The sequence below is a fragment of the Rhodococcus sp. SJ-2 genome, from assembly GCF_053750035.1.
The window spans coordinates 5436846-5494516 of the sequence record NZ_CM132340.1; the positions used below are offsets into that span (position 1 = coordinate 5436846).

At 65.7% G+C, this 57671-nt stretch carries 50 protein-coding genes and 1 riboswitch (2 of these 51 cut by a window edge); of the genes, 21 read left to right on the forward strand and 29 right to left on the reverse strand.

What is annotated here, in order from left to right; translation table 11 throughout:
• From ACSYG9_RS25370 to ACSYG9_RS25415, 10 genes are all read right to left on the reverse strand, one after another.
• Positions 1–443 carry the 5' portion of a lysophospholipid acyltransferase family protein gene (locus ACSYG9_RS25370; RefSeq protein ID WP_454840395.1) on the reverse strand. It extends 307 nt beyond the left edge of the window, so the window shows 443 of its 750 coding nt (coding positions 1–443); it begins with the start codon at positions 441–443; the stop codon falls past the left edge of the window.
• Between the two features lie 130 nt (positions 444–573).
• Positions 574–1554 (reverse strand): ROK family protein, encoded by a 981-nt coding sequence (locus tag ACSYG9_RS25375; protein ID WP_440125054.1) that lies wholly within the window; start codon positions 1552–1554, stop codon positions 574–576.
• A 17-nt stretch (positions 1555–1571) separates the two neighbouring features.
• Positions 1572–1982: a hypothetical protein gene (locus ACSYG9_RS25380; RefSeq protein ID WP_440125055.1), complete on the reverse strand. Its 411-nt coding sequence runs from the start codon at positions 1980–1982 to the stop codon at positions 1572–1574.
• A complete protein-coding gene (locus ACSYG9_RS25385) occupies positions 1979–3202 on the reverse strand; it encodes an ArsA-related P-loop ATPase (RefSeq protein WP_440127809.1) in 1224 nt (407 codons plus the stop codon). Before ACSYG9_RS25385 ends, ACSYG9_RS25380 begins: the two co-directional genes overlap by 4 nt.
• Positions 3199–3636 carry an SRPBCC family protein gene (locus tag ACSYG9_RS25390; protein ID WP_169686382.1) on the reverse strand — a complete coding sequence of 146 codons (438 nt, stop codon included), beginning with the start codon at positions 3634–3636 and terminating at the stop codon, positions 3199–3201. The genes ACSYG9_RS25385 and ACSYG9_RS25390 overlap by 4 nt, the downstream gene beginning before the upstream one ends.
• Positions 3637–3759: 123 nt before the next feature.
• A complete protein-coding gene (locus ACSYG9_RS25395; RefSeq protein ID WP_440125056.1) occupies positions 3760–4155 on the reverse strand; it encodes a polyketide cyclase / dehydrase and lipid transport in 396 nt (131 codons plus the stop codon).
• Positions 4156–4192: 37 nt separating this feature from the next.
• The gene (locus ACSYG9_RS25400; protein WP_454840398.1) at positions 4193–5362 is read right to left on the reverse strand and encodes a glycosyltransferase family 4 protein; all 1170 of its coding nucleotides are present in this window, start codon (positions 5360–5362) and stop codon (positions 4193–4195) included.
• A 64-nt stretch (positions 5363–5426) separates the two neighbouring features.
• On the reverse strand, positions 5427–6755 hold the full coding sequence (locus tag ACSYG9_RS25405) for a hypothetical protein (protein ID WP_454840399.1): 1329 nt from the start codon (positions 6753–6755) through the stop codon (positions 5427–5429).
• Positions 6756–6847: 92 nt separating this feature from the next.
• A complete protein-coding gene (locus ACSYG9_RS25410) occupies positions 6848–7894 on the reverse strand; it encodes a C40 family peptidase (protein ID WP_454840400.1) in 1047 nt (348 codons plus the stop codon).
• A 183-nt stretch (positions 7895–8077) separates the two neighbouring features.
• Complete coding sequence (locus tag ACSYG9_RS25415; protein WP_169686372.1) at positions 8078–8650, reverse strand: NlpC/P60 family protein; 573 nt, start codon at positions 8648–8650, stop codon at positions 8078–8080.
• A 15-nt stretch (positions 8651–8665) separates the two neighbouring features.
• Positions 8666–8829, reverse strand: a riboswitch (cyclic di-AMP (ydaO/yuaA leader).
• 450 nt (positions 8830–9279) lie between these two features.
• Here ACSYG9_RS25415 and ACSYG9_RS25420 point away from each other — a divergent pair.
• Together ACSYG9_RS25420 and ACSYG9_RS25425 are read left to right on the forward strand one after the other, a co-directional pair.
• Positions 9280–11028, forward strand: coding sequence for a DEDD exonuclease domain-containing protein (locus ACSYG9_RS25420; protein ID WP_454840403.1), 1749 nt, complete (start codon positions 9280–9282; stop codon positions 11026–11028).
• A 50-nt stretch (positions 11029–11078) separates the two neighbouring features.
• Positions 11079–11354: an Lrp/AsnC ligand binding domain-containing protein gene (locus ACSYG9_RS25425; RefSeq protein WP_440125061.1), complete on the forward strand. Its 276-nt coding sequence runs from the start codon at positions 11079–11081 to the stop codon at positions 11352–11354.
• Positions 11355–11432: 78 nt separating this feature from the next.
• On the opposite strand, the gene trpD is transcribed toward ACSYG9_RS25425, so the two are convergent.
• Together trpD and ACSYG9_RS25435 are read right to left on the reverse strand one after the other, a co-directional pair.
• Entirely contained in the window at positions 11433–12509 is a 1077-nt protein-coding gene (gene trpD / locus ACSYG9_RS25430) for an anthranilate phosphoribosyltransferase (protein WP_440125062.1), read from the reverse strand.
• A 167-nt stretch (positions 12510–12676) separates the two neighbouring features.
• Positions 12677–13123, reverse strand: coding sequence for a hypothetical protein (locus ACSYG9_RS25435; RefSeq protein WP_454840405.1), 447 nt, complete (start codon positions 13121–13123; stop codon positions 12677–12679).
• Positions 13124–13261: 138 nt separating this feature from the next.
• Between ACSYG9_RS25435 and ctaE the strand changes: the two genes are divergently transcribed.
• The 4 genes from ctaE (at position 13262) to qcrB (ending at position 17617) form a co-directional block, all read left to right on the forward strand.
• Positions 13262–13876 (forward strand): aa3-type cytochrome oxidase subunit III, encoded by a 615-nt coding sequence (gene ctaE / locus ACSYG9_RS25440; protein WP_169686362.1) that lies wholly within the window; start codon positions 13262–13264, stop codon positions 13874–13876.
• Between the two features lie 104 nt (positions 13877–13980).
• Complete coding sequence (gene qcrC, locus ACSYG9_RS25445; protein WP_440127810.1) at positions 13981–14817, forward strand: cytochrome bc1 complex diheme cytochrome c subunit; 837 nt, start codon at positions 13981–13983, stop codon at positions 14815–14817.
• Positions 14814–15941, forward strand: coding sequence for a cytochrome bc1 complex Rieske iron-sulfur subunit (gene qcrA / locus ACSYG9_RS25450; protein ID WP_440125064.1), 1128 nt, complete (start codon positions 14814–14816; stop codon positions 15939–15941). The genes qcrC and qcrA overlap by 4 nt, the downstream gene beginning before the upstream one ends.
• On the forward strand, positions 15938–17617 hold the full coding sequence (gene qcrB / locus ACSYG9_RS25455) for a cytochrome bc1 complex cytochrome b subunit (RefSeq protein WP_440125065.1): 1680 nt from the start codon (positions 15938–15940) through the stop codon (positions 17615–17617). The genes qcrA and qcrB overlap by 4 nt, the downstream gene beginning before the upstream one ends.
• Before the next feature lie 751 nt (positions 17618–18368).
• Here qcrB and ACSYG9_RS25460 read toward each other — a convergent pair.
• Positions 18369–18785 carry a cytochrome c oxidase subunit 4 gene (locus ACSYG9_RS25460; protein ID WP_169686355.1) on the reverse strand — a complete coding sequence of 139 codons (417 nt, stop codon included), beginning with the start codon at positions 18783–18785 and terminating at the stop codon, positions 18369–18371.
• A gap of 30 nt (positions 18786–18815) precedes the next feature.
• Positions 18816–19871 (reverse strand): aa3-type cytochrome oxidase subunit II, encoded by a 1056-nt coding sequence (gene ctaC, locus ACSYG9_RS25465; protein WP_440125067.1) that lies wholly within the window; start codon positions 19869–19871, stop codon positions 18816–18818.
• 310 nt (positions 19872–20181) lie between these two features.
• Between ctaC and asnB the strand changes: the two genes are divergently transcribed.
• The gene (asnB, locus tag ACSYG9_RS25470; RefSeq protein WP_440125068.1) at positions 20182–22137 is read left to right on the forward strand and encodes an asparagine synthase (glutamine-hydrolyzing); all 1956 of its coding nucleotides are present in this window, start codon (positions 20182–20184) and stop codon (positions 22135–22137) included.
• 86 nt (positions 22138–22223) lie between these two features.
• On the opposite strand, the gene ACSYG9_RS25475 is transcribed toward asnB, so the two are convergent.
• Together ACSYG9_RS25475 and ACSYG9_RS25480 are read right to left on the reverse strand one after the other, a co-directional pair.
• Positions 22224–23192, reverse strand: a complete 969-nt coding sequence (locus ACSYG9_RS25475; RefSeq protein WP_440125069.1) for a PfkB family carbohydrate kinase — start codon at positions 23190–23192, stop codon at positions 22224–22226.
• Positions 23193–23337: 145 nt separating this feature from the next.
• A complete protein-coding gene (locus ACSYG9_RS25480) occupies positions 23338–23688 on the reverse strand; it encodes a HesB/IscA family protein (RefSeq protein ID WP_169686347.1) in 351 nt (116 codons plus the stop codon).
• A 155-nt stretch (positions 23689–23843) separates the two neighbouring features.
• On the opposite strand from ACSYG9_RS25480, the gene ACSYG9_RS25485 reads away from it, so the two are divergent.
• A complete protein-coding gene (locus tag ACSYG9_RS25485) occupies positions 23844–24539 on the forward strand; it encodes a DUF3043 domain-containing protein (RefSeq protein ID WP_440125070.1) in 696 nt (231 codons plus the stop codon).
• A 17-nt stretch (positions 24540–24556) separates the two neighbouring features.
• Here ACSYG9_RS25485 and ACSYG9_RS25490 read toward each other — a convergent pair whose 3' ends face one another.
• Positions 24557–24832: a hypothetical protein gene (locus tag ACSYG9_RS25490; RefSeq protein ID WP_454840408.1), complete on the reverse strand. Its 276-nt coding sequence runs from the start codon at positions 24830–24832 to the stop codon at positions 24557–24559.
• Between the two features lie 210 nt (positions 24833–25042).
• Here ACSYG9_RS25490 and cobT point away from each other — a divergent pair, with 210 nt between their 5' ends.
• Together cobT and ACSYG9_RS25500 are read left to right on the forward strand one after the other, a co-directional pair.
• Positions 25043–26113, forward strand: a complete 1071-nt coding sequence (gene cobT / locus ACSYG9_RS25495) for a nicotinate-nucleotide--dimethylbenzimidazole phosphoribosyltransferase (RefSeq protein WP_440127811.1) — start codon at positions 25043–25045, stop codon at positions 26111–26113.
• Positions 26113–26874: an adenosylcobinamide-GDP ribazoletransferase gene (locus ACSYG9_RS25500; RefSeq protein WP_454840410.1), complete on the forward strand. Its 762-nt coding sequence runs from the start codon at positions 26113–26115 to the stop codon at positions 26872–26874. The genes cobT and ACSYG9_RS25500 overlap by 1 nt, the downstream gene beginning before the upstream one ends.
• Positions 26875–26946: 72 nt before the next feature.
• On the opposite strand, the gene ACSYG9_RS25505 is transcribed toward ACSYG9_RS25500, so the two are convergent.
• Both ACSYG9_RS25505 and gcvT read right to left on the reverse strand, forming a co-directional pair.
• Entirely contained in the window at positions 26947–28053 is a 1107-nt protein-coding gene (locus ACSYG9_RS25505; RefSeq protein WP_440125073.1) for a branched-chain amino acid aminotransferase, read from the reverse strand.
• A 32-nt stretch (positions 28054–28085) separates the two neighbouring features.
• Positions 28086–29186, reverse strand: a complete 1101-nt coding sequence (gene gcvT, locus ACSYG9_RS25510; protein ID WP_440125074.1) for a glycine cleavage system aminomethyltransferase GcvT — start codon at positions 29184–29186, stop codon at positions 28086–28088.
• Positions 29187–29315: 129 nt separating this feature from the next.
• Between gcvT and ACSYG9_RS25515 the strand changes: the two genes are divergently transcribed.
• The 5 genes from ACSYG9_RS25515 (at position 29316) to ACSYG9_RS25535 (ending at position 35986) form a co-directional block, all read left to right on the forward strand.
• Positions 29316–30827: a leucyl aminopeptidase gene (locus ACSYG9_RS25515; RefSeq protein ID WP_440125075.1), complete on the forward strand. Its 1512-nt coding sequence runs from the start codon at positions 29316–29318 to the stop codon at positions 30825–30827.
• A 309-nt stretch (positions 30828–31136) separates the two neighbouring features.
• Positions 31137–33215 (forward strand): 2-oxoglutarate dehydrogenase, E2 component, dihydrolipoamide succinyltransferase, encoded by a 2079-nt coding sequence (sucB, locus tag ACSYG9_RS25520; RefSeq protein WP_454840411.1) that lies wholly within the window; start codon positions 31137–31139, stop codon positions 33213–33215.
• Positions 33216–33340: 125 nt separating this feature from the next.
• Positions 33341–34120, forward strand: a complete 780-nt coding sequence (gene lipB, locus ACSYG9_RS25525) for a lipoyl(octanoyl) transferase LipB (RefSeq protein WP_454840412.1) — start codon at positions 33341–33343, stop codon at positions 34118–34120.
• A gap of 54 nt (positions 34121–34174) precedes the next feature.
• Entirely contained in the window at positions 34175–35185 is a 1011-nt protein-coding gene (gene lipA / locus ACSYG9_RS25530) for a lipoyl synthase (RefSeq protein WP_440125078.1), read from the forward strand.
• Between the two features lie 60 nt (positions 35186–35245).
• Entirely contained in the window at positions 35246–35986 is a 741-nt protein-coding gene (locus ACSYG9_RS25535; protein ID WP_169686327.1) for a DUF4191 domain-containing protein, read from the forward strand.
• A gap of 71 nt (positions 35987–36057) precedes the next feature.
• Here ACSYG9_RS25535 and ACSYG9_RS25540 read toward each other — a convergent pair whose 3' ends face one another.
• On the reverse strand, positions 36058–36534 hold the full coding sequence (locus ACSYG9_RS25540; RefSeq protein WP_440125079.1) for an RDD family protein: 477 nt from the start codon (positions 36532–36534) through the stop codon (positions 36058–36060).
• 213 nt (positions 36535–36747) lie between these two features.
• On the opposite strand from ACSYG9_RS25540, the gene glnA reads away from it, so the two are divergent.
• Together glnA and ACSYG9_RS25550 are read left to right on the forward strand one after the other, a co-directional pair.
• Positions 36748–38184, forward strand: a complete 1437-nt coding sequence (gene glnA / locus ACSYG9_RS25545) for a type I glutamate--ammonia ligase (protein ID WP_440125080.1) — start codon at positions 36748–36750, stop codon at positions 38182–38184.
• 120 nt (positions 38185–38304) lie between these two features.
• Positions 38305–39618 (forward strand): ClC family H(+)/Cl(-) exchange transporter, encoded by a 1314-nt coding sequence (locus ACSYG9_RS25550; RefSeq protein WP_440125081.1) that lies wholly within the window; start codon positions 38305–38307, stop codon positions 39616–39618.
• A 29-nt stretch (positions 39619–39647) separates the two neighbouring features.
• Here ACSYG9_RS25550 and ACSYG9_RS25555 read toward each other — a convergent pair whose 3' ends face one another.
• On the reverse strand, positions 39648–41183 hold the full coding sequence (locus ACSYG9_RS25555; RefSeq protein WP_454843040.1) for an amino acid permease: 1536 nt from the start codon (positions 41181–41183) through the stop codon (positions 39648–39650).
• 221 nt (positions 41184–41404) lie between these two features.
• On the opposite strand from ACSYG9_RS25555, the gene ACSYG9_RS25560 reads away from it, so the two are divergent.
• Positions 41405–41911: an Lrp/AsnC ligand binding domain-containing protein gene (locus tag ACSYG9_RS25560; protein ID WP_440125082.1), complete on the forward strand. Its 507-nt coding sequence runs from the start codon at positions 41405–41407 to the stop codon at positions 41909–41911.
• Between the two features lie 74 nt (positions 41912–41985).
• Here ACSYG9_RS25560 and ACSYG9_RS25565 read toward each other — a convergent pair whose 3' ends face one another.
• Entirely contained in the window at positions 41986–43077 is a 1092-nt protein-coding gene (locus tag ACSYG9_RS25565) for a Glu/Leu/Phe/Val dehydrogenase dimerization domain-containing protein (protein WP_440125083.1), read from the reverse strand.
• Between the two features lie 47 nt (positions 43078–43124).
• Positions 43125–46583 carry an indolepyruvate ferredoxin oxidoreductase family protein gene (locus ACSYG9_RS25570; RefSeq protein ID WP_454840414.1) on the reverse strand — a complete coding sequence of 1153 codons (3459 nt, stop codon included), beginning with the start codon at positions 46581–46583 and terminating at the stop codon, positions 43125–43127.
• 464 nt (positions 46584–47047) lie between these two features.
• Here ACSYG9_RS25570 and ACSYG9_RS25575 point away from each other — a divergent pair, with 464 nt between their 5' ends.
• Entirely contained in the window at positions 47048–47377 is a 330-nt protein-coding gene (locus tag ACSYG9_RS25575; protein WP_440125085.1) for a hypothetical protein, read from the forward strand.
• 90 nt (positions 47378–47467) lie between these two features.
• Here the strand turns inward: ACSYG9_RS25575 and ACSYG9_RS25580 are convergent, their stop codons facing one another.
• The 3 genes from ACSYG9_RS25580 to ACSYG9_RS25590 all read right to left on the reverse strand — a co-directional run bounded on the left by ACSYG9_RS25580 (position 47468) and on the right by ACSYG9_RS25590 (position 50446).
• Positions 47468–48577: an LLM class flavin-dependent oxidoreductase gene (locus ACSYG9_RS25580; protein ID WP_454840415.1), complete on the reverse strand. Its 1110-nt coding sequence runs from the start codon at positions 48575–48577 to the stop codon at positions 47468–47470.
• Positions 48577–49431 carry a hydroxyethylthiazole kinase gene (gene thiM / locus ACSYG9_RS25585; RefSeq protein WP_440125087.1) on the reverse strand — a complete coding sequence of 285 codons (855 nt, stop codon included), beginning with the start codon at positions 49429–49431 and terminating at the stop codon, positions 48577–48579. The genes ACSYG9_RS25580 and thiM overlap by 1 nt, the downstream gene beginning before the upstream one ends.
• 88 nt (positions 49432–49519) lie before the next feature.
• Positions 49520–50446, reverse strand: a complete 927-nt coding sequence (locus tag ACSYG9_RS25590; protein ID WP_454840416.1) for a sulfurtransferase — start codon at positions 50444–50446, stop codon at positions 49520–49522.
• Positions 50447–50543: 97 nt separating this feature from the next.
• Between ACSYG9_RS25590 and ACSYG9_RS25595 the strand changes: the two genes are divergently transcribed.
• Positions 50544–51233 carry a GntR family transcriptional regulator gene (locus tag ACSYG9_RS25595; protein ID WP_454840417.1) on the forward strand — a complete coding sequence of 230 codons (690 nt, stop codon included), beginning with the start codon at positions 50544–50546 and terminating at the stop codon, positions 51231–51233.
• 18 nt (positions 51234–51251) lie between these two features.
• Here ACSYG9_RS25595 and ACSYG9_RS25600 read toward each other — a convergent pair whose 3' ends face one another.
• The 3 genes from ACSYG9_RS25600 to ACSYG9_RS25610 all read right to left on the reverse strand — a co-directional run bounded on the left by ACSYG9_RS25600 (position 51252) and on the right by ACSYG9_RS25610 (position 57259).
• A complete protein-coding gene (locus ACSYG9_RS25600) occupies positions 51252–54281 on the reverse strand; it encodes a bifunctional [glutamine synthetase] adenylyltransferase/[glutamine synthetase]-adenylyl-L-tyrosine phosphorylase (RefSeq protein ID WP_440125090.1) in 3030 nt (1009 codons plus the stop codon).
• A 5-nt stretch (positions 54282–54286) separates the two neighbouring features.
• The gene (locus tag ACSYG9_RS25605) at positions 54287–55624 is read right to left on the reverse strand and encodes a glutamine synthetase family protein (RefSeq protein WP_169686308.1); all 1338 of its coding nucleotides are present in this window, start codon (positions 55622–55624) and stop codon (positions 54287–54289) included.
• Positions 55625–55708: 84 nt separating this feature from the next.
• Positions 55709–57259: an alpha/beta hydrolase gene (locus tag ACSYG9_RS25610; protein ID WP_454840419.1), complete on the reverse strand. Its 1551-nt coding sequence runs from the start codon at positions 57257–57259 to the stop codon at positions 55709–55711.
• Positions 57260–57433: 174 nt separating this feature from the next.
• Here ACSYG9_RS25610 and panB point away from each other — a divergent pair, with 174 nt between their 5' ends.
• Positions 57434–57671, forward strand: the start of a protein-coding gene (gene panB / locus ACSYG9_RS25615) for a 3-methyl-2-oxobutanoate hydroxymethyltransferase (protein ID WP_440125092.1). 614 nt of this gene lie beyond the right edge of the window; the window shows 238 of its 852 coding nt (coding positions 1–238); it begins with the start codon at positions 57434–57436; the stop codon falls past the right edge of the window.

The following is a 57671-nucleotide window of genomic DNA, read 5'->3' on the forward strand; positions in this document are numbered from 1 at the left end:
GGAATAACAGGTACTCCTGTCTCGAGTGCGAGACGCGCCAGTCCGGTCTTGCCCTTGTAGAGACGTCCGTCCGGCGAACGAGTGCCTTCCGGATAGATACCGAGTAGCTTGCCCTGCGCGAGAACCCGGGCGCCGGCGTTGAGTGCGTCCTGCGCGGCATCCGCACCCGTCCTGTCGATCGGAACCTGGCCGACGGAGGAGAAGAACCAGCGCTGGAATCGTCCCTTGAGCCCCGTTCCGGTGAAGTACTCGCTCTTGGCAAGGAAGGTGATACGTCGTTTCGCCAGTAAAGGCAGATAGAACGAGTCGAGCACGGCGCGATGGTTGCTGGCGAGAATGGCGGGACCACCCGTCGGGATGTTCTCGCCGCCTTCGAACTTGGGCCTGCCCATAAGCCAAAGCAGTGGGCCCAGCAGGACGTACTTGAACAGCCAGTACCACATGGCAAACCTTCCCGGGATCGTCGACGCGGGCTCACCAAGCCCGCCGGTCGACTCTACGTCGATTCGAGGGTCACACGCACACCGCGGACGTGCCCGGCTCCACGCGAATGCGCAGTAAGTGACGAGAATCTCAGAGCAGCGAGGTTTCGTGACCGTCCGCCATGGCTCGGCGCGCGAGGTCAGCAGCACCGATCAATCCTGCGGCGTCCCCGAGTTGCGCGGCGCGAACCCGGGCGAGAGGTCGGTGTCCGGCCCCGGTAGACGCCGCCGCGTAGTGCTCTCGCGCGTCGTCGAGGAACAGCGACGCCGACCCCGACACTCCCCCGCCGACAACGATGAGTTCCGGGTCGTACACATCGGCGACGATCGACAACCCCACCCCCAGCCAGCGGGCGAACTCGGCCATGGCGGCCAGTGCGAGGGGGTCACCGTCCTGCGCAGCACCGGCGATCCGGCGACCGGTCAGCGACCCCGGATCCGCGGTCGTTCCGGCCACCAGTTGCGAACGCCCCGGATCTGCGGCGAGCATCTCGACTGCGATGTCGACCAGAGCGGTGCCGCTGCAGTAGCGCTCCCAACACCCTCGTTTACCGCAGGGGCAGGGCCTGCCACCCGGCACCACCTGCAGGTGGCCGAGTTCGGGAGCCACCCCGTGAGCGCCTCGGAAGATCCGACCGTCCAGCATCAACGCGGCGCCGATACCGGTGCCCAGCGCTACCAGCACCGCGATGCGACTGCCCGCGGCGGCACCGAACCTGTACTCGGCCCAGCCCGCCGCATTCCCGTCGTGTTCGAGGATCACCGGGAGACCGAAGCGTGCTGTGAGCCGCTCTGCGATCGGGGCATCGACCCACGGGAGGTGTGGGGCGAATCGTACGGTGCGGCAGTCCGCGCTGAGGAACCCGGCGACTGCCAGCCCTACGGCCGAGACGTCGTTGCGGTCGGCGAGTAGCCGCACGACCCTGTGCAGAGCGTCCTCGAGCACCGGCACCGAACCCGGTGTCGGTGCCCGAGCAGAGTCGATCACCGCACCGGACGCATCGACCACGGCGGCACGGATGCTTGTGCCGCCCACGTCGATACCGACCGTGTGCCGTTCGGGTTGCGCCATATCGCCAGTGTCCGCTGTCAGGGACGGATAGTGACGGAGATGGGTACGAAACCACCTCGATCGGGTGGCTCCGGAGTCGGTGTACCGTCCGGACCGCTGCCGGGCTCCGTCGGTGGAGGGGGCAGGAAACGCGCTACCAGTTCGCGGATGATCGCGATCAGCGCAGCGAGTTGCGATGCCAGCTTGGCGATCAACTCGTGGTTCTCACCCCGGACGAGAGCTGCGACCGCGCAAAGCGGGCACCAAGTACAACCTCCTGAAGAAGGTGCGGGTGCACTCACCTCGGCCGCATCGGTGTTCGTCGCCGCGTCCGTCTGCGACGCACCGTCTTGCGCAGTCACTTGCTCGACCAGCGCCTCGACACGGTCGAGGACGGTATCGGCGAGGATCCTCAGGTCGCTCAGGACGTCGTCGTGATCCGAACTCACTTCGGCCACACCGCCGGATCAGGGACGAATCGCAGCAGCAGATCGGTCCCGTCGAATTCTGCCTCGGAGACGGTGCACCGACGCAGACCGGATGCCAGACGCAGCCGGCGACGAATTCCGTCGGCACCCACGACGAGGTCGTCGGCCACCCGGCCGAGGGTGAGTGACGAAGGGTCGGCGACCGGGAGGTGCATTCGCATCGTGTACACCGCGTCCACCCCTGTTCCCGTGTCGTGACCGATCCGGACCGGTTCGACGTCGCTCCCCAGCCGCGACGGATCCCGGTCGTGGCGGTGGTGCTGTGTCATCTCGCCGAGCGCCCGCAAGCCTATCGGTTCGTCGCTCCGTCGCTCGTACACGACGACCGGAGTCTCGGTGACCAGCGCACGAATCTCGTCCACGACGGCGGACTGCGCCGCACGCACAGCTGCGACCCACTCGGCGGCGGGCCCGTCGTCGCCGAGGTCAGGCACGAGCCCGTTGACGATCACGGCGTCGAGCCGCAAGGTGGCCATCGCAGTCCAGGAACGAAGCCGACGCAATTCGGCGAACCCTGCGCGGTCGGGAGTCGTCACAAGTGTCGCGCCTGTTCGGGTGCGATCGTCGAGCAGGTCGCGTAGTGCGCCGAGTCCTCCCAGAATCCTGTCGTAGAGGGCCACGACCAGCATCAATCGGGGGTCGGATCCGGTCGCGGCGGCAATCCTACTGTGTTGCGGCCAGATTCGATCCATGTAGTCGGCGAACGTGCGGGGCGATGCGATCAAGCGGAATGCGTCGGCAGATGCGGGTGCATCGACGATCACAGTGCGCCATCGTCCGTCAGCGGCCAGGCGGGCCACTTCGGTGAGCGCGAGAAGCTCCTGCGCTGCGGGCAATCCGATGAGTTCTTCGGGGGCCGGTAGATCGAACTGTCCGGCGTGTTCGTGTCCCCCCGTGAAGGATGCGAGTCGATGCAGGGTCGCGTAGCGCTGCTCCAGCAACCCGAGTGAATCGATTTCGAGGATGTCGAGACCGTCGGTCACGGACGTGAGACCGGACCCCGCATCGACCGCGAGAACATCGGCCAGCGAGTGCGCCTGATCTATGGAGACGAGGAGCACGGAGCCGTCGGTGCGCGCATCGGTCAGAGCCGTTGCTGCTGCGAGAGTGGTCTTACCCGCTCCTCCTTTACCGAGGAACAGCCGTACGCGGGCGGGTGCCGTCCCGCTCTCGGCGCTCAGCCTTCCACCTGCTTCTTCAGTTCTTTCAGTGCGGTATCCGTGATCACCTTCTCGGCCTTTCTCTTGAACAGGCCGATCATCGGGATGGTCAGGTCGACGGTGAGTTCGTAGTCGACCACTGTGCCCCCGCCGGGGGCATCCCCGAGGACGTAGCTCCCCGATTGAGCCTTCTGGATCTCGCCGCTCTCGAGCTTCCAGCTGACTGCGCGGCCGTCCGGCGCCCAGCGGTATCGCAGGACATAGGTGTCCTTGACGATCCCGGCGTCGAGGACGAACCGGACGGTTTCCGCGCGACCGTCAGGCCTCCGCTCGAGGACCTCGACGGTCTTGGCCGACTCCACCCAGGTGGGGTAGGCGTCGAAGTCCGCGATCACAGCCATCACCTGATCTGCCGGTGCATCGATGGTGATCGACCTCTTGGTCTTCTCGGCCATTCGACGAAGACTCCTTCTCAGTCCGTCCCGTGTACTGAAGGTGCGCGGCCGCCTCCATGTTCGGAGGAGCCGATACCGACGCCGTTGTCTACCACATACCGTATCGACACGGTATCGGTCCGCTCAGGACCGGTCGCCGGGAGCCTCCCCGGCGGGGCGTCCCGCTTCGAGTCGAGCCTTGACCTCGAAGGTCATCTTCTTCCCCGCGACCCTGCGTTCCCGGTTCATGGCCGGCAGGTCGAGTTCGGTCACCCGTTCGGGGGCGATGCCGGTCGGTTCGCAGTGCAGGAAGTAGTGGATGATCGCACCGTCGAGTGAGGGCTCGAGCCACACTTCCATCGTCCCGGTCAGCGAACCCGACACGGCCCATCGGATTCCCTGCTCGGCGCGGTCCTCGCGGACGGTCAACGCGAGGTCCGGCCACCACACCCGCCAGCGGTCCGGCGCTGCGATCTCCGCAGCGATGTGGACGGGGTCCGCCGCGATGAAGCTCTGATCCGACACCTGAATGCTGCTCACGCGGACAGCTTCACATACACGGCACCCGGTCGGTTCGTCACCCCGCGGTTCGGTGCGTGATTCCCGGTCGTTGCGACGCTCCGCTCAGCAGCTCCCGCAGCTTGGCACCGAGAACATCCCAGCGCCACTGGGTCGACACCCACCGCCGACCGGCAGCTCCCATCGCCGCTGCCCGGTCGGGGTCGGCAAGGACACCGGTTATCGCGGTCGCGACAGCGGACACCGAGGTGCCGTCGACGACGAATCCGGTCTCCCCGTCCCGGACCGTCTCGGGAGCACCGCCGGACCTCCCCGCAACCACCGGGACACCTGTGGCGGAAGCTTCGAGGTAGACGATCCCGAGACCTTCCACATCGAGTCCGGCACCGCGGGTGCGACACGGCATCGCGAACACGTCCGCGATCGTGTGATGTGCTGCAAGCTCTGCGGCGGGCACACCGCCGGTGATGACGACGTGGTCCTCGACGCCGTTCTTACGCGCCAGCTCACGCAGCGTGTTCTCGTACGGGCCTCCGCCGACGATCACAAGCACGGCGCCGTCGATGCGACGTCGGATTTCGGGCAGTGCCCGAATCAGAACGTCCTGACCTTTCCGCGGCACCAGCCTCGACAGGCACAGCACCGTCGGTCTGTCCCCGAGTCCGTACCGGTCGCGGAGTTCGGCACGCGCTGCGGGGTCCGGCCGGAACACCTCGGTGTCGACGCCCGACGGCAGGTGTTCGAGGCCGGCCTTGGGACCGAACGCCGCCGCAAACCGGCCTCGGGTGTACCGGCTGACGAAAGTAACGGTGTCGGTCTCGTTGCCGATCCGACGCAGCGCCTGCCGGCCGCCGGGCACCATCGACCAACCCACTTCGTGACCGTGTGTGCTCGCCACGATCCGTTCGGCGCCGGAGCGCCGTAGCACGGGAGCCAGCAATGCCAGCGGCGCGGCGGCGCCGAACCACACCGTGTCGCACCCTGTGTCGGCGAGCAGACGAGAAGCGCGACGCGCGACCGCGGGAGTCGGCAGCATCAGGGTGGTCGGATGCCGCACGACCTCGAACGGCTGGTCCGCGTCGTAGCGGAGGTGACTGTCTCCGCGCCAACGCGGTGCATACACGACGATCTCGTCGGCGGGCAGTTGCGCCGCGAACAACCGCAGATACGACTGGATGCCTCCAGGCCGGGGCGGAAAGTCGTTGGTCACCAGCAGCGTTCGCGACATGTCTATACCGTAGGGCGTGGAGCCTGCGCCTGCTGGACGGGGGCCGGGTCGACGGGAGAGCGTGTCAGAGTCGGTCCGAGAGCCACTCGCCCCACCGGCCGACGACCTCGTCCACACTCGCTCCCACAGTGGCGGCGAAGTCGTGGCTCAGGTCGTCGCCTGCGGGGCCGTCGGCGAGTGCACGGTACAGGGCGGTCAGCTGATCTCGGCCGTACTCTTCGGCGACGAATGTCGCGAGACTCCACGCAGTCTCGTAGGCGGTGCGGGATCGGTCCGGATCAGCGAAGTCGTCGTCCGTGGGGATCTGTGACGGTGCGCCATGGAGATCGACATCCTCGGCGAGGTTCGGGGCGATACGGCGGAGATCTGCGCCGGTCACGGACGCCCCGTCGTCGGACCGGTAGCCGATGTAGTCGGCGTATCCCTCGAGGATCCACAGCGGTGATCCGTCCACAGTTCGCGGCCGCGCCGCGATGTGCGTCAACTCATGCCGGAGCACCGCGCGCAGGCCCTGTCGGGAGAGCCGACTACCTGCAGCCGGGCTGAAGACGATGCGTTGCCCGGTTGCCCTGTCGTGCTGGGTGTCGACAGCATCGGAGATCGCGACCGCTGCGATCTCGTCACCGTTGTGTGCAGTGCCCACCAGGTCGGTGAACTCATCACGACTCGAGGTAACCCATATCAGCGATCGTTTCGGCCAGTCGGCCCCCCATACCTTCGAGACCGCGTCCACAGCGGAGGGCAGTTCGTCCGCGATGTCAGCGGCGAGGTCGGCCGTGTCGGGGTGAGCGAGGATCATCGACCTGCCACCGGCCGTCGCGGTCGTCGTCACGTCGAGAGGTCCGTGATCCCACGGGCCTCTCCACGTCGTGGACACCGAATCGGGAAGCGGCCGGTCGGATGCGATCTTCCATCCGTCGTCGCGAGAGACCACCAGCAGTGTGACGGGCTTACGAGTCGGCGCCTCGTCGACGCCGTCGATCTCGTAGCGCAGCAATGCCGTGAGCGTCCGTACGGGGTCGTCTCCGAACCGGTTGCTCACCTCGCCGGGAACTTCAACTGTCGGCTCGGCACCCAGTTCGTATCCGAACTCGGCCAAGGGCACACCGCGAAGCGCCCGGGCGCGGCTGATCTCTGCCTCGAGCAATTCGGGACCAGCACCAGTGTCGACGATCCCGGCGAGTGCTGCGCGGTCGCCGGTACGTACTGCTTCCGCCCAGGAATCGAGAAGCGCTTGCAACTCCACCCGGACGCCGTACTCGGATTGCTCATGTGACTCGAGGTCGACGAACAGCACTCCGACGGTCACGGCAGCGACCGCGAGGGCGGCGAGCCCGATTCGCTCCCACGGCAGTCGACGACGGATTCGGGGCAGGGTCTCCGGCGCGGGCACGGCGGCAAGTGTATGCGGCGTCTCCCGCCACGCTCTGTGCCGACCGTCGGTGGATCCTCTGTGCCGACCGTCGGTGGATCCTCCGGAGTCGGTCAGTAGCGCCGCGCGCTGTGGAACGGGAAGCTGTCCATCGACTGCACCTTCACCGGCACCCCGAACGTGGAGGCATGCACGATGTTTCCGTCTCCCGCATAAATGCCTACGTGGGAGGCGTCGTTGTAGAAGATGATGACGTCGCCGGGCTGGAGGTTCTCGCGCGAGACCGGGGTTCCGCCCTGAGCTTGAGCTTGACTGGATCGCGGCACGGTCTTTCCGACCTGCTGGTACGCCCAGACCACGAGTCCGGAGCAGTCGAACTGGTCGGGTCCGGTGGCTCCCCACACGTACGGGTCGCCGATGCGGGTGAGTGCGGATCGAAGCGCTCCAGCGCCGTTGCCGGGAATGAGGTGCTGCATGATGCGGTCGGCGTCGAGACCGGGCGGGAACGGGGTTCCTGCGAGGATCGACTTCTCCTCGTCGCTCAGGTTGTCGAAGGCCTCGAGAACTGCGGCGATCTGTACCTCGAGTTCGGTTTCCTGGCGCTGGAGGTCGTCACGCAGCGTCTGTGCCTGTTCGGCCGCAACACGCGCAGCTTCGGCCGATTTCTGGGAGACCGACGCGGCGGCCACTGCGGCGTCGGTGGCCCGGCGGAATCCTTCGATCTCGCGATCGGTCTGCGCGCCGAGCACGTCGAGCATCACCATCTGGTCGAGCAACTGCTGAGGCGAGTCGCTGACCATCACGGCGAAGAGACGATTGGTACGCGAACCTCGATAGTTGGCCTGGGCGAGCTTGTCGACAGTGGGCTTGAAGCGGGCGACTTCGGCCTGAGCTGCTGCGAGTGCGTCGTGATCGGCGGCGGCACGAGCATCGAGGTCGCGCTGCTCCGCGAGCCGGGCATCCAATTCGACCCCTGCGTGGTGCAGCGCTTCGGTGGCCTGCTCGGACCGACGTGACAGGTCGGCGAGATGCTCGAGTTTGGCGGTGGGACTGTCACCGATGGGGTCGGCCACTGCAGGCGCGGAGGTCAGAGCAAGGAGGAGAAGTACCCATGCGGCGAGGGCAGTGCGAACGGCCCGTCTGACGGGAACGGAGAACACGACGCTTGTCTTCCTTTCGCAAAGATCTCGATCAGGTTACGGAACCGTATAGCTTCGTGTCTACCCGCGGGTAGCGCATTGCAATTCGTTATTCGCGGTGCCCGTCACAGAGGCCGCACCCGTCGATGAAGTGAGGGTGGACCGGTAGCCACCGATCCACCCTCACAAGGCACTGCTCGTCGATCAGAAACGGCGAGCACCGTCCACAGGCATCGAGTCCAGCGGAGCGACCTTCACCGGCTGGCTCGAGGTCGAGGCGTGCACGATGTTGCCGTTGCCGATGTAGATACCGGTGTGACTGCCGCCGTAGAAGGAGACGACGTCGCCGGGCTGCAACGCGCCGACCGACACAGCTTGACCGGCAGTGGCCTGCTGGTAGCTCGTACGCGGGACGCTGAGCCCCACCTGCTGGTACGCCCATTGCACAAGTCCCGAGCAGTCGAACGCGTTCGGGCCGGTGGCGCCGTAGACGTACGGAGAGCCGACCTTGCTGAGCGCGGCGTCGGCTGCCCGCTGACCGACCGAACTGAACGGCGCGGTGAAGGGTGCGGCGGGGGCGGCTTCGGGAGCAGGCGGAATGAGGTTGGTGACCTCCGGCGGCAGGGTCACTCCTGCGGGAAGTTCGAAAGTGCCGACACCGGGAATGGTGACGGGCTCTGCCATCGCCGGACCGGCGGTGACGGTGATTGCACCGAGCGCGAGGGCGCCGGCGACGAGGGCGCGACGCACTGCACGCTTGTTGTTCTGCGAGACCACGAGGGGTTGTTCTCCAATTCTTCCGTTCACCCGCCGACCGAGTTAGCTGACGGATTCGGGCCGGAAGATCAGCCCTACCCCTCGCCGCGAGTGCGACGGAGGGGATTCACCCCAGTAACACGTGTGGGTCCCCGGCTCGGACGCTCGTGCTCGAGCGGCCGATTAGGCGGTTACCTAGCGGCTCCGGCCCTCGGGAGTGGGCCGGACGAACTATTCCGCTTGGTCTCAGGAAGGTTACGAAACTGCATCACCGAGGCCAACCCGAACTCGCCGAGAATGCGAATTAAGTCCGGTTCGAGCGGTTTGGGACATAGATTGGGCCGCTTTGATAACAACGCGATAACGGCACTGAGGGTCACTATCCTCAGGCGCCGGTCCGATCCGGACGGCCCACGCGAGCAGTCTGCACACCGCCGTAACTCATCCCAGCTCAGAGCGCCGGCCCAACCTCCCCGCAGTCCCCGAAGCGACCACGCGAACGCAGTGCGGCAGCGACCTCCCGACGCGAAGGCAGCACCCCGCCGACGCCGGTCCGATCCACCCTCCCGAGAGACATGTGATCCTCGTCTCATCGGTGCCGGAATGTCGGGTTTCCGCGGGTGTCGGAGGCGGTTTCTACCCTCATGCGCATGACGTCGTCCCCTACCGCCTCCGACACCGCCCACGGTGTCCAACTCAGTTTCGACGAACTCGACACTCCCCTACGCGACACCACCTTCGTAGTGGTCGATCTCGAGACCACCGGTGGACGCTCCGGCGACGACGCCATCACCGAGATCGGCGCAGTGAAGGTGCGCAGTGGTGAGGTCCTCGGCGAGTTCGCGACCCTGGTCGACCCAGGCCGGTCGATCCCTCCCGAGATCGTCCGCCTCACCGGTATCACCACCGCGATGGTCTATCAGGCGCCGCGCATCGAGGAAGTGCTTCCCGCGTTCCTCGAATTCGCCGCCGGTTCGGTCCTCGTAGCGCACAACGCCGGATTCGACACCGGTTTCCTCCGTGCCGCGGCCGCCCAGTGCGATGTGCCCTGGCCACGGTTCCCCGTCGTCTGCACCGTCAAACTGGCCCGGCGGGTCCTCGGGCGCGACGAGGCACCCTCGGTGAAACTCTCCGCACTCGCCGAACTGTTCCGCGTCTCGACCCGGCCCACACACCGCGCACTGGACGACGCACGCGCAACCGTCGACGTCCTTCACGCCCTCATCGAGCGCGTCGGCAACCAGGGGGTCCACAGCCTCACCGAACTACGCGACTACATCCCCGCCATCACGGCGGAACAGCGTGCCAAACGCACCCTCGCCGCGCATCTGCCACACCGCCCTGGCGTGTACCTGTTCCGTGGCCCCTCGGACGAGGCACTCTATATCGGCACGGCCGTGGATCTACGTCGTCGTGTCCGCAGCTATTTCACGGGTTCGGAAACCCGACCGCGTCTACGCGAGATGGTCGCACTGACGACTCGCATCGACCACGTCGAATGTGCGCACGGCCTAGAGGCCGGGGTCCGCGAACTCCGGCTCATCGCCGCCCACACGCCCCCCTACAATCGACGTTCCAAATACCCCACCCGTGGGTGGTGGATCACACTCACCGACGAACCGTTTCCACGCCTGGCGATCTCGCGGACGCCCTCGCCCGACGCGCTCGGCCCGTTCTCCGTCCGGAACGGTGCCGCCGATGTGGCGGCGACCCTTGCCGAATTCAGTGGACTGCGCACATGCACCCGCCGGATCGGCCGATCCGCGCGGCACGGCGACCGCTGCCGGCCCGACGCCGTAGGCGCCTGCTCGGCAGCCTCCTTCGGGCCGCAGAGTCCCGAGGAGTACTCCGCTCAGGTTCTGCGGGCACGTGCTCTCCTGCGTGGCGATGACGCCTCTTCGATCGCGCAAGCTCACGAACGCATCGACGAGTTGGCAGGCAAGGAACTGTTCGAGAACGCGGCACGGCTACGCGACCGCACCGCCGACGCGATCCGTGCGCTACGACGCACGCAGCGCCTCGCGGCACTCGCAGCCATCGACGAACTGATCGCTGCCCGCCCGCGCGCCGAAGGCGGCTGGGATTTCGCAGTGGTGCGCTCCGGCCGGCTCGCGTCGGCGGGCGTCGCGGAACGCGGCGTACGACCCATGCCGGTCGTCGAAGCGATCGCAGCCGGTGCGGAAACGGTACTGCCCGGTCCGGGTCCGCTGCGCGGTGCGGCCGCGGAAGAGTTGGGCCTGGTCGCGCGGTGGCTGGATTCCGACGGGGTGCGCATCGTGCGGACCTCCCACGGATGGTCCGAACCCGTCGAGGGTGCGGGTCGGTGGAGCGAATGGGCCGAGCTGGCACGAGAGGCGTCCGGGGCAGTCCCGGAACCGACGGGGCACCGCATAGGCTGATCGTCACCGGAAGAAGACCTGCGTCACCGGAGTACAGACAAGGAGTCCCCATGATCAACGCCATCGTTCTGATCGACGCCGACGCCCACCGCATACCGGAGACCGCTCGGGCGGTAGCCGACCTCGCCGGAGTCGACACGGTGTACTCGTGCGCCGGGGACGTCGATCTCGTAGCGATCGTGCGTGTCCGCGACCACGAGCAGATCGCCGAGGTGGTCACGCGGGGCATCAACAAGGTCGATGGCGTGAGCAGGACGGTCACACACATCGCGTTCCAGTCCTATTCGAGCGCCGACATCGAGGCCGGCTTCTCCATCGGGAACTGACCGTCCGCGAGCAGCGACGGATCGAGCGGTGCCCGCGGTCAGCACGCGGGCACCACCGTCATACCGAGGTCGCCGCGGTCAGCGCTCCCCCTCGACCCCGAGCCGAGTGGTCACGGCAGCCCATTTCTCGAGCACCTGCGCAGCCGCACCGCTGTCGATCGAGGTCGCAGCCACCTCGAATCCTGCTGCGAGCGCATCCTCGAGTCCACCGTCCAGGCCCCTGAACGCAGCGATCGCGCCCGCGGCGTTGAGAAGCACCGCATCGCGCACGGGTCCGGTCTCACCGGCAAGGCAGGCCCGAGCGATCACCGCATTCTCGGCGGCGTCGCCGCCCCGGAGCGCTTCGAGCGGGACCCGCGAGATCCCGAGCCGCGTCGGATCGAGCGTCTGGGTCTCGACGGCACCGTCGCGCACAATGTGCACGGTCGACGTCGTCGACGTCGTCAACTCGTCGAGACCGTCGTCGCCGCGAACGACCAGCGCCGAATTGCCCCGCTGTGCAAGCACGCCCGCGATGGTCGGAGCCAGCGACTCGAAGGCGCAGCCGATCAGACCAGCGCGGGGACGCGCAGGGTTGGTGAGCGGGCCCAGTACGTTGAACACGGTCGGGATGCCGATCTGCTTGCGTGGTGCAGCCGCGAACCGCAGCGCCGGGTGGTACACCGGCGCGAAGCAGAATCCGATGCCCGCTTCGTCGAGCGAGCGCGCAACCTGTTCCGGACCCAGATCGATATGGACCCCGAGTGCCTCGAGTACGTCGGCGCCACCGCTCTTGGACGAGGCGGCGCGGTTGCCGTGCTTGACCACCCGGACGCCCGCTCCTGCCACCACGAGCGCTGACATCGTCGAGATGTTCACTGTGTTGGCGCGGTCGCCGCCCGTTCCCACGATGTCAACCGTGTCGTCGTCCACCGGCACCAGGTTGGCGTAACCGAGCATCGTGTCGGCGAGCGCCCGTAATTCGTCGGACGTCTCGCCCTTCATCTTGAGTGCGACACCGAACGCCGCGATCTGTGCGGGGGTCGCGTTGTCGGAGAAGATCTCGTCCATGGCCCAGACGGCCTCGGGTCGCGTCAGATCACGACCTGCGGTCAGAGATCCGAGTACTGCGGGCCAGCTGGCAACCACCTCGTCCGCCGCCTGCCTCGCGTTCATCGCACCCACCCTTCACCACATCCGACTCGCTACCGGAGCACTGTTGTGCCCTCCGCTCGGAGAGCTTATTGACGTCCTCCCGGCCGTGAACAACCGGGATTCCTACCGCGGCGCTTCCCGCGCGATCGAAGGCTGCGTCATTCGGGCTGACGCGATCGAAGGCTGCGTCATTCGGGCTGAAGAGCGTCCCATCCGCGGGCATCGCCACCGAGCCGTTGCGCCAGCGAGGCCATCCGCGACTTCTCTTGAGCGCAATGCATCGCGTCGAGGAGCTGAACCCGCTGCAGGATCAGGGAGACTCGGGTCACTCCGTCCTCGAAAGGTACCGCGGAGGGCGGCGCAGCGGCGACGTAGCCGTCCTGGCCGGCCAGTGCGAGTGCCTCCTCGACGGCCGTCGCGGGCAGTTCCAGATGATGCCGCAGCACTGCGTCGTCGGATTCGGCCCAACGCGGCGCGTCCTGCGCGCCACGATCCAGTGCGGTGGAGCAGGCCTCCGAGTCGTCGAACGACTCGACGACGACCGCGAGATCCGGTCGGGTGATATCGAGACGCTCGGGGACACGGCGCGCAAGGAGTCGTCGAATTCTTCCCAGCACACCCGGTTGTTCACTCATGCCGCCACCTTCACATCCGTCACCCCTGCAACCCATCCGGGCCCGGATCTCGGCATTTCTCCCCCCGAGAGCAGCAAAGACGCGCCGATTTCGGCCCCGATTGCCCAACACGTACTACGACGGGTCATACTAGCCAGCGTGACGAGCGCAGTAGGGACTTCAGGATCTGCAATCACACAGCGCGTGCACTCGTTGAACCGGCCCAACCTGGTCAGCGTCGGCACCATCGTGTGGTTGTCCAGTGAGCTCATGTTTTTCGCAGGGCTCTTCGCCATGTATTTCGTGGCGCGGGCACAGGCTCCGGAGGGCATGTGGCCTCCGCCGCCCACCCATTTGAACCTGTGGCTGGCAGTGCCGATCACGGCGGTGCTGATCGCATCGTCCTTCACCTGCCAGCTCGGTGTGTTCGCAGCAGAGCGCGGCGACGTATTCGGCCTCCGCCGGTGGTACATCATCACTCTCGGCATGGGCACGTTCTTCGTACTCGGCCAGGGCTACGAATACATCACCCTGGTCCAGCACGGCACCACCATTGCTGGCAGCGTGTACGGCTCGGTGTTCTACATGACCACCGGCTTCCACGGCCTGCACGTGATCGGTGGACTCATCGCATTCGTGTTCCTGCTGTTCCGCACCAAGGTCAGCAAGTTCACCCCCGCGCAGGCCACCGCAGCCATCGTCGTGTCCTACTACTGGCACTTCGTCGACATCGTGTGGATCGCGCTGTTTGCCACGATCTATTTCATCCGTTAGCCAGCTGAACGCTTAGGCAGCCCCCTGACGTCCAGTCAGTCCCGACTTACATATAAGGGATACAGATGAGTTCATCCCCACCTCTCGCACCCGAGGGTGACGACATGCCCGGTCGATCCTCGGCAGCTTCGGCTGCCACGTCCCGCCGTCAGCGCAAGCTCAGGCGCCGCGTCACCGGCGCCCTGGTACTCGCACTCGGCCTCCTCAGCGCAGGCTTCCTTGCTTCTGCGCTGACACCCGACCCACAGGTGGCCACTGCTCAGGACGACCAGAGCGCATTGATCCGCGAGGGCCAGCAGCTCTACGAGACCTCCTGCGTGACCTGCCACGGTGTCAACCTGCAGGGCATCGAGGATCGCGGCCCCACGCTGATCGGCGTTGGCGAGGCAGCGGTCTACTTCCAGGTGTCGTCCGGCCGTATGCCTGCCGCTCGCAACGAGGCCCAGGCAAAGCGCAAGGACCCGAAGTTCGATGCCGGCCAGATCGATGCTCTCGGTGCCTACATCCAGGCCAACGGTGGTGGCCCGACGGTGATCCGCGACGAGAACGGGGAAATCGCCCAGTCCTCCCTGCGCGGCAACGACATCGGACGCGGTAGCGAACTGTTCCGCCAGAACTGCGCTTCGTGCCACAACTTCACCGGTCGCGGTGGAGCCCTCTCGTCCGGCAAGTTCGCCCCCAACCTCGATCCTGCCAACGAGCAGCAGATCTATACTGCGATGCTCACCGGGCCGCAGAACATGCCGAAGTTCTCCGATCGCCAGCTGACGGTCGAGGAGAAGCAAGACATCATCGCGTACATCAAGTCCGCCAGCGAGACTCAGAATCCGGGCGGATACGGCCTCGGAGGCTTCGGGCCAGGCGCTGAAGGTCCCACGATGTTCGCCGTTGGCATCGTCGCGGTCGTCGGTGCCGCACTGTGGATCGGAGCAAGGTCATGAGTAGCGGCGACACGCCGAACAAGCATTCGATCGAGAATCTCGATCAGATGAGCCGCGACGATCTCGTCGAACTCGGCACGAACCTCGACGGTGTCGATGTCGTGTTTCGCAAGGACCGGTGGCCCGTCGAGGGCACCCGCGCCGAGAAGCGCGCAGAGCGCAACGTGGCCGCATGGTTCATCCTCGCAGGCATCGCCGGTCTTGCCTTCATCGGCGTCTACCTGTTCTGGCCGTGGGAATACCAGAGCATCGACGACCCGCAGTACGGCTGGTACAACCTCTACACCCCGCTGCTCGGCCTGACCCTCGGTCTGTCGATCCTCGGAGTCGGTGTCGGCGCGGTCCAGTTCACCAAGAAGTTCATCCCCGAAGAGGTGTCGATCCAGGATCGTCACGACGGCCCGTCCGCCGAGGTCGATCGCAAGACGATCGTCGCCGAGCTGACCGATTCGCTCGAGACGTCGACGTTCACCCGCCGGAAGCTCGTCAAGCGGACCGCGATCTTCGGTGGCGGCGCGCTGGGAGTCGGGCTGATCATGCCGCTCGGCGGACTGATCAAGAATCCGTGGGCCGAGGGCGACGACTCGTCGCTCTGGGTGTCCGGCTGGACTCCCCGCTACCAGGGCGAAACAATCTACCTGCGCCGCGACACCGGCCGGCCGCAGGACATCGTCCTGGTGCGGCCCGAGGACCTCGATGCGGGCGGCATGGAGACGGTCTTCCCGTTCCGTGAGGCCGACCGCGGCGATGACCACGCGCTGCTCGACGGTCTTCGCGGGATCCGCAACGCCGTGATGCTCATCCGTCTGCGGACGGATGACGCGGAGCGTGCAATCAAGCGCAAGGGCCAGGAGAGCTTCAACTACGGCGACTACTTCGCCTTCTCGAAGATCTGCACCCACCTCGGATGCCCGACCTCGCTGTACGAGCAGCAGACCAACCGGATTCTGTGCCCGTGCCACCAGTCGCAGTTCGATGCACTCGAGTACGGCAAGCCGATCTTCGGTCCCGCTGCTCGCGCTCTTCCGCAGCTTCCTATTACAGTGAATGAAGAGGGCTTCCTCGTCGCCAACGGCGACTTCATCGAAGCTCTCGGCCCGGCATTTTGGGAGCGTCGCCCGTGAGTACTGCAACTCAATCACACGCTGCAAAAGCAGGCGAGAACCTCGACTCGCGGTATCATCTTTCTGCCGGCATCCGCCGCCAGATCAACAAGGTGTTTCCCACCCACTGGTCGTTCCTGCTCGGCGAAGTCGCTCTGTACAGCTTCATCATCCTGTTGATCTCAGGTGTTTTCCTGACGCTGTTCTTCGACCCGTCACTGGCCCACGTCACCTACGACGGTGTCTACACACCGCTCCGCGGTGTCGGCATGTCCCGCGCATACGAGACGACACTGAATCTCTCGTTCGAGGTCCGCGGCGGACTGTTCGTCCGGCAGATCCACCACTGGGCAGCGCTGATGTTCGCGGCGTCGATCATCGTCCACCTGCTTCGCATCTTCTTCACCGGCGCGTTCCGCCGCCCGCGTGAGGCGAACTGGGTCATCGGCTCGCTCCTGCTGATCCTTGCGATGTTCGAGGGCTTCTTCGGATACTCGCTGCCCGACGACCTGCTCTCCGGTACCGGTCTTCGCGCCGCATTCTCCGGCATCACGCTGTCGGTTCCGATCGTCGGCACCTGGCTGCACTGGATGATCTTCGGCGGAGACTTCCCCGGCGAGCTGATCATCCCGCGCTTCTACGTGCTGCACGTGCTCCTCATCCCGGGCATCATCCTGGCGCTGATCGCCGCACACCTTGCGTTGGTCTGGTACCAGAAGCACACGCAGTTCCCCGGCCCCGGCCGAACCGAACAGAACGTGGTGGGTGTGCGCATCCTCCCCGTGTTCGCGGTCAAGTCCGGCGCGTTCTTCGCGATGACCTTCGCGGTGCTGGCGCTGATGTCCGGCCTGCTGCAGATCAACCCCGTCTGGAATATCGGCCCGTACAACCCGTCTCAGGTCTCCGCTGGTTCCCAGCCCGACTTCTACATGATGTGGACGGACGGTCTCGCTCGTATCTGGCCGGCATGGGAGCTGTACCTGTTCGACCGGTACACGATCCCCCAGCCGTTCTGGATCGCACTGCTCATGGGTCTCGTCTTCACGATCCTCATCGTCTACCCGTGGATCGAGAAGAAGTTCTCGAAGGACGACGCGCACCACAACCTGCTGCAGCGTCCGCGTGACGTGCCGGTGCGCACCGGCCTCGGTGCGATGGCTCTCGCCTTCTACACCGTCGCCACGATCATGTGCATCAACGACATCATCGCGTACAAGTTCGATATCTCCATCAACGCCACCACGTGGATGGGCCGGATCGGGCTGGTGATCCTGCCTCCGCTCGCGTACTACATCGCCTACCGGTTCTGCCTGGGTCTGCAGCGCAGCGACCGTCAGGTGCTCGAGCACGGCATCGAGACGGGTATCGTCCGTCGCCTCCCGCACGGTGAGTACATCGAGATCCACCAGCCGCTCGGCCCGGTGGACGACCATGGCCACCCGATTCCGCTCGAATACCAGGGCGCTACGGTGCCCAAGCGGATGAACCGCCTCGGAAGTGCCGGTAAGCCCGGTGCTGGCAGCTGGTGGAGCGCAGATCCGGCCGACGAGTCGGCTGCACTCGAAGCTGCTCATCATGAGAGCGAGGCAGAGCTGCGTACTATCCTGAAGGAATACCAGGACCGTATCCACAGCGAGGCCGATGGCAGTGGATCCAAGGCGCTGTCCGACAAGGACGGCGACGGCGACGTGCACTGACACTTCACCTGCTCTACCCCCCCCAGAGGGCCCCGAACCGGATCGGTTCGGGGCCCTCTGGCTTGTCTGCCGGACCTGCCACATCGATTCCGCGTGCGCCGCTACAGTGACTTCAGTCGACCGCGCCAAGTGGGAGACTTGCTTTCGACGGCGGGTGGAGGACGCGTTCTGACCCGCATTGCCCGATAACGCGACCGCTCGGGGTCGCGCCCCTGGCGCTTCCCACGAGCGCGTGTCTGCGATCAGTGTTCTCCTGGTTCGAGGTTCTCCTGGTTCGAGCGATTCCGAACAGACAGACTGGGACATGTGCTTCCCCCTCCGCGATCACAAGAGAGCAATCGGCCAGGCCCCGGGGTGGCACGCGAGCGCCTGCTCGCCTCGGAAGATGCCCGGGTCGTCGGCGGCCCGCCGCATCGCGTCCGTGCCGTACCTGCGACCTGGCTCAGTTTGCGCGTGTAGGCCGTAGTCCAACTGTTTGAGGACATCCCCGCAGCTCTCTCGGACCGCGGGAGCTGACCGCGCGCCCTGTCCTGTCGCTCATACACGGACGGCAGCGAGTCGATATGCGCCAGACCCTCGTTGCCGTCGACACTCGTCGCACGCTTCCGGTGCCCTTGCCGTTGTCGGCGATCGCAGGACGAATCGGACGAGGATTCGTCCCGCACTTGCGGCGTCGTGGGCGAACACGAACGACGGCGGGCGCCGCACCCATCGTGGGTGCGGCGCCCGCCGTTGTCAGCTCAGGAAGAGATCAGTGCTTCTCGGGGCCCAGGTGGTACTCGAACACCAGGCCTGCGGACGCTCCGATGACCAGCACGACCGCGACCACGATCAGCCAGCCCTGGAAGAACGCCAGGGAGATCGCAGCGAACGCAGCGGCAGCGGCCAGCAGGATCGGCCAGTAGCTACCGGCGCTGAAGAAGCCCAGGTCGCCTGCACCGTCGCTGATCTCCGCATCCTCGAAGTCCTCGGGACGCGTGTCGAGACGACGAGCGACGAATCGGAAGTAGGTTCCGATGATGAGCGTCAGCCCTGCGGACAGCACGAGCGCGGTGAGACCTGCCCACTCGATGCCCTTGTCCGACAACCCAGTGAAGGTGCCGTACACGATGGCGACGAGCACGAAGAACACCGTGACGAGTTCGAAGATCTTGGCTTCGAGATTCATTTCAGCACTTGTCCTTGTCGATGAGAGGTGTCACTCGCCCGCAGCAACGCTCGCCGAGCGGTCCGTGCGGTCGGTCTTGAACGGGTGGGTCGTGATCGCGACAGGCGACTCTCCGATTGCTTCGAGCGCCTGGGCGTTGGTCAGACCTTCGCCACCATCCTCGACCGGCTTACGCAACTCGATGTAGTCCGCGAACTTCTCCGGGGACACCGCGCGCACCTCGAAGTTCATCATCGCGTGGTAGGTGCCACACATCTCGGCGCAGCGACCGACGAATGCACCCTCTCGTTCGATCTCGGAGATCTGGAACACCGGGTCGGAGTTGTTGTTCAGCGGATTGGGGTTCACATCGCGCTTGAACAGGAACTCGGGAACCCAGAACGCATGGATGACATCGGAGGAGGCGAGGTTGAACTCGATCCGGTTGCCGGTCGGGAGCACCAGAACAGGGATTTCCTCGGTGGTGCCGACAGTCTCGATCTTGTCGTAGTTCAGGTACGACAGATCCGTGACGCCCGCGCCGTGGATGGGGCCCGGTTCCGCGTCGTGGCCGGCCTCGGCCGGATCGAACGGCTCGGATGCCGTGGCTTCTTCGGCTTCGTAATCCGTGCCGTCGTAGACGGAGCCACCCATGTCGACCGTGCGGTACCCGAATTTCCAGTTCCACTGGAACCCGGTGACGTCGACAACGACGTTGGGATTCTCTTCCTTCTCGAGCACGTAGTTCTGGACCACGACCGTGAAGTAGAAGAGGACACAGACCGCCACGAAGGGCGCTGCGGTGTAGAGCAGTTCGAGCGGGACGTTGTAGGCCGTCTGCCGCGGGAACTCCGGCGAGTTCTTCTTCTTCCGATGGAAGAAGATCGTCCAGAACATCAGGGCCCACATGAGAATGCCCATGACGAGGGCGGCGAGAACCGACCACGTCCACAACTCGCGCATACGCTCGGCCTGGGGAGTAACACCCTCCGGCCAGCCGAAACGAAGAACTTCTTCGCTCGAGCACCCCGTCAACACCAAGGCTGCAATGCCGAGTGATGCTGCGAGCCCGAACCGCCGAAGGATCCGACCTTGCGCCACGTTCACGCCTTCCTGATCGCCGCAATTCCGTTAGGGCACACCCGAAGGGCAGACCCAATTACTACGCAGCGTAGACCAAAGGCGACCGCAATCCATCCTCGGGGCACGAAGATCGTGTCGCGTCGGATGGGCAGGCCGGATGCAGTCGCGGGTGACGACGTGTTTTGCGCGATCCCGATGATGAACCCGACCGGCGATCTGCGGCATACTCCACAGTGACCAACGTCGGATCCCGATTCAGAGTTCCCGCGTCCATGCGTGAAGTGAACGTCATGGGATCGACCCCATCCCGATTGGAATCGAGGTACCGAACTCCGTGTGCGGATTGCTCGGGTTTCTGACCAACGACGGCACCAGCGATGACGCCGTCTCGCGCGTAGGCGACGCACTGCACTGCCTGCGTCACCGCGGACCGGACGAACACGGCACCTGGCACGACGCCGACCTCGTCCTCGGCTTCAATCGGCTGTCGATCATCGACATCGCCCATTCACACCAGCCACTGCGGTGGGGCCCCCCGGAGCAGCCCGATCGGTACGCGCTGACTTTCAACGGCGAGATCTACAACTACCTCGAGCTGCGCAAGGAACTGTCCGAGGAGCACGGTGCGAAGTTCGCAACCGAGGGTGACAGCGAAACGATCGTCGCGGCATACCACTATTGGGGCGCCGACGCGGTACGCCGCCTGCGGGGCATGTTCGGGTTCGCGATCTGGGATACCGAGACCCGCGAACTTTTCCTCGCACGCGACCCGTTCGGCATCAAACCTCTCTTCCTTGCAACGGGCCCGGCAGGCACCGCGTTCGGCAGTGAGAAGAAGAGCCTGCTCGAACTCGCCGACATCATCGGTATCGACACCGAACTCGACGAGCGCGCGATCGAGCACTACACGGTGTTGCAGTACGTGCCGGAACCCGAGACCCTGCACCGCCGCATCACGCGTCTCGAATCCGGCTCGTACGCCCGCGTGCGACCGGGTTCCGAGCCGCAGACGACCCGCTACTTCTCCCCGACCTTCCCGGTACGCCCGTTCGCGGTCGGACGCGAGAAGGACCGCTATCGCGAGATAGCCGAAGTCCTCGAAGACTCGGTCGCCAAGCACATGCGCGCTGACGTGACGGTCGGCTCGTTCCTCTCCGGCGGAATCGACTCGACGGCCATCGCAGCCCTGGCCAAGCGACACAACCCGAACCTGATCACGTTCACCGCGGGTTTCGAGCGCGAGGGATACTCCGAGGTGGACGTCGCGGCGGAATCCGCGGAGGCCATCGGGGCCCGGCACATCGTTCGTGTCGTCTCTCCCGCCGAGTTCGCCGCGGCGATCCCCGAGATCGTCTGGTACCTGGACGACCCCGTCGCGGACCCCGCCCTGGTGCCCTTGTGGTTCATCGCGCGGGAAGCCCGCAAGCACGTGAAGGTGGTGCTCTCGGGCGAGGGCGCCGACGAGCTGTTCGGCGGCTACACCATCTACCGCGAGCCGCTGTCTCTGAAGCCGTTCGAGTATTTGCCATCGCCGCTGCGTCGCGCCGCGGGGAAACTGTCCGACCGTATCCCCGAGGGGACTCGCGGCAAGAGCCTGCTCAACCGGGGTTCGATGACCCTCGAGGAGCGGTACTACGGCAATGCACGCAGCTTCAACGACGCGCAGCTGCGCTCGGTTCTGCGTGAGTTCCGTCCGGAGTGGACGCACCAGGACGTGACTGCTCCGATCTACGCCCAGTCTGCCGGGTGGGACCCGGTCGCGCGGATGCAGCACCTGGATCTGTTCACCTGGCTGCGCGGCGACATCCTCGTCAAGGCCGACAAGATGACGATGGCGAACTCGCTGGAATTGCGGGTTCCGTTCCTCGACTCCGAGGTGTTCCGGGTCGCGTCTCAGGTGCCGCTCGATCAGAAGATCACAACGGGGCGAGCGAAGCGACGCGGGATTTCAGAGCACACGACGAAGTACGCGCTACGACAAGCTCTCGAAGGCATCGTCCCGCCGCACGTGCTTCATCGGGCCAAGCTCGGCTTCCCGGTTCCGATGCGCCACTGGCTCGCAGGCACGGAGCTGTTCGACTGGGCTCACGAGGTGATCACCGAATCCCAGACCGAGCACATCCTGGACAAGGCCGCGATCACCAAGATGCTGCACGCGCATCGCGAAGGCCCCATCGATCACAGTCGGCGGTTGTGGACGCTGCTGGTCTTCATGATCTGGCACGGAATCTTCGTGGAGAAGCGGATCGTGCCGCAGATCCAGGAACCGACCTATCCGGTCGAACTCTAGGCCCCACGGACGTCCCCGACGCCGATGGCGTCCCTCCGCGTGGAGGGACGCCATCGTGTTCATCGGTTCATACGGTGAGCACTCCCTCAGAGGATCGCGGCGATCTCGTCGGCCGCCGTGGAGCCGTACGCATCGGCGAGGCGCTTCAGCGCGTCGGCCCGGTCGAAGACCCATTCCTGGGTACCGGTGGTTTCGAGAACGTGCACGGCGACAAGCGACCCGAGCTGTGCCGCACGCTCGACACCGAGCCCGGCACGGTGGCCGAGGAGGAAGCCTGCACGGAATGCGTCACCGACACCGGTGGGGTCGACCTTGGCACGCTCAGGCACCACACCGACCTCGACCCAGTTCCCGTCGGCGTCGACGATACGAGCCCCATCGCCGCCGAGAGTGGTGACGCGCATTCCGACCTTGGCGCGGATCTCGTCGTCCGTCAGCCCGGTCTTCTGCTTGAGCAGACCCCACTCGTATTCGTTCGTGAACAGGTACTCGGCGCCGTCGATGAGCGCCTCTGCCTGCTTGCCATCGAGCCGCGCGAGCTGCTGCGACGGGTCGGCGACGAACGGAACGCCGAGCCGGCGGCACTCCTCGGTGTGGCGGATCATCGCGTCCGGGTCGTTCGCGCCGATCAGCACGAGATCGACGCCGTGCTTCTCGACGACATCAGCGAGGGAGATCTCACGCGCTTCGGACATGGCACCCGGGTAGAACGAGGCGATCTGCGCCATGTCCTCGTCTGTGGTGCACACGAATCGGGCCGTGTGTGCCGTCGCCGACGTGTGGACCGCATCACAGTTGACCCCGTGCTGCTCGAGCCAGCCCCGATACTCGGCGAAATCGGCACCGACGGCGCCCACCAGCACCGGCGCTCCGCCGAGGACGCCCATGGCGAAAGCGATGTTGCCTCCCACACCACCGCGACGAACGACAAGGTCGTCGACGAGAAAACTCAGCGAGATGTGCGCGAGTTGATCCGCGAGCAGCTGCTCCGCGAATCGTCCGGGGAACCGCATGAGGTGGTCGGTGGCGATGGAGCCGGTGACGGCAATGGTCACGTGGAAGAGCCTTTCCGCGTTGTCGAAAATCTGGGAGTGGAGATTCGATACGGCCCATCGAGCAGCGGCCGCAGCGTTCCCACGGTACCCGGCGGATACGTCAGGACCCCGGCACGGTCGCGTGCCGGGGTCCTGACGGTCGAGCTCAGTTGAACGAATCGCCGCAGGCGCAGGATCCGGTGGCTTGCGGATTGTCGATCGTGAAGCCCTGCTTCTCGATCGTGTCGACGAAGTCGATGGACGCACCCTCGACATAGGGGGCGCTCATCCGGTCGACGGCCAGAGCAACGCCGCCGAAGTCGACGGTGAGGTCGCCGTCGAGAGACCGATCGTCGAAGAACAACTGGTAACGAAGGCCGGCGCAACCACCCGGCTGCACAGCGATGCGCAGCGCGAGATCGTCGCGACCCTCCTGGTCGAGAAGAGCCTTCGCCTTCGCGGAGGCAGCCTCGGTCATGATGACGCCGTGAGCGGCGGTCTCTTGCTGGACAGTCATGGGCGCTCCCTGTCGTTCGAATTCAACCCGGATGTGTCAACGGTACCGCGCGGGAATCTATTCCTCATGCAGGAGTTGCTCACATTCGGTGCGTCTCGACCGTGCTCCGATGGGCGGCGTTCCGGTTCTCGCGAGTAGCCATATAGCCTGGAAGGGTGAAGTTGCTACGCCGTGGTGGTTCCGACGACTCCGACAAGCCTGAGGTGTCCGTACCCGCGACGCCCGCCGAAGCGGACGCGCCGCAGGCAGCGTCCCCGAAGGTGACCGAAGGGTCATCGAAGGTCACCGAAGGCAAGGGGCGCCCGACTCCCAAACGACGCGATGCCGAAGGCAAGCGTCGCGGTCCGGTGGCTCCGGCACCCCTTACGGCCAAGGAGGCACGCGCGCGACGCAAGGCAGCGCGGAAGTCCAAATCGAAGGGCGAGCGTAAAGCGGAGTCCGCGCAGCGGCGTGCCGACGCATCCGAGCGTCGGAATCGAATGCTGGCCGGTGAGGAGAAGTTCCTTCTACCGCGTGACCGCGGTCCGGTACGCGCCTACGTCCGCGACATCGTCGACAGCCGGCGCAATCTCGTCGGTCTGTTCATGCCCCTCGCACTGGTGCTCATCATGACCATGTTCCTGGGTCCGGTCATCCAGCAGTACGTCACCCTCGCAATGTTCGTGATGATGCTGCTGATGGTCATCGAAGGCATCTACCTCGGCCGGATGGTCAACAAGAAGTCCCGAGCGCGATTCCCGGATTCCACCGACGGTGGATTCGGCCTGGGTTGGTACGCGTTCGTGCGCGCATCGCAGATCCGGAAGTTGCGGGCGCCACTCCCCCGGGTCAAGCCCGGCGACGCGATCTGACCGGACCCCCGGCTCTGTCAATGGTCACAGGACTGCCGGTGATCACGGGCATGGCAGCGGTGCGGCGCGACGCGCGACTGCAGCACGGCAGGCAGGACTTCGGCCGCGAGATCGGCGTCACCGTCACCCGACGCACGAGACCGCGGCCGTGTCGCATCAGCAGGACGGAAGTAGTTGTAGCGCAGCGACGCTCGGGTTATCCAGCGCGGAGCTGCAATGTGCACGCGCCGGGCGATTTCGAGGCCGCCTGAAAGTACCGTCATCACGACCGCTACCAGGACCAATTCCACCATGGTTCGATCCTTCGCACCCGCACCGCGCATCGACAGTGGCAGAAACGACATTTTGCGTCGTTTTTCTGCCATTTCCACAGTTGATAGCGTCTAGCCGGTGAAGACCCACGTGAGAGGTGACCTGTGAGCAGCGGTTCCACACCAGTGCCGGACAAGACGACGGGACCGGACAAGACGACGGGGCCGGACGAGACGGCCGATTCCGTCGACATCGACTTTCCCGCGATCGTCGCCCCCGACCGCGAAACCTACCTGCAGGCAGAGGCACGGCACCGTGATCTCACCAAACCGGCCGGATCACTCGGCCGGCTCGAGGAATTCGGCTGCTGGGTGTCCTCGTGCCAGGGCGAGGTCCCGCCCCATCAGTTCCGGCAGCCACGAGTGGTGGTCTTCGCCGGTGACCACGGAGTCGCACGTACCGGGGTCTCGGCGTATCCGCCCGAGGTGACTGCACAGATGGTCGCAAATCTCTTCGCAGGCGGCGCCGCGGTGAACGTGCTGGCCGCCAATGCCGGCGCACACGTCCGGGTGGTGGATATCGCGGTGGATTGCGACACGTCCCCCGAGGTTTCCGCCTACAAGATCCGGAGGTCGAGCGGCTGCATCGACCGCGAGGATGCAATGACCCACGAAGAGACGATGCGCGCGATCGCTGCGGGTCGCGCGATCGCCGATCGTGAAGTGGACGAAGGCGCGGATCTCTTGATCGCCGGCGACATGGGTATCGGCAACACCACTCCGGCGACCGTCTTGATCGCCACACTGACCTCCACCGAACCGGTCGCAGCGGTGGGACGTGGAACCGGAATCGACGATGCCGGGTGGATGCGCAAGGTCTCCGCCATCCGAGACGCGATGCGGCGGGCACGGCCCTTCGTGAAGAATCCGATCGCGCTGCTCCGTACCGCAGGCGGTGCTGATCTCGCGGCCATGGCCGGGTACCTCGCACAGGCGGCGGTACGCCGCACGCCCGTTGTCCTCGACGGCGTGGTCGTCACCGCGGCAGCGATGGTCGCAGAAGAACTCGCACCCGGTGCGCGCCGCTGGTGGGTTGCGGGACATCGATCGTCGGAACCTTCGCACAGCGTCGCGCTCCGTCATCTCCGACTCGAGCCCATCGTCGAGTTCGACATGAGACTCGGCGAAGGATCCGGCGCCGTCACCGCGCTGCCCATCCTGCGGGGTGCTGTCTCCGTCCTCGCGAACATGGCGACCTTCGCCGAAGCAGGCGTGACAACCCGTGACGCCGTCGCCTCCCCCGCCGAACCTGCAGACAGCTGATGCGCCGTGTACTCGGCGGTGTCGCCCTGGCACTGTCGTGGCTGACAGTCGCACCCGTAAAGGGTCCGCACGAAGTCGATCGGGCAGTTGCGGGTCGAGCGATCGGTGCGGCGCCGGTCGCAGGGGTGTTCCTCGGCGCTGCGACAACGGCGGTGGCGTGGGTGGCCTCCACTGCTGGGGCGAGCGAGGGGATCATCGGATTCGTCTGTATCGGATTCCTGGCCGTCGCGACCCGGGGCATGCACATCGACGGCCTTGCCGACACCGCGGACGGCCTGGGTTGTTACGGCTCTCCCGAACGCGCCCGGGAGGTGATGAAGTCCGGCGGCGCAGGACCGTTCGGTGTGACTGCGTTGATCGTCGTGCTCGCCCTGCAAGCCGTGGCGATCGGCATCCTCGCCGAGGCAGACTCGTGGGCAGCGATCGGGTTCGCCGTCGCGTTCGGCCGCGTGGCGGTCGTGCCCGCGTGTAGACGAGGACTCCATGCCGCCGAGGGCAGCCGATTCGGTGCGCTCGTCGCCGATACCCAGGGGCCGGTGGCGATCGGAGCGTGGAGCCTCATCGCGATGGCCGCTTCGGTCGTGTGCATGCCGGGGTCACTGTGGCTCGGCCCGGTGACAGTAGGCGTGGCGCTGGCGCTCGCGTGGTGGTTCGTGAAGCACTGCGCTACCCGATTCGGCGGCCTGAACGGGGATGTTCTCGGTGCGACGACCGAAGGATGCGTGGCTCTGCTCGCGGTCGTCGCCGCATGCACCGTCTGATTTCGTCATGGGAAGGGGCGTGCCCGTCTTCGGCGGGCACGCCCCTTCCCATGTCTGACTCATGTGTCTGACTCATGCGCGCAGGGTGGTCATCCAGCCGTGTGTATCGGCAAACGTGCCGCGCTGGATTCCGGTCAGCGTGTCGCGCAACGCCATCGTGATCGGTCCGGGCTCTCCACCGGAGATGCTGAACTCACCGTCGCGGTCCTTGACGCTGCCGACCGGTGTGATCACGGCAGCCGTACCGCACGCGAACACCTCGGTGATTTCGCCGGAGGCCGCCTTCTCGCGCCATTCCTCGGTACTGATGCGCTGTTCCTCGACCGACAGGCCCGAATCGATCGCAAGCGTGAGCAACGAATCGCGGGTGATACCCGGAAGTAGCGACCCCGACAACTCCGGGGTGACCAGGCGCGCGTCCGGGCCCGACCCGTACACGAAGTACAGGTTCATGCCGCCCATCTCTTCGACGTACTTCCGTTCGATGGCGTCGAGCCAGACGACCTGATCGCAACCCTGCTCTGCGGCATGCGCCTGCGCGACCAGCGAGGCCGCGTAATTTCCCCCGAACTTGGCGGCTCCTGTACCGCCCGGTGCTGCGCGAACGTACTCACGCGAGAGCCACACGCTCACCGGTTTGACACCGCGCGGGAAGTACGCGCCTGCGGGCGACGCGATGAGCAGGTACTTGTACTCGGCTGCCGGACGAACCCCGAGTGCCGGCTCGGTCGCGAACATATATGGGCGAAGGTACAGCGACGCTTCACCTCCGGCCTCGGGGACCCATTCATGATCGACGTCGAGCAGTTCGGTGATCGACCGGGCGAACAGTTCCTCGGGCAGGTGTGGCATCGCGATGCGGTCGGCCGACCGATTGAACCGGGCAGCGTTGGCATCGAGGCGGAACGATGCGATGCTGCCGTCACTCTGCCGGTACGCCTTGAGCCCCTCGAAAATCGACTGGCCATAGTGCAGCACCATGGCGGCGGGATCCAGCGAAATGGCCCCGTAGGGCTCCACCTTCGCGTCGTGCCAGCCGGTGCCCTCGGTATAGGTGATCGAGACCATGTGGTCGGTGAAGTACCGGCCGAAACCGGGATCGGCCAGGATCTCCTGGCGCCGCTCCGCGGAAGTCGGTGAGGGATGCGGGACGCGCGCGAATTCGAGGACACCTGTCATGAAGGACAATGTTAACCAATCGCCTCCGACGCCTACTTGGTGTGGTCCTCGACGAACGGCGGCGAGACCACCTCGGCACGGAGCGCACGACCACGCACGTCGACGCTCACCTCGTCGCCTGCCGCCAACTCGGTGCCCGTGTCGAGCAAGGCAAGTGCGATTCCGATCTTGAGGGTCGGCGAGAACGTTCCCGAGGTGGTCTCACCCACTGCCACACCGTCCTTCAGGACCGTCTGGCCTTGCCGGAGCACTCCGCGATCGAGTGCCTTGATACCCCACAGGCGGCGTTTCGGACCCGCCTCCTTCTCTTCGAGCAACGCTTCGCGACCCCAGAATTCCGGCTTCTTCCAGCCGACGGCCCAGCCGGTGCGGGCCTGCACCGGCGAGATCGCAAGCGACAGTTCGTGGCCGTGCAGGGGGTACCCCATCTCGGTTCGCAGGGTGTCGCGGGCACCGAGGCCGGCGACCTGCCCTCCAGCGGCCTTCACCGCGGTTTCCAGCGCACGGAACAAGGCCTCGGCGCCATCCCACACCGGCAGGACCTCGAATCCGCGCTCACCGGTGTACCCGCTGCGGCACACGCGCACGGCTGTGCCGTTCCACTCCGCATCGAGGAACCCCATGTATGAGATGTCCGTGGGCAGTCCGAGTTCGGTCAGGATATCGGCGGACTGCGGTCCCTGTACCGCCAGGACCGCGTAGTCGCGATGTTGATCGGTGACGGTGATTCCGTCCGGTGCTTTCGCGGCGAGCTCCGCGACGACCGCTGCGGTATTCGCGGCGTTCGGCACGAGGAAGAGCTCCTCGTCCGAGACGTAGTAGACGATGAGATCGTCGACGACACCGCCGGATTCGGTGCAGCACAAGGTGTACTGCGCCTTGCCCGGCCCGATCTTCGTCAGGTCGTTGGTCAGAGCCGAGTTCACGAACTCTGCGGCTCCGGCCCCCTCGATCGACACCTTGCCGAGATGGCTGACGTCGAACAGGCCTACGCTCTCGCGGACCGCGGTGTGCTCGGCCACTGTGCCCGCGTAGGAGACAGGCATTTCCCAACCGCCGAACGGCGCGAACGTCGCGCCGAGTTCGACGTGAACGGCGTGGATGGGTCCCCGCTGCAATTCCTGGTCGCTCATGTCACATGAGGCTAGTCGACCTGCTGCACGACGGGTTCCGTCCGGCCACACCGGCGACATCCCTACGCGATCACTAGCATCGTTCGGGACCACCGTGTCTGTCATCCCCGTCTGCCTAGGAGTTGCCCTGTGAGTGCACCGACCCCGGAGTTGCCCGAACTCGTTCTCGCCGGCTCGGTATCGAAGCGAGCCGACGTACTCGTCGTCGGACTCACCTCGTCCGACGGAAACCCCGAGGTCCTTCTCGGTGACGGCGTGATCGACGAAGACGTGCTCGGGAGCATTCTCGACGCAGTGCAGGCCGTCGGAGCCACCGGCCGCGCCGAGGAGATCACCCGCGTACCTGCGCCCGCCGGGCTCGCTGTGGCGAGTGTCGTGGCTGTCGGGCTCGGCGCCGCCGACGGCATCGACGCCGAGCAGGTGCGCCGCGCGGCGGGTGCCGCATCCCGTGCACTGGCCGGTGTGACCACGGTGGCCACCACGCTGTCGGCCGTCGACCTCGGTGCCGCCGCAGAGGGCTTTGCTCTCGGCGCGTACACCTACACCGAGTTCCGCTCCGAGAAGTCGGCGCCGGGCGCCGACAAGAAGCCGCCCACCCGAATCGAGCTGCTCGTCACCTCCACCCGTGACCGCGCCGCCAAGGCAGCGCTGGCGCGGTCCACAGCGATCGCGGAAGCCGTCGCGACAGCTCGCGAGTTCGTCAACACTCCGCCCAGCCACCTGTATCCGGCGTCGTTCGCCGAGCGCGCGAAGGCTCTGGGCGAGGCAGCGGGACTGAAGGTCGAGGTGCTCGACGAGAAGGCTCTCGAGAAGAAGGGCTTCGGCGGCATCGTGGGAGTCGGCAAGGGGTCGTCGCGGCCCCCGAGGCTCGTCCGCCTCTCGTACTCCTCCAAGAAGCGCGCGGCTCCGAAGATCGCGCTCGTCGGCAAAGGCGTCACGTTCGACACAGGCGGCATCTCGATCAAGCCGGCCGCCGGCATGGAAGCGATGACTTCGGACATGGCAGGCGCCGCAGCCGTCGTCGCGACCGTGGTACTCGCCGCGAAGCTGGGGGTTGCCGCCGACGTTACCGCCACGGTGCCGATGGCCGAGAACATGCCGTCCTCGACCGCGCAGCGCCCCGGGGATGTCCTGACCCAGTACGGCGGCACCACCGTCGAGGTGATCAACACCGATGCCGAGGGGCGTCTGATTCTCGCCGACGCCATCGTGCGCGCGTGCGAAGACGAACCCGACTACCTGATCGACACCGCGACACTGACCGGGGCGCAGATGGTGGCGCTCGGCACACGCACTCCCGGAGTCATGGGCACCGAGGAGTTCCGCGACCGGGTCGCTGCGCTGTCACAGGAGGTCGGTGAGAACGGCTGGGCGATGCCGCTGCCGCAGTACATGCGCTCGGATCTCGAGTCGCGAGTCGCCGACCTCGCCAACGTGAGCCCGAATCGCTGGGGCGGCATGCTCACCGCAGGGCTGTTCCTGAAGGAGTTCGTCTCCGAAGGCGTCCAGTGGGTGCACATCGATGTGGCCGGCCCCGCGTTCAACACCGGCGGCCCGTTCGGCTACGTCGGCAAGGGTGGTACCGGTGTGCCGGTACGCACGATGCTCGCGGTGATCGAGGACGTCGCAGAACAAGGATGACGACCGCCGCCCATCACCGTCGTGAGTTCGACGCGGCCGTGCCCTCCGAACGGGGAGGGACGGCCGCGTGGGGCCGCACACATCGCGAAAGCGCTGTGAGCAGTTCCGCCCCTCGTCGAACATGAGACAGCGGCGAGTGCAAGGATGGTTCCGGGCATGCCTCCTCCGGTATCGGCCCACGAGAACACCTGAAGCAACCGCACGAGTCCCCGGCCTCGAGCACAATGGAGCGCGACCACACAATGGTCGACCCCCACGAGTCGGTACAACTCAACACACCCGAACACAACCGTCGAGGAGTCAACAGACATGGCCTTCTCCGTCCAGATGCCAGCGCTTGGTGAGAGCGTCACCGAGGGAACTGTCACGCGATGGCTCAAGCAGGAAGGAGACACGGTCGAAGTCGATGAGCCGCTGCTCGAAGTCTCCACGGACAAGGTCGACACCGAGATCCCGTCCCCCGCTGCCGGCGTGCTGATCAAGATCGTCGCTCAGGAAGACGACACGGTCGAGATCGGCGGCGAGCTCGCACAGATCGGCGAAGCCGGTGAGTCCGGGGGCAGCGCTCCAGCTCCCGCTGCCGAGGAACCTGCCGAGGCCGCGCCCGCCGAAGAGGCCGCTCCCGCCGCCGAGGCCCCCGCCCCGTCGAGCAGCAACGGCTCGGGCACCCCCGTCACCATGCCCGCACTCGGCGAATCCGTCACCGAAGGCACCGTCACCCGCTGGCTCAAGGCCATCGGCGACGAAGTCGCCGTCGACGAACCCCTCCTCGAGGTCTCCACCGACAAGGTCGACACCGAGATCCCGTCCCCCGTCGCCGGAATCCTCACCGAGATCTCCGCGCAGGAAGACGACACCGTCGAGGTCGGCGGCCAACTCGCTGTCATCGGCTCCGAGGCCCCCGCGCAGCAGACCGCAGCAGCACCGGCCGCCCCGGCCCCCGCAGCCGAGAAGCCCGCCGAGGCCGCGCCCGCCGAAGAGGCCGCTCCCGCCGCCGAGGCCCCCGCCCCGTCGAGCAGCAACGGCTCGGGCACCCCCGTCACCATGCCCGCACTCGGCGAATCCGTCACCGAAGGCACCGTCACCCGCTGGCTCAAGGCCATCGGCGACGAAGTCGCCGTCGACGAACCCCTCCTCGAGGTCTCCACCGACAAGGTCGACACCGAGATCCCGTCCCCCGTCGCCGGAATCCTCACCGAGATCTCCGCGCAGGAAGACGACACCGTCGAGGTCGGCGGCCAACTCGCTGTCATCGGCTCCGAGGCCCCCGCGCAGCAGACCGCAGCAGCACCGGCCGCCCCGGCCCCCGCAGCCGAGAAGCCCGCAGCCGAGAAGCCTGCTGCCACGCCCTCCGAGGAAGCAGCACCCGCACCGGCGGCGACGCCTGCACCGAAGGCTGCTCCTCCCGCCGAGGCACCGAAGGCCGAGCAGACTGCTGCGCCGTCGGGTGAGTCAACGCCGTACGTCACTCCTCTCGTGCGCAAGCTCGCCTCACAGCACAATGTCGACCTGGCGAAGGTGAAGGGCACCGGCGTCGGCGGACGAATCCGTAAGCAGGATGTGCTCGCAGCCGCCGAGTCCGAGAAGGCGCCCGCTCCTGCGGCAAAGCCCGCGGCCGCAGCATCCTCCGGAGTTGCTCCGGGTGTGCGTCCCGAGCTCGCGAAGCTGCGTGGAACCACGCAGAAGGCCAATCGCATCCGCCAGATCACTGCGACGAAGACCCGCGAGTCACTGCAGTCCACCGCACAGCTCACGCAGACCTTCGAGGTCGACGTCACCCGGATCGCGCAGCTGCGCGCCCAGGCGAAGAAGGCGTTCGCTGAGCGCGAGGGCGTCAATCTGACATACCTGCCGTTCTTCGCGAAGGCCGTTGTCGAAGCGCTGCGGCTGCACCCGAACATCAACGCGTCGTACGACGAGGCGAACAAGCAGATCACTTACCACGCGGCCGAGCACCTCGGTATCGCAGTGGACACCGAGCAGGGCCTGCTCTCCCCGGTGATCCACAACGCAGGCGACATGTCGATGGGTGCTCTCGCCCGCGCGATCGCGGATATCGCCGATCGTTCGCGCAACGGTGGGCTCAAGCCCGACGAACTCTCCGGTGGCACGTTCACGATCACGAATATCGGTAGCCAGGGCGCCTTGTTCGACACGCCCATCCTGGTTCCGCCGCAGGCGGCCATGCTCGGTACGGGTGCGATCGTCAAGCGTCCGGTTGTCGTCGAGGACGAGACCGGCAACGAGTCGATCGGTGTACGGTCGATGTGCTATCTGCCGCTCACGTACGACCACCGGCTGGTCGACGGCGCCGATGCGGGACGTTTCCTCAAGACGATCAAGCACCGTCTCGAGGAGGGCGCGTTCGAGGCCGATCTCGGACTGTGAACCGGTAGCACTGTGAACCGGTAGTGCAGCGGTAGCTACAGGACCGGCGTGACCGGGCGCGGGGGTGTCGTCTTTCGGCGGCACCCCCGCGTCGTTCGCTGTGTCGAGGCGTAGTGTCGGCACCTATGAGCAAGGCCACATCTTCGGCACGACTCGAGTCCACCCCGGTCGTTGTTGCTCGGCTGGGATCGATCGGCTACCTCGAAGCATGGGAGCGTCAGCGCGAGCTCGCTGCCGACCGTGCAGACGGCATCGGTTCGGACACGTTGCTACTCCTCGAGCACCCACCCGTGTACACCGCGGGGAGGCGGACCGAGGATTCCGACCGTCCCTCCGACGGCACTCCGGTCATCGACGTCGACCGCGGCGGGAAGATCACCTGGCACGGACCCGGTCAGCTGGTCGGTTACCCGATCGTCCGGCTCGCCGAGCCGATCGACGTTGTCGGCTATGTCCGGCGGATCGAGCAGGCACTGATCACGGTGTGCACCGACATGGGCCTGGTGTGTGGACGCGTCGAGGGGCGTTCCGGTGTGTGGCTGCCCGCCGAACTGCGCGACGGGCGGTGGCTCGCCGAACGAAAGGTCGCGGCTATCGGCATCCGGGTGCAACGCGGTGTCGCGATGCACGGGTTCGCCCTCAATTGCGATTCGGCGCTCGACGCCTTCGACTCGATCGTCCCGTGCGGCATCCGCGACGCCGGAGTTACCTCTCTCACCTGCGAGCTGGGCCGCGATGTGACAGTCCACGAGGTCGTTCCGGCAGTGACCGACGCTGTCGTCGCCGCGCTCGACGGCCGGCTTCCGGTCACCGAGTGCACTATCCAGCGGGTCACTTTCGAGCAGGCCGTATCGGCTACTGCACCGAATCGGACGACACCGGAGTTCACTACTCACCGGTTCTGACATGCCCACACCCGGAAGAAGTTTCACCAGGTGCTCGGGCGTACCATCGATGGCGTGACTGTCGCCCCAGAAGGACGCAAGCTGCTGCGGATCGAGACCCGGAACGCGCAGACGCCCATCGAACGTAAGCCCAATTGGATCAAGACCCGAGCCAAGATGGGTCCGGAGTACACCGAGCTGAAAGGCCTCGTGCGGAGTGAAGGCCTGCACACGGTCTGCGAGGAGGCCGGCTGTCCCAACATCTACGAATGCTGGGAAGACCGCGAAGCTACCTTCCTCATCGGTGGCGAGCAGTGCACCCGTCGCTGCGACTTCTGCCAGATCGATACGGGCAAGCCTGCCGCCCTCGACCGTGACGAGCCGCGTCGCGTCGCCGAGTCGGTGCAGTCGATGGGATTGCGCTACTCGACGATCACCGGCGTCGCGCGCGATGATCTCCCGGATGGCGGCGCGTGGCTGTACGCGGAGACCGTTCGGAAGATTCACGAGCTCAACCCCGGAACCGGCGTCGAGAACCTGATTCCGGACTTCAACGGCAAGCCCGAACTGCTGCAGGAAGTCTTCGAGTCGCGGCCCGAGGTTCTCGCACACAACGTCGAGACCGTGCCGCGCATCTTCAAGCGGATCCGTCCCGCATTCCGCTATCAACGGTCCCTCGACGTGATCACTGCGGCGCGCGAGTTCGGACTCGTCACCAAATCCAACCTGATTCTCGGTATGGGTGAGACGCCGGAAGAGGTCACCGAGGCCCTGCACGACCTGCACGGCGCAGGCTGCGACATCATCACGATCACGCAGTACCTGCGCCCGTCGCCGCGGCATCATCCCGTCGAGCGCTGGGTCAAGCCCGAGGAGTTCGTTGCTCACTCGGAGACCGCCGAGAAGATCGGTTTCGCCGGTGTGATGGCGGGGCCGCTCGTGCGGTCGTCGTATCGCGCGGGCCGCCTGTACGCACAGGCGATGGCCCACCACGGTCGCGAACTTCCTGCCGGTCAGGCGCATCTGGCTCAGGAGGGCTCGGCAAGCCAGGAGGCCAGCTCGGTTCTTGCCCGCTTCGGCAGCTAGAAACCGGGACGGTACCCGCGGTGGCAAGCGGTCCACCGCGAGGAAAGTATCCTGGTAGGCATGGCGAAGGGCAGCAAGACCGACAAGGAAGCGAAGGCAGCGGCGAAAGCCGCTCGCAAGCAGGCATCGAAGGAGCGTCGCACACAGCTGTGGCAGGCCTTCCAGATCCAGCGCAAGGAAGACAAGGCGCTTCTGCCGTGGATGATCGGCGCACTCGTTGCATCGATCGTCGTATTCTTCGTGATCGGGCTGATCTTCGGCATCGAGTGGTTCCTGCTGCCGATCGGCATCCTCGTCGGTGTGCTCGCAGCGTTCATCATCTTCGGCCGTCGCGTTCAGAAGTCCGTCTACAAGAAGGCCGACGGGCAAGCAGGCGCAGCGGCGTGGGCACTCGACAATCTCCAGGGTGCATGGCGTGTCTCACAGGCCGTGGCAGGTACCACTCAGCTCGACGCACTGCATCGGGTGATCGGCCGTCCGGGGGTCATCCTCGTCGGTGAAGGCAACCCGGGCCGGATCAAGCCCCTGATGGCGCAGGAGAAGAAGCGCGTTGCGCGCCTCATCGGCGACACTCCGATCTACGAGTTCACCGTCGGCAACGAGGAAGGCCAGGTTCCGCTTGCACAGCTGCAGAAGCAGTTGAACAAGCTTCCGCGCAACATCGATACCAAACGGATGGATGCGATCGAAGGCCGTTTGTCGGCGCTGAGTACCAAGAAGAGTGGTCCCGCGATGCCGAAGGGTCCGCTGCCTGCGGGCGCGAAGATGCGGAGCGTCCAGCGCACTATGCGCCGCCGCTGAACCACAGTGTCGAACGGCTGAGGGCCGTCGTCCCGTTCGGGACGACGGCCCTCAGCCGTTCTAGGAAGAGGTCAGCGCGAACGCACGAGCGCGGTGCCGGTCGCGCGGTCCTGCAAGCCTCTGCCGTCGATGTCGGTGACCAGAGCGGGAGCAATGAAGACGAGCAGGACCTGTCGCGCAAGGGCGCGAATCAACCCGACGCGGACGGGCGCATCCACGCGCACCACCTGGAGTCCGGCGATGAATTGCCCCGGCGTGAACGAGAACAACGTCACTGTGACGATGCCTACGCCACACCAGATGAGAAGCGTGTACGCCGACAGCGATGGGCTCTCGAGCGGGTTGTCGCCCACCAGCACCATCGCGATCGCCATCGACGAGAACCAGTCGATGGCAAGCGCGAGGACGCGTTTCGCAGAGGAGACGAGCGAACCCGGACCGTGTTCAGGAAGTCCGAGCCCCTCCCCGGGATACTTCTGTTCCCCAGCCTGTCCCGGAGGAAGGGCCGCCGAGGGGCCCGATAGCCAACTACCCGTCATCCGCGCCATGGGTCCAGGATAGTCTGGTACGTGCGGACCAGGGCAGACCCGTGCACCCGTCGGTGACCTCTACCACGTTCTACGGTCCTCACACCAGGGCAACCTGATGTGTAACACCGGCGAAACATAGGTTTGACGACCGGGCAACACCGGGTCAATACGGTCTGATCCGACGCAGGCGCCCAGCACCAAATGGCGCGCACCGACTGAAGGAGCACAAGCGTGGCGTTCACCACGGCCGAAGAGGTCATCAAGTTCATCGCGGACGAAAACGTCGAATATGTCGATGTCCGCTTCACTGACCTGCCCGGCATCGAACAGCACTTCTCCATTCCGGCGAAGGCATTCAACCAGGATGTTTTCGAAGACGGATTGGCATTCGACGGATCGTCCGTCCGCGGATTTCAGTCGATCCACGAGTCCGACATGTTGCTCCTTCCCGACGTGACCACTGCACGCCTGGACCCCTTCCGCGCAGCCAAGACGCTGAACATCAGCTTCTTCGTCCACGACCCGTTCACCCGCGAGTCCTACAGCCGCGACCCGCGTAACGTTGCCCGGAAGGCCGAGGAGTACCTGGCCAGCACCGGCATCGCCGACACCGCATTCTTCGGGGCCGAGGCCGAGTTCTACATTTTCGACTCGGTCCGCTACGACTCCGCGATGAACGGCTCGTTCTACGAGGTGGACTCCATCTCGGGTGGCTGGAACACCGGCGCCGAGTACAACGCCGATGGTTCCGCCAATCGCGGCTACAAGGTCCGTGCAAAGGGTGGCTACTTCCCCGTCGCTCCTTACGACCACTACGTCGACCTCCGCGACGCCATCTCCACCAACCTGACCAATGCGGGCTTCGAGCTCGAGCGCGGCCACCACGAGGTCGGCACCGGAGGCCAGGCGGAGATCAACTACAAGTTCAACACGCTGCTGTCGGCTGCCGATGACCTGCAGCTGTTCAAGTACATCGTCAAGAACACCGCGTGGCAGCACGGCAAGACCGCGACCTTCATGCCGAAGCCGCTCTTCGGCGACAACGGGTCGGGCATGCACGTCCACCAGTCGCTGTGGAAGGACGGGAAGCCCCTGTTCCACGACGAGGCGGGTTACGCAGGCCTGTCGGATCTCGCGCGCTGGTACATCGGCGGCATCCTGCACCATGCACCGTCGCTGCTCGCCTTCACGAACCCGACGATCAACTCCTACCACCGCCTCGTGCCGGGCTACGAAGCCCCCATCAACCTCGTGTACAGCCAGCGCAACCGTTCGGCCGCGGTGCGTATCCCGATCACTGGCAACAACCCGAAGGCCAAGCGCCTGGAGTTCCGGGCTCCCGACTCCTCGGGTAACCCGTACCTGAACTTCGCCGCTCAGATGATGGCCGGTCTCGACGGCATCAAGAACAAGATCGAGCCGTTGGCGCCGGTCGACAAGGATCTCTACGAGCTTCCGCCGGAGGAGGCCAAGAACATCCCGCAGGCGCCTACGTCGCTCCCCGCGGTCATCGACCGTCTCGAGGCAGACCACGAGTACCTCACCGAGGGCGGCGTATTCACCACCGACCTGATCGAGACCTGGATCTCGCTCAAGCGTGAGCAGGAGATCGCTCCGGTCAACCTGCGTCCGCACCCGTACGAGTTCCAGCTGTACTTCGACTGCTGAGTCTCGTCACTGCTCCGAAGCCGGTCCGCGCGCCCTTGATCGGGTGAGCGGACCGGTTTCGTTTCGTGGCCTGCCGATTTCGGCTCCACCAACTCGATCGAGCGGGTTGAATGGCTCTCGATGGAGAACCCCGAGGCGCGTTCCGCGGAGTGCCGCGAACTGCTCGTGATCTGCGTAGTGGCGACGATCGCCGGCGCAGTGATCGGGTTCGTCGGAGGAGCCTTCCGGTGGTGCCTGCGGGTCGCGGACCGATGGCGGGGCGACGTTCTCGACTGGTCCGCCTCGCTGCCCGGGCCCGATTGGCTGATTCCCATGGCCGTCACCGCTCTGTGCGCAGCGACCGCCGCGCTCATCGTCGGGCGTGTCCCTCTCGCTTCTGGAAGCGGCATCCAGCACGTGGAGGCAGTGGAACGCGACGAGGCTGTGCCGCCACCGCTTCGGGTGGTGCCCGCCAGATTCGTCGGAGGCGTGCTCTCGATCGGTTCCGGACTCGTTCTCGGCCGAGAAGGTCCGATTGTGCACATGGGTGCGGCGGTCGGTTCCGAGACGGCGCGACGGGCGCGCATGGATGACGCTCACATCCGGTCGATGCACAACGCTGTGGCGGGCGCCGGACTGGCAGTCGCTTTCAACGCCCCGGTCGGGGGTGCATTGTTCGTTTTCGAAGAGGTGACCCGAGTGTTCCGGTTCCGGACGGTCGTCCCCGTCCTGCTCTCGGTGGGCGCCGGGGTTGCGTGCTCGCGTCTGATACTCGGGGATCGACCGGACTTCGATGTCGAGACGCTCGGTACACCGTCGATCACGTTGCTGCCGGTGTTCTTGGTCTTCGGTCTTCTGACCGGGGTACTCGGAGCGGCCTACAACCGCGTGGTGGTCGGATCACTCGATCTCGTCGACGCGGTGCACGCTCTGCCGCCGGTATGGAAGGCCGCGCTGATCGGCGCCGGGGTAGGGTTGCTCGCCTCACTCGCACCGCTCGCTGCAGGCGGTGGCGATGCCGTTTCACAGCACGTGCTGGCCGGCGGCGTCCTCACACTTCCGCTCCTATGCTGGTATGTCGTGATGCGGTTCTTCGCCGGTCCGCTGTCGTACGCGGCAGGGACCCCGGGCGGACTGTTCGCGCCACTGCTCGCACTCGGCGCGCTGTGGGGGTTTCTGTACGCGCGTGTCGTGGAAGCAGTTGTCCCCGCGGTGGATTCATCGATCGTGATTCCGATGGCGATTGTGGGGATGTCGGCGCTGTTCAGCGCGTCCGTGCGGGCACCGCTCACCGGAATCGCCCTCGTTGTCGAGATGACCGCTACCACGAGCGTCACCGTCCCCATGCTTGTTGCGTCGGCGGCAGCAGTGGTCGTTGCGCATCTCGCCGGGGTCGCTCCGATCTACGACAGCTTACGCGAGCGGATGCTCGCAACCCCTACAACGCCCGGGTGAGAACGCAGTTGCGTTCTTCCACGCCTCGGTTACACAGGTTCGGGGTCGGGCACCGGCACTCGGGCCGTGTCCCGGTCATCAGCTTCCGCTGCGAGCCGCTGCCCCAGCACCGACTTGCGGTGGCCGTAGGCGAAGTAGACGACCACTCCCAGCGCCATCCACACCGCGAACCGGATCCACGTCTCCACAGACAGGTTCAACATCAGCCAGCTGCATGCGATGACAGCCAGGATCGGCACCCACGGCATGAGCGGAACCCGAAAGCCGCGGGGCAGGTCGGGGCGGATACGGCGGAGCACCATCACTCCGACACAGACGAGCACAAATGCGAACAGTGTGCCGATGTTGACCATCTCCTCCAGCACCCCCATCGGGAACACTGCTGCGAGGACCGCGACCACACCGCCGACGATCAGCGTGATGCGCACCGGCACACCCTTGTTGTTCGTCTTGGCGAGCTTGCGTGTCACCAGTCCGTCGCGCGACATCGCGAACAACACTCGTGTCTGGCCCAGCATCATCACCATCACGACCGTGGTGAGTCCTGCGAGACCACCGATATTGATGACCATCTGCGCCCAGCCGATACCGTGCGCCTCGAATGCGGTGGCAAGAGTGGCACTTCCATTCCCGACGAGCGCGCTCCCCGTTCGGAGATCGGTGTACTCGACCATTCCGGTCAGCACGAGTGTGACCCCGACATAGAGAACAGTCACGATGGCGAGCGATCCGAGAATTCCACGCGGGAGCGCTTTCTGGGGATTCTTCGTTTCTTCGGCAGTTGTCGCGACTACATCGAATCCGATGAAGGCGAAGAACACCAGGCTCGCGGCGGCGAGGAGTCCGTACCAACCGTAGCTGCTGCCATCGGCTCCGGTGAGCGCGGAGAACAGCGACTGGTGCACACCGTGCGCGACGTCCCGAGATTCTTCTGCCGGCGGGACGTACGGTGAGTAATTGCTCTTGTCGATGTAGAAGATGCCGACGACGATGACGAGGAGTACCACAGCGACCTTGATCGCCGTGACGACCGCCGACACCCGCGACGACACCTTCGTACCGATTGCGAGCACAATCGTGATCGCACCGACGATCAGCAGCGCGCCCCAGTCGACGGAGATCGGCCCCAGATCGACCGTGGAACTTCCACCGAACATGCCACCGAGATACAGCGACCATCCCTTCGCCACCACAGCGGAGGCCAGTGCGAACTCGAGAATCAGATCCCACCCGATGATCCAGGCGACGAACTCACCGAAGGTGGCGTAGGAGAAGGTGTATGCGCTCCCTGCAACCGGTACGGCCGACGCGAACTCCGCGTAGCACAACGCGGCAAGCCCGCACGCGATTGCAGCAAGGACGAATGCCAGCGAGATCGAAGGCCCGGCGACGTTACCGGCGGTGCGGGCAGTGAGGGTGAAGATGCCGGCGCCGACGACGACGGCGACTCCGAAGATCGTCAAATCCCTGGCAGTCAGCTCTTTTCGCAACCTCGAGCAGGGTTCGTCGGTATCTGCGATCGATTGTTCGACGGATTTGGTGCGCCATATGCCGACTCCGGGCATGGTGTGCTCCTCGGGATGGGTTGTGGTGCCCGCAAGAACCTTGTGGGTGATCGGTGGGCGAAACAGCTCGGGGAATGCGCGCACATTTTCGACGCGCTGCATTTGTGTGAGCATTTCAATGCAGCAATCATGGCACTACAGTGATCCCTGTCAAGAACTTTCAATTCAGCTGATCATTATGTTCAAGTAGTGATTCGCATCACAACGGAAAGGGTGTCATCGTGTTCAGTCTCGACCGGCTCGACACAGCTCTGCTCGCAGAGCTCACGCACAACCCCAGAGCGGGCATCGTCGATCTCTCGGCGAAGCTGGGCGTCGCGCGCAACACCGTCCAATCACGGATCAAGAAGCTCGAAGAGTCCGGAGCGGTAACCGGATACCGCCCCGTCGTCGACCTTCCCGCTTTGGGACTACCCCTCCAAGCATTCATCGGCGCCGAACTCGTCCAGGCACGAATGGGCCAGGTGATCGCCGAACTCGAGCGATTCCCCGAGGTCCTCGAGGTGCACGCCACGACGGGACGCGAAGACTTGCTGATCAGAATGGCGGCCCAATCGCAGGAAGACCTGCTACAGGTTCTCGAACGGATTCACAGCATCGAGGGGGTCGCACACACCACCACGACACTGGCGCTCACCACTCCCGTGGCATATCGCACGCAGCCGCTCCTCGAACATCTCACCCGGGATGCGGGACACGGACGCTCGGCCCCGTCCGGCCGGCCTTGAAGTTCCTCGCTCCGCCGAACTCGGACACGACTTCGGGGGAGCCGCCACGAGCGCCTCCCCCGACGTTTCACCTATCAGGCAGAGTCGATGCGCTGCTCGGCAATTCGGTTGGCGGCAGCACCCGGCGCGATATCCAGCGCCTGCGACACATCGAAGATCTCGAGGGTGCGATCGAAGATCGCATCCACACGGCCGCGGACCGTGACTTCGTCCGAACCGTCGACTTCACCGGCCACCTGGATCAGCCCACCGGCATTCGCCACGTAGTCGGGAACCCAGGTGATGCCCCGGGATCGCAGGATCTCTTCGACGGTCGGGTCGGCCAGTTGATTGTTGGCTGCGCCGCATACCAATCGAGCGTCGATCAACCGCCCGGTCGCCGATGTCAGCGTCCCGCCGAGTGCACACGGGGCGTACACATCCAGCGATGCCCCGAGGATGTCGTCGGCCACCTGCACCGACGGGAAGTCTGCTGCGACCCGCGCCAGCACAACGGGGTTCACATCGGATACGACGACCTCGGCGTCGTCTCGGGTGAGCAGTTCGACGAGTTGGTAACCGACCTTCCCCAATCCTTCGACGCCCACCCGACGTCCGGCAAATGTGTCTTGCCCCCAGACCGTTCGGGCGCCTGCCCGCATCGCCTGGAACACCCCGAGGGCAGTCAGTGGTGAGCTGTCGCCGGACCCTCCCGCCCCGGCGGTCCGGCCGACCGCATGCGCGGTGCGGGTTCCGATCACGTCGAGATCCCCCGCCTGCGTTCCCACATCGGCGGCGGTGATGTAGCGTCCCCCGAGCGAATCGACGAACCGGCCGTACGCGACGAGCAACTCGTCATTCTTGTCGGTGGCCGGATCCCCCAGGATAACCGCCTTGCCACCGCCGAGATCCACACCGGCCACCGCGGCCTTGTAGGTCATTCCCCACGAGAGCCGCAACACGTCCTCGAGCGCTGCCGACTCGTCGGCGTAGGGATAGAAGCGGGTTCCACCGAGGGCGGGCCCGAGAACCGTCGAATGGATCGCGATGATCGCGCGAAGGCCGGTCGCGGCGTCCTCGTGGAAGACGACCTGTTCGTGTGGCCGGTCGGTCAAGCGCCGAGAGCGGTCGAAGACGCCGAGAGCAGGATCGGTGGCGGTCGGGCTGACGATGGTGGAGGTGGTCACGTGCGATTCCCTTCGGGGCGTTGAATCGGCGGGCGGGAGAGAGGAACTCAGAACTCGGCATCGACGCCGAGTTCCTCGAGTCGAGCGCGGTATTGTTCGACCGAGCGCAGTTTGATGTGCTCGTAGCCGCGCACCATGTCCGGAAGTTCCGCGATCTGCACGGCACGGTCGTACGAGTCGGTGGTCAGAGCCGCGACGGACTGCTCGATCACGGCGGTGTAATGCGCGAGTAACGCACGCTCGGTCCGCCGGACGTGGGCGTAACCGAACGGGTCGAAGCGGGTACCGCGCAAGCGCTTCGCTTTCGCCAGCATCCGCAGCGTCGAATGCGACCTCGGCCCGAATCCGATCTTCCTACTGCGGCCGAGCGCCCGCAGCACCGGCGGATGCAAGCGGTAGGTCAGCTGGTATCCCCCGGGCACCTGGGCCTGCACGTCGTCGACGAACGCGGGGTCGACGAGCATGCGTGCGACTTCGTACTCGTCCTTGTAGGCGGTCAGCTTGAACAGACCCCGGGCGACGGCCTCGCTGAGGTCGGTGCGGTGGGTGAGCCGACGTTCGGCCGTCCACACGGAGTGCACCCGATCGATGTAGCGTGCGGCGAGCGCCTCATCTTGGAAATCGATCAGGGCAGCGGCACGGATTTTCACCAATCGCTGCACTTCACCGGCGAATGTGGTGCCGTCGAACAATCTGTCGGGAGCTACGGTCGCGGGGCGGGCGTGGGGTGCCGGCTCGGTGGCCCGGCGAAACACCTCAGGGTCGGCGATCGCTGCGCGCCCCCACCGGAAGGCAGCGATGTTGGTTTCCACTGCGACGCCGTTGATCTCGATCGCTTCCTCGATGGCGGCGGCCGGGATTCGCAGTCCGCCGAGTTGGTGCGCTGCTCCGACGAGCAGGAAGTTCGCCGACGCCGTCTCCCCGAACAGTGCCTGTGACGCGGCGAGCGCGTCGAACGAGACCGATTCGCGGGTGGTCGCGTCGAGCCGCGCGAGCAGATCGTCCTCGTCGGGGTGACGGATCGACCGGTCGTACACCATGTCTCCGGTGGGCGTGCGACTGGTCGACGCGACGGCGATGGTCGCGGCGGTGTCGGCGTAGGCAAGGTTCTTCGGATCGGTGGCGGTGAGCAGGTCGAACGCGACCAGGCACGTTGCCCCGCCGGTGCCGACGCGGTTTCCCGGTTCGAGGTCGCCCACCGCGAAACGCAGGTGGGAGACCACCGGGCCCGCCTTCTGGCTCATCCCGATCTGGTCGAGCGATTCGACCTCGAATCCGGCACGCAGCGCCGCGGTGGCGAGTACCTGGTTCACAGTGACTATGCCGGTGCCACCGATTCCTGCGAGAAGAACGTTGGTGGTCCCTGCCGGACCGTCACCGACGATGTCCGGCACGACAGGCGGCGTCGGGGCGCGCCGCTCGCGTTTGCGATCCGGTGCTGCCTCGACCGTCACGAACGACGGGCAGTCCCCATCGAGGCAGGAGTAGTCGGTGTTGCACGACGTCTGGTCGATGCGAGTCTTGGATCCGAACTCCGTGTCGACGGGTCGGACCGACAGGCAGTTGCTCTTGACGCCGCAATCGCCGCATCCTTCACAGACCGCCTCGTTGACGATCACGCGGGTGGTACGGGCAGGCAGGGTGCCGCGTTTACGCTGACGACGTGCGTCGGCCGCGCAGTGCTGGTCGTAGATGAGCACGGTGACACCTGGAACCTCGCGCAGCAGTTTCTGTGCTTCGTCGAGCCTGTCCCGATGCCACACCACGGTGCCGCGCGCCAGAGATCGCTTGCGATGCTGCTTGGGGTCGTCCGAACAGATGATGATCTTGCGGACGCCTTCCGTGGTGAGCTTGTGGGTCAGGGCGGGGATTTTCAGGGCGCCTTCGGCATCCTGCGCGCCGGTCATCGCCACGACGTCGTTGTAGAGCAGCTTGTAGGTGATGTTCACCCCGGCTGCGACGCACGCCTGGACCGCGAGCTGACCGGAATGGAAGAACGTTCCGTCACCGACGTTCTGGAACATGTGGCCGATGTCGGTGAACGGTGCCTGCCCGATCCACTGCGCGCCCTCTCCACCCATCTGGGTCAGGCCGGTGACCGCGCTGTCCGTGCGACCCGACAGCGTGACGAGGGTGTGGCAGCCGATTCCGCCGCCGCCGATCGAACCCTCGGGCAGGGCGGTGGAGCGGTTGTGCGGGCACCCGCTGCAGAAATACGGAGTGCGCGCGGTGGAGAGAACTTCGAGTGGCAGTTGTGGAAGGGCGCCCGGCCCGAGTTCGATGTAGTTGCGCAGCACACGACGCAGCGGCCCACGGATCCGACCCGCGGTCAGTTCACCGTCGAATGGTACGAGCGGGCGTCCTTCGGCATCCCTCTTCCCGAGGATGCGTGGCGCGGAGTCCGTTCCGTAGAGGATCTCACGGACCTGGGTTTCGACGAAGGCCGTCTTGTCCTCGACGACGATCAGCTCGTCGAGTCCGCGCGCGAAATCGCGGATGAGATCCGGTTCGATGGGATAGGGCATCCCGATGCGCAGCAATCGGATTCCCGCGCGGTGCAGACCCGCGTCGTCGACGCCGAGGTCGAGCAGCGCCTGCCGCATCGCGTCGAAGGTGGTTCCAGTGGACGCCAAACCGATCCGGGCGCCCGCTGGGTCTACTTCGATGACATCGAGTGCGTTGGCCTTGCCGTAGGCCAGGACGGTCTTCCGTCGCGGCCCGTACAGGTCGGCTTCGGCGGCCACACTGTCACCCGGCGCTGCCATCGGACGCTGACGGTAGATGAACCTCCTTCCTTCCCAATCGATTTCGGGAACGGCGATGGGAACATCCGCAACCGACCCGTCGACCGACCAGGCACCGTCGGCCACATCGGCGACGATCTTGAGCGCAACCAGGCATCCGGAGGCCCGCGATAACGCAACACCGTGCAGTCCCATGGTGATGATCTCGGCAGCGTTCCTCGGGAACAGGACCGGGATGCCGAGTGCGGCGAGGGACCGTTCGCTCACCGCGGGGACAGTGGAAGACTTCGAGGCCGGATCGTCGCCGACCATCAGGAGCATACCGCCGTTCGGATCGACCCCATACATGTTGGCGTGGCGCAGAGCATCGGTGGCCCGGTCGAGCCCGGGGCCCTTGCCGTACCACACGCCGACCACTCCGTCGTGGGTCCGCGTACCGGTTCCGAGCTGCCCCTGGCTCCCCCACACGGCGGTGGCTGCGAGTTCTTCATTGAAGCCTGGAGTGAAGGTGATGTCGTGTTCGGCAAGCACCCTCGGCATACCGTGCAGCATCTTGTCGAGGCCACCGAGCGGACTGCCCTGGTAGCCGGAGACGAATGTTGCCACCCGACGTCCGTCGCGGATGTCGCGCACATGCTGCTCCACGAGTTGCCGTGCGATCGCCTGTACACCGGTGAGCAACACCGTGCCCGATCCGGACCGGAATCGGTCGTCGAGGTCGTAAGGAGATCTCTCGCCTTCGCGGATCACAGTCTCGGTCATCGCGCACCACCGTTCCTTCGCTGCGACACTCGAATGACAGCGTCGCTTCGATCACGTCAATTGGTGCAGCAATATTCACTACTGCTGATGGAAAGTGTCAACAAGAATATTTTGAACTCATCAATTTGATTATGTAGTGATGTACACCACAGGATGAGATGCGCACTCTGATCAGCCGCAAGCCCGCGCGCCAGGCTCGGCCGTCGCCAGAACCGCGCGCCCCGAAGCATCTTGCACACGCGCGTATAGTTGGTGATGTATGACACAGTTTGCCGACATTGCGACACAACTGTCGACGATGCGCTGATCACCCGCCTGCTGCGGACGATGAGTCGGGGCACGAACGTGCCGGGAGGAACGCCGCGCATCCGGCCGACGGGCGCTATGGCACCCGCCGTCCGCCGATCACCGGGCACGCCCGGGCAGAGCATTTCATACCGACCTGTCTCCGAAAGGAGGCCGTCATGCGTACGACCATCTCGGCCGCGGCATGTGCAGCCGCCGGCGCCCTGCTTCTGAGTCCGCTTGCCGCGGGAATCGCGACGGCACAATCAGCCCCGAACACTGTGGGAATGTCACAGAGCCAAGCGGCCACCACATTGGACGAGGCGGGTGTGCCCTGGCACGTCGTCAGTCGAGCAGGCAGCACACTCCAGGAATGCACAGTGACCGAACAACGCGACCTCGGTTACTACACCGAGACCGAGAGCGAATGGGATTCCGATAAACAGGAGTGGAAGGACGTGACGGTCGACGTCTGGCGGGGTGTCGGACTGATCATCCTCTGCAATTGAGACCTCTGCACCTGAGACGAGAACGACCTCCGTGCGTGCTCGAGCAGAAGCACGGACGGAGGTCGGTGACGAAGCGGTTCCGCGGAGCACTCAGAGTTCGCGGAACCTCGGAATCAGATGCTCGGCAACGTGCTTCGCCTCGTCGATGAGCGGCCAGCCGGCAAGGATGAGGCTGGTCAGTCCCGTCTTGTCACGTAGGGCACGCACGTGTCCGGTGATCTCGTCGGGTGTGCCCGCGTAGTAGACCGCCGACGACCCTGTCGCGAAGATGTCGAGCGGCGACCACGCGGTGATACCTGCGTACAGCCCGTCGCCGAGGTCCAGGTCTTTCGGCTCGGGCAACTTGCCCGCGTTGAGGGCGTCCACCCAGCCCTGACGCTGCGCGTCGCGGGCGGTGAAGGTCCTCAGATCCTGTTGTCCGTGCGTACGGCGACGAACCGCGTTGTTCAGCACTTCGCTGATCCGATCGATCCCGGCGTCTTCGAACAACGACCGGAATCGATCGAGCGCTTCGGACTGCGTCGGCCGCACGATGACGCCTGACAGCGCACCGAAGTCGGTGTATTCACGGCCTGCCGCAGCCGCGGATTCGCGAGCCGCAGTGAATTTCGCATCGACGAAGGACGTTTCGCGCAGCATGATCAGGTAGGCGTCGAGCACCTTACCGGCGTTCTCCAGTCCGGCCTGCGAATCACCGGTACCCCACAGCGGTACCGTATGCCCACCCGCGGGCGGTTCGATGCGCAGCGGCGTGTTCGGGAAGTTGGATTCCGTCCCCTCCGCGTAGATGCGGTGGAAGTCGGACCAATACTGCTCACCGAGTTCGTAGCGTCGATCGTGCTCGACGAACATGTCGTATTTCGTCAGGATGTTCTCGCGTCCATTGACGGAGTTGATCATCAGGCGGCCGCCGCTGAATGCGTCGAAGGTGAGTGCCTTTTCGGCGAGTAGCCGGGCAGGTGTCATGTTGGCGTACACCGCGACGAGGAACTTCATCCGGCTGGTGTGCGCGGCAGCCCAGGTAGCGGAGATGAACGGATCGTTCGGCCAGGTAGCGACGAGCGCCCCGTCGAAACCGCCTTCGTCGATGGCCTTGGCGAGCGCGATCTGTCGTTGCCCGTCTACGGGAAACAGCCCGTCAGGGCTCCACGGATAGTCGCCGTCGGCCTGGGTGAGGTACCAGAAAGTTTTGATGCCCATCAGCTCTCGTCCTTCTTCGGCAGTTCGAATGCCTCGATACGGGCGCGTCGGCGCAGAGTGTCTGCGTCGACTGTGTAGAGCGCGTCGAGATAAGCCACAGCGAACGAACCCGGACCGCTCGAATTCTCCTCGGCAATCTCGGCCGCGACGGCGACGTGCGTATGCGCCGCCGCCAGTCCGATCAGTGAGGTCGGCGCGACCGCGAGGTAAGCGGCAACGAGGCCGCCGAGCGAGCATCCGGTGGAGGTCACGCGGGGCAACATCGCACTTCCGCCTGCAATGCGCAGTCCGGTGACAGCACCGTCGCTACCGCGACCCACAAGGTAGTCGATCGGTCCGGACGCGGACACCGCGTCCGAGTGCCCGAGCAGGGCGAGCGCCGCCGGGATCGCCGCCGCCGCTTCGTCCGCGCTGTCGACACCACGAGTGTCGCTGCCCTGACCTGCCAGCGCGATGATCTCCGAGGCATTGCCACGGATCGCAGTGGGTCGATAGGTGAGCAGATCCGCGGCGAGTCCGGTACGCCATGGCAACCCTCCGACACCGACCGGGTCGAGCACCCAGGGGGTCCCCGCGTCGTGCGCCGCCTCGGCAGCGGCGGTGAACGCAACGGCGGTTCCGTCATCGGGTGTGCCGAGGTTGACCAGTACTCCGCCCGCAATCCGCGCGAAGCCACCCGCCTCGTGGACGTTGTCGATGTGCGCGTTGCTGGCACCCGCCGCGAGCAGAACATTGGTCAGGAAGTTCGCGGACACGATGTTGGTCAACGACTGCACGAGCGGGGTGCGTGCACGGAGCATGTCGAGGGCGTCAGCGAGGTCATCGATCGTCGGCGCGTTCGTCGGGGAGGTCATGAGGTTCCTGTCACAGAAGTGTCGGTTCCGGCTGGAGGTCCGGGTGGGCACGTACGGTAGGCGGGACATCGCGGGTCGGGATATCTCATCAGGTGTTTCCTCGCTCATCCGAGATCATCGGCAGTGCCGGATCTGCAGTCCACTCTGCGAGCGAGCCGTCGTACACGGCGACGTCGTCGCGACCTGCCCGCACCAGAGCGAGCGCCACCAGGCACGCGGACACACCACCGCCGCAGTAGACGATCAGGGGGCGTTCCGACTCGGCCGACACAGTTTCCGACAGGGCGGTCAGTTCCCCGCGAGGACGCAGCACTCCGCCGCCGAGGAGACTCTTGGCAGGCAGATTCCGACTGCCGGGAATCCGTCCGCGCCGCGAGTAACGGGTCGTTGCGGCGCCCGCGAAGTGCTCGGGATCGAGCGCGCAGAGCAACGTTCCCGCCGCCCGGCCCGCACTGACTTCGAGAACGTCGTCTCGGTCTCGCCACAGGCCGTGGTCGGTGATGTTCACCGGGTTCACCGCCGCAGGCGGCGCCGACAGGTCCGAGGAGAGCGGAAGTCCGAGGGCGGTCCACCGGGCGAGCCCACCGTCGAGGACCCGCGCGGGAACACCGATGTTGCGCAGCATCCACCACACCCGTGACGCCCAGGTCATCTCCCCCGCGTCGTACACCACGATGTCGGTGCCGGCACCGACACCGATGCGGGCGAGTGCGGCAGCCAGATGCTCGGGTTCCGGTCGCGTGAAGTGCAGCGGAGCCCCCGACGCACTGAACTCGCCGAGCAGATCGATGTGCACGGAATTCGGGATGTGCGCATCCGCCCAGGTGGCGTACCCGGATTCGGGGCGGTAGTCGCCGTCGAATCGCGGTTTCGGAAACGACACGGTCGCATCGAGAACCGCCACGGTCGCCAACTCGCGCGCGAGGTCCTCGGCGGCGATCATCACATCCTCGCCCGGGACCTCACCGGTTCGGGACTCACCGTCCCTCGCCGCCCTCGGTTTCTCCTCGATCACCCCCGCGACGCTAAACGACGAATAACGTATACGCAAGTATGCGCTCGTTGACGATGGCATAATCTCCGGAGACACCGAACCTGAGGACAGGAGTGCGATGCCCGACCGGGACACCACAACCGACCTGATCGGCTCATTGCTCGGCGAGCTTCCCACCGGACGCGACGATCAGACATCGAAGCAGTATCTGCGGCTGCGCGCCGACATTCTCGCGGGCAAATTTCCCAGTGGCGCTGCACTGCACGAAACCCAGCTCAGTGAGACCTACGGTGCCTCGCGCACCCCGATTCGGGAAGCCCTGAACTGGCTCGCCCACGACGGGTTGCTCGAGCGCGCCACACGCGGGTTCCGAGTCCGGTCGGGAACCCCCGAGGACGTCATAGAGATCTACGCCGCCCGCGTCGCACTCGAGTCCGAAGCCGCGGGAGCAGCCGCGATCCGTCACACCGAGCTCGACCTCGCGAGGCTCGAACAGCTCCACACCTTCTGCTGCTCGGCCTCCGACGACACCGACGTCCGAGCCGGTAACTTCCGATTCCACGAAGCACTGTGGCAGGCCGCGCACAATGCCACCATCACTGCGCTTCTCATCCGGCTGACCACGCAACTGCGGATCTATGATTCGGGCCCGCCGTCGACCTACGGCGAACCCGACGTACTCAACGGCGAACACGACCTCATCCTGACCGCGCTACGAGCGCGCGACGAGGCGGCCGCCCGCGAGCACATGCGCGCACACCTCGAACGCAGCCGAGAACTTCGCATCAAGATGTTCGCCGGCGGGTGAGGACGAAAAACGAAAGAGTCAGTGCCCGTTCGTTTCCCCGCCGAACACCCGCTCGACGACACCACGCGCACGACGCGTGACCCTCAGGTAGTTGTCGAGGAATTCGGATGCGTCGTCGCTGTGTTCGCCCACGGCACTCGCCACCGCCGCGAGTTGCCGCCCCGGCCCGGGAAGCTGATCGCTCGGCTTCCCCCGCACCAGGACGAGCGCATTGCGGGCGCGGGTCGCGGTGATCCACGCGTCGCGGAGCAGATCCACGTCGGCTGCGCTGATGAGTTCGGCGGCACCGATCGCATCGAGCGTCTCCAGTGTCGACGTGTTGCGCAACGAACCGATCTCGTGCGCATGCTGGAGCTGCAGCAATTGCACGGTCCATTCGACGTCGGACAGTCCGCCGCGACCCAGTTTCGTATGGGTCGCGGGGTCGGCGCCGCGCGGAAGGCGCTCGGAATCCATCCGAGCCTTGATCCGGCGGATCTCCCGTACCGCTTCCTGAGTGACCCCACCTTCGGGGTAGCGCACACGGTCGATCATGTGGAGGAATCGGAGCCCGAGATCGGAATCGCCCGCGACCGTGTGCGCACGCAGCAACGCTTGGACCTCCCACGCCTCTGCCCACTGCGCGTAGTAGGCCTCGTAGGATTTGAAGGTGCGCACCAGCGCGCCGCTGCGACCCTCGGGACGAAGGTCCAGATCGACTTCGAGCGGCGGGTCGGTGCTCGGCGCCCCCAGAAGTTTGCGGACCTGCTCGGCGACGGAGACCGCCCATTTCACTGCGACGGTCTCGTCGGCATCGGGCAGCGGTTCGCAGACGAACAGCACGTCGGCATCGGATCCATAGCCGAGTTCGGCACCGCCGAGCCGGCCCATACCGATCACCGCGATGCGTGCCGGAGCCGGTCCCTTCGTGCGCACGGATCCGCGGATCACCGCGGCCAGTGCCGCCTCCAGAACTGCCGACCATACGGACGAGAGCGCTTCGCACACCTCCGGAACCGAGAGCATCCCGAGGAGATCGGCGCTCGCGATCCGCGCGAGCTCCGCCCGACGCAGTGACCGTGCCGCCGCGATCGCCCGCGCCGGATCGTCGTATCGGGACGATGACGTGACGATCGCTCTCCCTACCTCGGCGGGTTTGGCCTCGAGAAGGCGCGGCCCCGTGGAGGCGTCAGCGTAGAGGCGGATGACATCCGGTGACTTGATGAGCAGCTCGGGTACATACGCCGACGTACCCAGCACCTTCATCAGACGTTCCGCGACCGACGGCTCGTCTCTCAGCACCCGCAGGAACCACACTGTTTCGTACAACGCGTCGGACAGTCGCCGGTAGGCGAGCAGACCACCATCCGGATCGACTGTCTCACCGAGAGATTCGAGCAGTTGAGGAAGAAGGAGAGCTTGGATCCTTGCCTTGCGTGAAGCTCCCCCGGACAGCGCGGTGAGGTGTTCCAGGGCGTGCTCCGGTGCTGTGTAACCCAGCGCCGCGAGCTGCCGCACAGCCGCATCCGGCGACAAACGCACCGCGTCCTTGTCGAGCCGGGTCACCGACTCGAGCAGCGGACGATAGAACAATCGCGCATGGAGCCTGCGGATCCGTGCGGAGTTGCGTTTGATCTCGGATTGGAGGACGCCGAGCGAATCGTTCCGTCCGTCCGGCCGCATGTGCGCCGCCCGTGCGAGCCAGCGCAGGTTCTCACGGTCATCGGGAGGGGGCAGTGTGTGAGTGCGCTTGAGCCGCTGCAGCTGAAGGCGGTGCTCGAGCAACCGGAGGAACTCGTACGACGCGCGCAGATTCGCGGCGTCATCACGCCCGACGTATCCGCCGTCGGCGAGCGCGGACAATGCCTCCACAGTGTTGGGCACGCGCAACGATTCGTCGGTGCGTCCGTGGACCATCTGCAGCAGTTGCACGGCGAATTCGACGTCGCGCAGGCTGCCCTTTCCGAGTTTGAGTTCGCGCTCCCGCAGATCGGCGGGGACGAGTTCCTCGACCCGCCTGCGCATGGCCTGCACCTCCGGCACGAATGCGTCGCGCTCCGATGCCGTCCATACCAATGGGCTCAAGGCTTCGACGTAACGGCGGCCCAGGTCGAGGTCGCCGGTCATCGGCCTGGCTTTGAGGAGTGCCTGGAACTCCCATGTCTTGGCCCACCTGTTGTAGTAGGCCACATGGGATTCGAGGGTGCGCACCAATTCGCCGCGTTTACCCTCTGGCCGCAGCGCGGCATCGACTTCGAAGAACGCCGACGTTCCGATACGCATCATCTCGCCTGCGATACGGCTGGCCCGCGCGTCGGCAGGTTCGGCGACGAAGATCACGTCGACGTCGCTGACGTAATTGAGTTCGCGCGCACCACATTTGCCCATCGCGATGACCGCGATGTCATTGGGGCACGGTCCGTCCGGGACGACAGTGGCGAACGCCACCGCGAGCGCAGCAGTCAATGCGGCATCGGCGAGGTCGGCGAGCCTCTCCCCCACCTCGAGATACGGCACGACTGGTTCGTTCTCGACCGTCGCAGCGAGATCCGCTGCGGCAATGAGCATCAGCTGATCGCGATACGTCGTGCGCAGTGCAGCAACCGCGTCCGGGCCTGTGATTCCGGCTCGGTGGACGAGCCGGTTGGTACGTCCACCGGTCTCGGGGACCGACTCGACACAGTCGAGCATCCGGACCGTGAAGGTGTGCCGGTCCGGCAGCTCGAGAGGACCGGCAAGCATCCGCCACCGATCGGGATGCGCGACCACGTGGTCGCCGAATGCCGCCGAGGACCCGAAAAGGGCGAGCAGTCGCCCCCGCAAGCTCTTGTCGGTGCGCAACGTCGCGTCGAGTTCTGCCCATCCCTGAGTTCCGAGTACGTCGGCGAGACGGCTCATCGTCCGCAGCGCGAGGTCGGCGTTGGGGGCCCGCGACAACGCCCACATCAATTCGATGCTTTCGACGTCCGTCCATCCCAATTGCGCCAGCTCGTCGGCAGCGGTGGGTTCGACCAGACCGAGTCGGCCGGGACCGGGTACGGCAGAGCGCGCAGGAGGCGGCTTCACCATGGCGCCTACAGCCCCAGGTACTGCTCGAGTTCGAACGGGGTCACTTGACTCCGGTAGTTCTCCCATTCCCGCCACTTGTTGCGCAAGAAATAGTCGAACACGTGCTCACCGAGCGTCTCGGCGACCAGCTCCGAATTCTCCATCTCACGCAACGCGATGTCGAGATCGGTCGGCAGTTCCTTGTATCCCATGGCACGGCGCTCGGCACCGGTCAAGGCCCACACGTCGTCCTCGGCCTCGGGAGCGAGAGTGTAGCCCTTCTCGATACCACGCAGACCTGCCGCGACGAGCACAGCGAACGCAAGGTACGGATTGCAGGCCGAGTCGGGAGTGCGGATCTCGACTCGGCGCGATGACGCCTTGTTCGGGGTGTACATCGGAACGCGGACGAGCGCCGACCGGTTGGACGGTCCCCAGCATGCCGCGGTGGGCGCTTCACCGCCGTGCACGATGCGCTTGTAGGAGTTGACCCACTGATTGGTCACCGCACTGATCTCGGGAGCATGCTCGAGAATGCCCGCGATGAACGCCTTGCCCGTCGCCGAGAGCTGCAACGGGTCGTCGGGATCGTGGAATGCATTGGTCTCGCCCTCGAACAGCGACATGTGGGTGTGCATGGCCGATCCCGCGTGCTGCTGGAAAGGCTTGGGCATGAACGTTGCTCGCACGCCTTCCGCCATAGCGATCTCCTTGACCACATAGCGGAAGGTCATCACGTTGTCGGCCATCGACAACGCGTCGGCGTACCGCAGGTCGATCTCCTGCTGCCCGGGCGCGGTCTCGTGATGACTGAACTCGACGGAGATTCCCATCGATTCGAGGGCGTCGATGGCATGGCGGCGGAAATGCGGCGCGGAACGGTGCACCGACTGGTCGAAGTAGCCGCCGTCGTCGGCCGGAACAGGCGGTGCGCCCGGTTCGCCGTTCTCGACGAGGAAGAACTCGATCTCGGGATGCACGTAGCAGCTGAAACCCAGATCGCCGGCCTTGTTGAGCTGACGACGCAGCACGTGGCGCGGGTCGGCCCAGCTCGGGGTGCCACCCGGCATGGTGATGTCGCAGAACATGCGAGCCGAGTATTGGTGACCCCGGTCGTCGGTCCACGGCAGCACCTGGAATGTCGTGGCATCGGGGCGCGCGACCATGTCCGCCTCGGAAATGCGGGAGAAACCCTCGATGGCCGAACCGTCGAAGCCGATGCCCTCTTCGAAGGCACCCTCGAGTTCGGCTGGGGCGATCGCCACGGATTTGAGGGTCCCGACGACGTCGGTGAACCACAGGCGCACGAACCGAATGTCGCGCTCTTCGAGGGTGCGGAGCACGAACTCCTTCTGGCGATCCATATCGGCGAGCGTAGGCATGATCCGTTAATTCCGTGTTACATCCGCCGTTCCCATCTGTGGCGTGTCGATCACACCGGCGCCGAGTCAGCAATGAGGGTCGGTCTCGGGCACCTCGAGATCGAGGAAGTACCTGGTCACAGCGTCGTCGACACAGGGATTTCCGTCCAGCACGACAGTGTGCTGGTTTCCGTCGAAGGTCACCAGCGCACCCCCGAGCTGACGCGCCAGGTCTGCCCCCGCCTGGTACGGCGTGGCGGGATCACCGGTCGTCGACACCACGAGGACCGGCGGAAGCCCCGGCACATCCGGGGTGTGCGGTTCCCCCGTAGCGGGGACAGGCCAGAATGCGCACACGTCGAGGGGCGCCTCACCGGTTCCGCGTCCGTCGTCGAGGAACGGTGCCGCCTGCCGGAACCGCGTATCGAGTTCACCGGCAACCGCGCGTTCGGTGATCGGCTGGTCATCGATGCATCGGACGGCGTTGAACGCATCGTTGATGTTGCTGTAGGTGCCGTCGTCCTCCCGCCCCTCGTACAGGTCGGCGAGTCGAAGCAGAGTGTCCCCGTTGCCGTCGGCGAGGGAGGCCAGGCCACCGCGAAGCGACCCCCACAGCGCGGACGAATACAGGCCCTGCTGCACTCCGGTGATCGCGTCGCGGTAGCTCAGGCGACGCGGATCGGTGGTCTGGGCGGGCGTCGCGATCAAGGGGGCGACGAGTCCGCGGAACCGGGCCGACGCCTGCCCGGGCTCGTTGCCCAGCGGGCAGTCGCTGCGGGTCGCGCAGTCGGCCGCGAACTCGTCGAACGCCTTCTGGAATCCCTCGGCCTGCAGCACTATCTCCTCGACCGGATCCTGTTCGGGGTCGATGGCGCCGTCCAGGACCATCGCGCGAACCCGGTCCGGGAAGGCTTCCGCATAGACGGTGCCGAGCCTGGTTCCGTACGAATATCCGAGGAAGTTCAGGGAGTCGTCGCCGAGCACCCCTCGGAGGACATCCATGTCACGCACCACGTCGGCGGTGCCGACATGGGCGAGGAGATCCTCTCCGGTGCGTTCGGCACACAACTGCGCGTACTCGCGGTTGCGTTTCTCGGCTGCCTCGATTCCTTCCGGACTTCGATCGCCGTCGTCGATGGCACGATCGGCGTCGGTCTCCGCGGCGGTGAAGCACCGGACCTGCGGATCGGACGAACCGATGCCGCGCGGATCGAATCCCACGATGTCGAACCGCCCGGCCAGTTCGGTACCTGCCGCGGCGAGCACGGTGGACAGCCCCGAGGCACCGGGCCCGCCGGGATTGACCAGAATCGATCCGATCCGATCGCCGTCCGCCTCGATCCGCGACACCGCCAGGGTCACCGTCTGTCCGTCCGGGGCGTCGTAGTCGAGCGGGACCGAGATCCGGCCGCATTGCGCACCGCTGCGAGCCAGAAGCGGGCCGTCGATGCCGTAGCCACCGCAGTCGCCCCAGTCGACGCCCTGTCGATAGAACTGCGCGAGTTCCCCGGGCACTGCGACGGTCGACGGCTCGCGCTCCTCGGTCGCGGTGTCGGCACATCCTGCCAGCACCAGAGCGCTCACAGCGAGAAGGGCAGCGAACAGACGACGGGAGCGCACACGCGCGGAAACCGGCACCTGTGGATCGTGCCATGCCCGCCATCCGGCCTCGTGGTGTGATCACGCGGCGTCCTCATGTGACCAACCCCACCACCTCCGAGGGTTAGCTGTGGCCGAGCCCGGTGGCACACTGAGACTGTCATCACCCGCCCGGGGACCCGCAGAAGGGCCTCGAGGAAGAAAGAGACAACGATGTCGGAAAATATGACGTCCGTGTACGGTGGCGGCTCCGCCCCGGCAGACACTCCGAAGCGTAAGACGCGGGTCCACCATCTGCAGGCAATGAAGGCCGAAGGCGTGCGCTGGGCAGAGCTGACCGCGTACGACTACTCCACCGCCCGCATTTTCGAAGAGGCCGGGATCCCGGTGCTCCTGGTCGGCGACTCCGCGGCCAACGTCGTCTACGGTTACGACACCACGGTGCCGGTCA

Bases quoted from the DNA above. Each gene is read 5' to 3' on its own strand.
- ACSYG9_RS25425 (WP_440125061.1), top strand. From the start codon at position 11,079: ATGATCAACGCCATCGTTCTGATCGACGCCGACGCCCACCGCATACCG.
- ACSYG9_RS25390 (WP_169686382.1), bottom strand. From the start codon at position 3,636: ATGGCCGAGAAGACCAAGAGGTCGATCACCATCGATGCACCGGCAGAT.
- ACSYG9_RS25460 (WP_169686355.1), bottom strand. From the start codon at position 18,785: ATGAATCTCGAAGCCAAGATCTTCGAACTCGTCACGGTGTTCTTCGTG.
- ACSYG9_RS25555 (WP_454843040.1), bottom strand. From the start codon at position 41,183: ATGCCCGGAGTCGGCATATGGCGCACCAAATCCGTCGAACAATCGATC.
- ACSYG9_RS25580 (WP_454840415.1), bottom strand. From the start codon at position 48,577: ATGGGCATCAAAACTTTCTGGTACCTCACCCAGGCCGACGGCGACTAT.
- ACSYG9_RS25540 (WP_440125079.1), bottom strand. From the start codon at position 36,534: ATGGCGCGGATGACGGGTAGTTGGCTATCGGGCCCCTCGGCGGCCCTT.
- thiM (WP_440125087.1), bottom strand. From the start codon at position 49,431: ATGACCTCCCCGACGAACGCGCCGACGATCGATGACCTCGCTGACGCC.
- ACSYG9_RS25435 (WP_454840405.1), bottom strand. From the start codon at position 13,123: ATGAGTGAACAACCGGGTGTGCTGGGAAGAATTCGACGACTCCTTGCG.
- ACSYG9_RS25375 (WP_440125054.1), bottom strand. From the start codon at position 1,554: ATGGCGCAACCCGAACGGCACACGGTCGGTATCGACGTGGGCGGCACA.
- trpD (WP_440125062.1), bottom strand. From the start codon at position 12,509: ATGAACGCGAGGCAGGCGGCGGACGAGGTGGTTGCCAGCTGGCCCGCA.
- ACSYG9_RS25600 (WP_440125090.1), bottom strand. From the start codon at position 54,281: ATGGTGAAGCCGCCTCCTGCGCGCTCTGCCGTACCCGGTCCCGGCCGA.
- ACSYG9_RS25505 (WP_440125073.1), bottom strand. From the start codon at position 28,053: ATGACAGGTGTCCTCGAATTCGCGCGCGTCCCGCATCCCTCACCGACT.
- ACSYG9_RS25570 (WP_454840414.1), bottom strand. From the start codon at position 46,583: ATGACCGAGACTGTGATCCGCGAAGGCGAGAGATCTCCTTACGACCTC.
- gcvT (WP_440125074.1), bottom strand. From the start codon at position 29,186: ATGAGCGACCAGGAATTGCAGCGGGGACCCATCCACGCCGTTCACGTC.
- ACSYG9_RS25400 (WP_454840398.1), bottom strand. From the start codon at position 5,362: ATGTCGCGAACGCTGCTGGTGACCAACGACTTTCCGCCCCGGCCTGGA.
- ACSYG9_RS25490 (WP_454840408.1), bottom strand. From the start codon at position 24,832: ATGGTGGAATTGGTCCTGGTAGCGGTCGTGATGACGGTACTTTCAGGC.
- ACSYG9_RS25605 (WP_169686308.1), bottom strand. From the start codon at position 55,624: ATGGATCGCCAGAAGGAGTTCGTGCTCCGCACCCTCGAAGAGCGCGAC.
- ACSYG9_RS25595 (WP_454840417.1), top strand. From the start codon at position 50,544: ATGCCCGACCGGGACACCACAACCGACCTGATCGGCTCATTGCTCGGC.
- ACSYG9_RS25535 (WP_169686327.1), top strand. From the start codon at position 35,246: ATGGCGAAGGGCAGCAAGACCGACAAGGAAGCGAAGGCAGCGGCGAAA.
- qcrC (WP_440127810.1), top strand. From the start codon at position 13,981: ATGCCCGGTCGATCCTCGGCAGCTTCGGCTGCCACGTCCCGCCGTCAG.
- ACSYG9_RS25500 (WP_454840410.1), top strand. From the start codon at position 26,113: ATGCGCCGTGTACTCGGCGGTGTCGCCCTGGCACTGTCGTGGCTGACA.
- ACSYG9_RS25550 (WP_440125081.1), top strand. From the start codon at position 38,305: ATGGAGAACCCCGAGGCGCGTTCCGCGGAGTGCCGCGAACTGCTCGTG.
- qcrA (WP_440125064.1), top strand. From the start codon at position 14,814: ATGAGTAGCGGCGACACGCCGAACAAGCATTCGATCGAGAATCTCGAT.
- sucB (WP_454840411.1), top strand. From the start codon at position 31,137: ATGGCCTTCTCCGTCCAGATGCCAGCGCTTGGTGAGAGCGTCACCGAG.
- lipB (WP_454840412.1), top strand. From the start codon at position 33,341: ATGAGCAAGGCCACATCTTCGGCACGACTCGAGTCCACCCCGGTCGTT.
- ACSYG9_RS25480 (WP_169686347.1), bottom strand. From the start codon at position 23,688: ATGACTGTCCAGCAAGAGACCGCCGCTCACGGCGTCATCATGACCGAG.
- ACSYG9_RS25420 (WP_454840403.1), top strand. From the start codon at position 9,280: ATGACGTCGTCCCCTACCGCCTCCGACACCGCCCACGGTGTCCAACTC.
- ACSYG9_RS25575 (WP_440125085.1), top strand. From the start codon at position 47,048: ATGCGTACGACCATCTCGGCCGCGGCATGTGCAGCCGCCGGCGCCCTG.